46 protein-coding genes and 1 tRNA gene are annotated in these 50,485 nt (G+C 53.9%); 17 read left to right on the forward strand and 30 right to left on the reverse strand.

The features are described from left to right. A partial coding sequence (locus tag VSS37_RS08260; RefSeq protein ID WP_324694359.1) for a chitobiase/beta-hexosaminidase C-terminal domain-containing protein occupies positions 1–2,815 on the reverse strand: 2,815 nt, incomplete at its 3' end. Next, positions 2,812–4,008, reverse strand: coding sequence for a Tle-like phospholipase domain-containing protein (locus VSS37_RS08265; RefSeq protein WP_324694360.1), 1,197 nt, complete (start codon positions 4,006–4,008; stop codon positions 2,812–2,814). The genes VSS37_RS08265 and VSS37_RS08260, both read right to left, overlap by 4 nt. A 321-nt stretch (positions 4,009–4,329) precedes the next feature. Between VSS37_RS08265 and VSS37_RS08270 the strand changes: the two genes are divergently transcribed. Then, on the forward strand, positions 4,330–4,983 hold the full coding sequence (locus tag VSS37_RS08270; RefSeq protein WP_324694361.1) for an NBR1-Ig-like domain-containing protein: 654 nt from the start codon (positions 4,330–4,332) through the stop codon (positions 4,981–4,983). A 341-nt stretch (positions 4,984–5,324) separates the two neighbouring features. On the opposite strand, the gene VSS37_RS08275 is transcribed toward VSS37_RS08270, so the two are convergent. After that, positions 5,325–5,702 (reverse strand): YbhB/YbcL family Raf kinase inhibitor-like protein, encoded by a 378-nt coding sequence (locus tag VSS37_RS08275; RefSeq protein ID WP_324694362.1) that lies wholly within the window; start codon positions 5,700–5,702, stop codon positions 5,325–5,327. Positions 5,703–5,771: 69 nt separating this feature from the next. Continuing rightward, positions 5,772–6,437 carry a YbhB/YbcL family Raf kinase inhibitor-like protein gene (locus VSS37_RS08280; RefSeq protein ID WP_324694363.1) on the reverse strand — a complete coding sequence of 222 codons (666 nt, stop codon included), beginning with the start codon at positions 6,435–6,437 and terminating at the stop codon, positions 5,772–5,774. Positions 6,438–6,835: 398 nt separating this feature from the next. On the opposite strand from VSS37_RS08280, the gene lpxL reads away from it, so the two are divergent. The 6 genes from lpxL (at position 6,836) to VSS37_RS08310 (ending at position 10,729) form a co-directional block, all read left to right on the forward strand. After that, positions 6,836–7,789 carry an LpxL/LpxP family Kdo(2)-lipid IV(A) lauroyl/palmitoleoyl acyltransferase gene (lpxL, locus tag VSS37_RS08285; protein ID WP_324694364.1) on the forward strand — a complete coding sequence of 318 codons (954 nt, stop codon included), beginning with the start codon at positions 6,836–6,838 and terminating at the stop codon, positions 7,787–7,789. Further along, the gene (locus VSS37_RS08290; RefSeq protein WP_324694365.1) at positions 7,756–8,247 is read left to right on the forward strand and encodes an FKBP-type peptidyl-prolyl cis-trans isomerase; all 492 of its coding nucleotides are present in this window, start codon (positions 7,756–7,758) and stop codon (positions 8,245–8,247) included. The genes lpxL and VSS37_RS08290 overlap by 34 nt, the downstream gene beginning before the upstream one ends. 47 nt (positions 8,248–8,294) lie before the next feature. Next, positions 8,295–8,789, forward strand: coding sequence for a thiol peroxidase (gene tpx / locus VSS37_RS08295; protein ID WP_324694366.1), 495 nt, complete (start codon positions 8,295–8,297; stop codon positions 8,787–8,789). A 166-nt stretch (positions 8,790–8,955) separates the two neighbouring features. Then, positions 8,956–9,510 carry a hypothetical protein gene (locus VSS37_RS08300; protein WP_324694367.1) on the forward strand — a complete coding sequence of 185 codons (555 nt, stop codon included), beginning with the start codon at positions 8,956–8,958 and terminating at the stop codon, positions 9,508–9,510. Positions 9,511–9,613: 103 nt separating this feature from the next. Next, positions 9,614–10,018 carry an SCP-2 sterol transfer family protein gene (locus tag VSS37_RS08305; protein WP_324694368.1) on the forward strand — a complete coding sequence of 135 codons (405 nt, stop codon included), beginning with the start codon at positions 9,614–9,616 and terminating at the stop codon, positions 10,016–10,018. Positions 10,019–10,105: 87 nt separating this feature from the next. Beyond that, positions 10,106–10,729 (forward strand): DUF302 domain-containing protein, encoded by a 624-nt coding sequence (locus tag VSS37_RS08310; RefSeq protein WP_324694369.1) that lies wholly within the window; start codon positions 10,106–10,108, stop codon positions 10,727–10,729. A gap of 10 nt (positions 10,730–10,739) precedes the next feature. Here VSS37_RS08310 and VSS37_RS08315 read toward each other — a convergent pair whose 3' ends face one another. Beyond that, the gene (locus VSS37_RS08315) at positions 10,740–11,183 is read right to left on the reverse strand and encodes a hypothetical protein (protein ID WP_324694370.1); all 444 of its coding nucleotides are present in this window, start codon (positions 11,181–11,183) and stop codon (positions 10,740–10,742) included. A gap of 299 nt (positions 11,184–11,482) precedes the next feature. On the opposite strand from VSS37_RS08315, the gene VSS37_RS08320 reads away from it, so the two are divergent. Both VSS37_RS08320 and VSS37_RS08325 read left to right on the forward strand, forming a co-directional pair. Further along, positions 11,483–12,676, forward strand: coding sequence for an ammonium transporter (locus VSS37_RS08320; protein ID WP_324694371.1), 1,194 nt, complete (start codon positions 11,483–11,485; stop codon positions 12,674–12,676). Positions 12,677–12,764: 88 nt separating this feature from the next. Next, entirely contained in the window at positions 12,765–13,154 is a 390-nt protein-coding gene (locus VSS37_RS08325) for a PGPGW domain-containing protein (protein WP_324694372.1), read from the forward strand. A 29-nt stretch (positions 13,155–13,183) separates the two neighbouring features. Here VSS37_RS08325 and VSS37_RS08330 read toward each other — a convergent pair whose 3' ends face one another. The 21 genes from VSS37_RS08330 to VSS37_RS08430 form a co-directional block, all read right to left on the reverse strand. Beyond that, the gene (locus VSS37_RS08330) at positions 13,184–17,029 is read right to left on the reverse strand and encodes a DUF3683 domain-containing protein (RefSeq protein WP_324694404.1); all 3,846 of its coding nucleotides are present in this window, start codon (positions 17,027–17,029) and stop codon (positions 13,184–13,186) included. An 82-nt stretch (positions 17,030–17,111) separates the two neighbouring features. Then, positions 17,112–17,606 carry a hypothetical protein gene (locus VSS37_RS08335; RefSeq protein ID WP_324694373.1) on the reverse strand — a complete coding sequence of 165 codons (495 nt, stop codon included), beginning with the start codon at positions 17,604–17,606 and terminating at the stop codon, positions 17,112–17,114. A gap of 69 nt (positions 17,607–17,675) precedes the next feature. Beyond that, entirely contained in the window at positions 17,676–18,641 is a 966-nt protein-coding gene (locus VSS37_RS08340) for a porin (RefSeq protein WP_324694374.1), read from the reverse strand. 309 nt (positions 18,642–18,950) lie between these two features. Further along, positions 18,951–19,343: a 30S ribosomal protein S9 gene (rpsI, locus tag VSS37_RS08345; protein ID WP_324694405.1), complete on the reverse strand. Its 393-nt coding sequence runs from the start codon at positions 19,341–19,343 to the stop codon at positions 18,951–18,953. Between the two features lie 16 nt (positions 19,344–19,359). Further along, positions 19,360–19,788, reverse strand: a complete 429-nt coding sequence (gene rplM, locus VSS37_RS08350) for a 50S ribosomal protein L13 (RefSeq protein ID WP_324694375.1) — start codon at positions 19,786–19,788, stop codon at positions 19,360–19,362. A gap of 297 nt (positions 19,789–20,085) precedes the next feature. Beyond that, the gene (locus VSS37_RS08355; RefSeq protein WP_324694376.1) at positions 20,086–21,180 is read right to left on the reverse strand and encodes a glycosyltransferase family 2 protein; all 1,095 of its coding nucleotides are present in this window, start codon (positions 21,178–21,180) and stop codon (positions 20,086–20,088) included. A gap of 19 nt (positions 21,181–21,199) precedes the next feature. Further along, positions 21,200–22,117: a glycosyltransferase family 2 protein gene (locus tag VSS37_RS08360; protein ID WP_324694377.1), complete on the reverse strand. Its 918-nt coding sequence runs from the start codon at positions 22,115–22,117 to the stop codon at positions 21,200–21,202. Next, positions 22,104–22,286 (reverse strand): hypothetical protein, encoded by a 183-nt coding sequence (locus VSS37_RS08365; RefSeq protein ID WP_324694378.1) that lies wholly within the window; start codon positions 22,284–22,286, stop codon positions 22,104–22,106. Before VSS37_RS08365 ends, VSS37_RS08360 begins: the two co-directional genes overlap by 14 nt. A gap of 20 nt (positions 22,287–22,306) precedes the next feature. After that, complete coding sequence (locus VSS37_RS08370; RefSeq protein WP_324694379.1) at positions 22,307–24,370, reverse strand: HAD family hydrolase; 2,064 nt, start codon at positions 24,368–24,370, stop codon at positions 22,307–22,309. Beyond that, positions 24,363–25,652, reverse strand: coding sequence for a glycosyltransferase family 2 protein (locus VSS37_RS08375; protein WP_324694380.1), 1,290 nt, complete (start codon positions 25,650–25,652; stop codon positions 24,363–24,365). Before VSS37_RS08375 ends, VSS37_RS08370 begins: the two co-directional genes overlap by 8 nt. A 54-nt stretch (positions 25,653–25,706) precedes the next feature. Then, positions 25,707–26,591 carry a class I SAM-dependent methyltransferase gene (locus VSS37_RS08380; protein WP_324694381.1) on the reverse strand — a complete coding sequence of 295 codons (885 nt, stop codon included), beginning with the start codon at positions 26,589–26,591 and terminating at the stop codon, positions 25,707–25,709. After that, on the reverse strand, positions 26,530–27,492 hold the full coding sequence (locus tag VSS37_RS08385) for a lysophospholipid acyltransferase family protein (protein WP_324694382.1): 963 nt from the start codon (positions 27,490–27,492) through the stop codon (positions 26,530–26,532). Before VSS37_RS08385 ends, VSS37_RS08380 begins: the two co-directional genes overlap by 62 nt. Then, complete coding sequence (locus VSS37_RS08390) at positions 27,476–28,807, reverse strand: ABC transporter ATP-binding protein (RefSeq protein WP_324694383.1); 1,332 nt, start codon at positions 28,805–28,807, stop codon at positions 27,476–27,478. The genes VSS37_RS08385 and VSS37_RS08390 overlap by 17 nt, the downstream gene beginning before the upstream one ends. After that, positions 28,705–29,478 carry an ABC transporter permease gene (locus VSS37_RS08395; protein ID WP_324694384.1) on the reverse strand — a complete coding sequence of 258 codons (774 nt, stop codon included), beginning with the start codon at positions 29,476–29,478 and terminating at the stop codon, positions 28,705–28,707. Before VSS37_RS08395 ends, VSS37_RS08390 begins: the two co-directional genes overlap by 103 nt. Beyond that, positions 29,475–30,251 carry a peptidylprolyl isomerase gene (locus tag VSS37_RS08400; protein ID WP_324694385.1) on the reverse strand — a complete coding sequence of 259 codons (777 nt, stop codon included), beginning with the start codon at positions 30,249–30,251 and terminating at the stop codon, positions 29,475–29,477. The genes VSS37_RS08395 and VSS37_RS08400 overlap by 4 nt, the downstream gene beginning before the upstream one ends. Positions 30,252–30,374: 123 nt before the next feature. Beyond that, entirely contained in the window at positions 30,375–31,898 is a 1,524-nt protein-coding gene (locus VSS37_RS08405) for a hypothetical protein (protein ID WP_324694386.1), read from the reverse strand. Between the two features lie 145 nt (positions 31,899–32,043). Next, positions 32,044–32,442 (reverse strand): hypothetical protein, encoded by a 399-nt coding sequence (locus VSS37_RS08410; protein WP_324694387.1) that lies wholly within the window; start codon positions 32,440–32,442, stop codon positions 32,044–32,046. Further along, complete coding sequence (gspD, locus tag VSS37_RS08415; protein ID WP_324694388.1) at positions 32,429–34,537, reverse strand: type II secretion system secretin GspD; 2,109 nt, start codon at positions 34,535–34,537, stop codon at positions 32,429–32,431. Before gspD ends, VSS37_RS08410 begins: the two co-directional genes overlap by 14 nt. Before the next feature lie 268 nt (positions 34,538–34,805). After that, positions 34,806–35,621 carry a hypothetical protein gene (locus VSS37_RS08420; protein ID WP_324694389.1) on the reverse strand — a complete coding sequence of 272 codons (816 nt, stop codon included), beginning with the start codon at positions 35,619–35,621 and terminating at the stop codon, positions 34,806–34,808. Continuing rightward, entirely contained in the window at positions 35,596–36,213 is a 618-nt protein-coding gene (gene gspM, locus VSS37_RS08425; protein WP_324694390.1) for a type II secretion system protein GspM, read from the reverse strand. Before gspM ends, VSS37_RS08420 begins: the two co-directional genes overlap by 26 nt. Further along, complete coding sequence (locus VSS37_RS08430) at positions 36,203–37,258, reverse strand: PilN domain-containing protein (RefSeq protein WP_324694391.1); 1,056 nt, start codon at positions 37,256–37,258, stop codon at positions 36,203–36,205. The genes gspM and VSS37_RS08430 overlap by 11 nt, the downstream gene beginning before the upstream one ends. Positions 37,259–37,445: 187 nt before the next feature. Between VSS37_RS08430 and VSS37_RS08435 the strand changes: the two genes are divergently transcribed. The 6 genes from VSS37_RS08435 to VSS37_RS08460 all read left to right on the forward strand — a co-directional run bounded on the left by VSS37_RS08435 (position 37,446) and on the right by VSS37_RS08460 (position 45,446). After that, positions 37,446–37,533 (forward strand) — tRNA-Ser (locus tag VSS37_RS08435). Between the two features lie 264 nt (positions 37,534–37,797). Beyond that, positions 37,798–40,140 (forward strand): hybrid sensor histidine kinase/response regulator, encoded by a 2,343-nt coding sequence (locus VSS37_RS08440; RefSeq protein ID WP_324694392.1) that lies wholly within the window; start codon positions 37,798–37,800, stop codon positions 40,138–40,140. Then, positions 40,121–40,444, forward strand: a complete 324-nt coding sequence (locus VSS37_RS08445; protein WP_324694393.1) for an Hpt domain-containing protein — start codon at positions 40,121–40,123, stop codon at positions 40,442–40,444. Before VSS37_RS08440 ends, VSS37_RS08445 begins: the two co-directional genes overlap by 20 nt. Before the next feature lie 51 nt (positions 40,445–40,495). After that, a complete protein-coding gene (locus VSS37_RS08450) occupies positions 40,496–40,852 on the forward strand; it encodes a hypothetical protein (protein WP_324694394.1) in 357 nt (118 codons plus the stop codon). Between the two features lie 79 nt (positions 40,853–40,931). Continuing rightward, the gene (locus VSS37_RS08455) at positions 40,932–42,191 is read left to right on the forward strand and encodes an efflux RND transporter periplasmic adaptor subunit (RefSeq protein WP_324694395.1); all 1,260 of its coding nucleotides are present in this window, start codon (positions 40,932–40,934) and stop codon (positions 42,189–42,191) included. 9 nt (positions 42,192–42,200) lie between these two features. Further along, the gene (locus VSS37_RS08460; protein ID WP_324694396.1) at positions 42,201–45,446 is read left to right on the forward strand and encodes an efflux RND transporter permease subunit; all 3,246 of its coding nucleotides are present in this window, start codon (positions 42,201–42,203) and stop codon (positions 45,444–45,446) included. Between the two features lie 25 nt (positions 45,447–45,471). Here VSS37_RS08460 and VSS37_RS08465 read toward each other — a convergent pair whose 3' ends face one another. From VSS37_RS08465 to VSS37_RS08480, 4 genes are all read right to left on the reverse strand, one after another. Further along, positions 45,472–46,725 (reverse strand): FAD-dependent oxidoreductase, encoded by a 1,254-nt coding sequence (locus VSS37_RS08465; RefSeq protein ID WP_324694397.1) that lies wholly within the window; start codon positions 46,723–46,725, stop codon positions 45,472–45,474. A 10-nt stretch (positions 46,726–46,735) separates the two neighbouring features. Next, entirely contained in the window at positions 46,736–47,191 is a 456-nt protein-coding gene (locus VSS37_RS08470; protein ID WP_324694398.1) for a c-type cytochrome, read from the reverse strand. Positions 47,192–47,290: 99 nt separating this feature from the next. Next, positions 47,291–48,514, reverse strand: a complete 1,224-nt coding sequence (locus tag VSS37_RS08475) for a DUF5666 domain-containing protein (RefSeq protein ID WP_324694399.1) — start codon at positions 48,512–48,514, stop codon at positions 47,291–47,293. Continuing rightward, positions 48,504–49,340, reverse strand: a complete 837-nt coding sequence (locus VSS37_RS08480; protein ID WP_324694400.1) for a DUF6502 family protein — start codon at positions 49,338–49,340, stop codon at positions 48,504–48,506. The genes VSS37_RS08475 and VSS37_RS08480 overlap by 11 nt, the downstream gene beginning before the upstream one ends. Before the next feature lie 151 nt (positions 49,341–49,491). Between VSS37_RS08480 and VSS37_RS08485 the strand changes: the two genes are divergently transcribed. Both VSS37_RS08485 and VSS37_RS08490 read left to right on the forward strand, forming a co-directional pair. Further along, positions 49,492–49,683, forward strand: a complete 192-nt coding sequence (locus VSS37_RS08485) for a hypothetical protein (RefSeq protein ID WP_324694401.1) — start codon at positions 49,492–49,494, stop codon at positions 49,681–49,683. Positions 49,684–49,769: 86 nt separating this feature from the next. Then, entirely contained in the window at positions 49,770–50,315 is a 546-nt protein-coding gene (locus VSS37_RS08490; protein ID WP_324694402.1) for a helix-turn-helix transcriptional regulator, read from the forward strand. The last annotated feature ends 170 nt before the right edge of the window (positions 50,316–50,485 follow it).

Raw genomic sequence — 50,485 nt, forward strand, 5'->3', positions numbered from 1 at the left:
TTGGGATGGCCGGTTCCGTCACGGTCAGGTTGGCCCAGCCGGACACCTTGTCGGCTGCATTCCTCACCTGGAATTGGTAGGTTCCCACCGCACCTGGCTTTAGCAGGAAAGTAATCCTGTTTGCCGTGACTGACTGGATATTCTCCGCCGGGATGGCTGAGTTGTTGCCATTGGGCAGTTTCACCGCAATGGTTGTGCCTTCGATGAAGTTGGAGCCTTGCAAAACAACCGGCGCATCTGTAGTGGATTGCTCCAAGGTTGCCGGAGCAATGCTGCTGATAACCGGGGTTAGAATTGCGGCTGCCTTGAACTCGACCGAGAAGCTTTTCAGCACCGTACCGCCGGATTTGTCCTTGACCACGCCGCCATCCTTAACCCCAGCAGCACCTGTGGGGGAGCAACTGAAATGCGTTTGCATGGTGGCAGGCATTCCCGGTAGCGGCGGTGGAGGGGGTGAGAATGGCGTCCCGGTTTTCGGGTCGCTGGTCACTTTGGTGACGTTGGCGCAATCCGGGATGTAGAACGCCAAGGTATCAGGCAGGTTGTAACCGGTTACGGTAAAGACAGTCACTTCGCCCAGAGTGGCTGCCAGCGGGTCTACCGTCGTCACGGTTGGGGTATTGCTGATAATGAAGGTTGCCGATAATACCTTGCTGTTTTCCAGCCCTGGCGCTATTGCGACCAGTTTCAGGGTGGCGGACTGGCTGATGGTCAATGTCAATGCGGCAACAGGGGATTGCGCGGTGGGTGTGGAGCCGTCCAGTGTGTAGTGGATGACTGCATTCTCGCCTTCGTAAGAGAAGACCATCACGTTTACTGCGTTGTCCGAAGTGCCTCCATTGGGTGAAATTGAGGGGGCATGGGCGGTTTTGACCAGTGGGTTTGTGCCGTCCTGAAGTTCAATTTCGTTGGAAATGCCATCACCGTCTTTATCAGTATCGGTGTTATCGCCAATTCCGTCGCCATCTGTATCCAGCCATTCGTTCGGATTATCTGGAAATACATCTTCAGTATCCAAATATCCATCAGCATCTCGATCTTTGGAGTCTTCGCAAGTAATAGTTAAGTATTTCCCCTCACTACCAACGGCGATTATACGTTCCCCATCAAAATCTAGATCATATATCTCAGTTCCAAGCGTTCCTTGGGCAGAAGTCCATAAAATTCCATCCCCACTTTTTAACGAATTTTGAATACCTGGCAAATAGAACAACTTTGAAAAGCCATCCCAGTATATACGTTTACTAGTCGCAGCAACCCCAGTATATGACCAATTGCTACCATTTTTTCTATATACTTTTGCGCCAGCTTCAATAATTGAGCCAACACTGACTAAAACAGCATCCTCGTTGCCTGCTACTTGCCAAATGACTTCATTAGTGCCAGAAGTCTCTTGCGTCCAATCTTCACCATCGTAGCTATAAAGAATTACCCCTTTATCACCAACGGCATAAAACCTATCTTTGATCCATTCTACGTCCAAAAAAGTATTTGTCATACCAATTGGAATACTAAACCAAAACTGTCCATCAGTACTTATCGCTATTCCGCCATTGCTACCAACTGCAACATACTTTTCACCGTTCCATGCAATTGATGTCAAGGTGAAAGGCAGATCTGTATTGTACTTTTTCCAATTTGAGCCATCTTCACTTATGTAGAGGCTTTTTCCAAAAGCACCCAGTACATTAAAAAACTTTCCATCCCAGAGTACATCAGAAAAAATTTCATTAGGTTCTGATACCATTTGATTCCAAATGATACCGTCATTGCTTGTATATATACCTCCAATACCGGATGAAACATATACCAGCCCATTAAATTTAATAGATGCCAAGGATGAAGTATTTACTCCATTAGATAGAAAATAAATATCGTCAAAACTACAAAATGCACCATATTTTATTTTCTTAACAATGGGGCGATAAGCCAACCCATTATATGTAATATCTAATGTATAATTATAGGTTACATTTCCCAATAACTCCGAAGGAACATAAGTTAAGACAAAATCTCCATCAGCTTCTTCCAAGTTAACATCGGTAAGAGGCGATTTGTTATTAACTAACGCAACTTCTTTTCCTACCGATCCATTTTGCCCGTAAGAAATTTTCACATCATAGGGCAGGCTGTTTTTTGGCAAAGAATATTTTATGATTATTTTTTTCTCAAAAACATCGAATGATTTAACTTTAAGAATGGGATAATCATCAAAACGGGCTGGATTCGAGCTATTTTCATATTCTAGCAAGTTAGAATAACCATCCCCATCAGAATCAATAGATGCATCATTTTCAGACAGCAACAAGCTGTAACCCATCTCCCAGTAATCAGGAAGCAAGTCTTTATCTAAATCACTTTTTCCAGAGTAAAATAAAAAATTTTCTCCATAATAATCATTATTGCTTTCAACTAAGTCATTGTCAGAGTATGCATTACAATATGGAATATAAGTTCCGAAGCTGATTTGATTTAGTGGAATATCAATGGATAAATTCTCTACGGTGGAAGGTGCTATTGTGTAATTGTATTCATTGCTTTGTGCAATAATTTGATTATCTGAAAAGCTCCTGACCCCACAATGAAAGCTGACATCTCCAGAAATGCTGCCCTTATTGCCCAATACGCCTTCAAACTTAATTGTTTTATTGACTGGATTGAACTTACTTATTATATCAATGTAAAAGTCGGCACCGTCTTGTTGCTTAATAATATTTTCAAGCTCATCACATTTTGCAGGCGAAGATAGCAAAACCAAAATAATAGCAAGAATTAATCTCCAGAAAACAACATTTTGACAAAATTCTTTATTCACTTTATCACCTTAGCTCTAGGATCATATTGCCAATACCAAAACCAACTTGAACAAATATCTTTTATGTTAATATTGCTTTTATACCATTGATTATCGTTCCACCTATACTTCAATCCACCACTGCCATCTTTTTTTATCGCTACTCCACTAACAAACTGACCATCAGTTAACTGACACATCGCGTCATCGGCTTGATCATAAAAACAGGAATATGGATTGCCAATAGGTTTTCCAAATAGATTTATTGTCGATGAAAGACTGGGATTTATTTTTGATAAATCAATAGTATTAAATGTAAAAGAGCAAGCATCAATATAATATTTCGCCAAAGAATAATTATTGCTGACCAACAAATTTAAACTAGACAACATTCCATTCATTGTATGGTATTCAGAAACGATAGTTTTATATTGAATACTATCAGGAACAGCTCCAAATGCTGAAACAGGATCTTCAACGCCATTATAATACCCAACAATATTAATCACTTTGGTATTTTCAACATTTGCAAATTCGCTTTCAACTCTGTTAAAAATCGCACTACCAGCCGTAAATAACCATGTGCCCGCTGCATTGAAAGTATAAGCATCTTTGCCTCTAGCTAATGAGACATATTTAGCTAAACCACCGCCAAGACTATGTCCTGATAAGATAAATGTGTATCCATTCTTGCTATATTTGTTAAAAATTTCGTCGAAAAACTCCAATGCTTCTTTGTATTGCTTTGGTATTATAATATCTTTGCCAATCATATTAGTATAAATTTGAGGTTTTCCATTATTCCAATGCGTTGTCCAAACTAACGGCTTGAATGGGAGTTTTGGAATTAAATTCTCTCCAAATATCGCCTTATAGTTTGTTAGCCAATCCTTTGCTGACAACATATCAGTTCCTTGAAATACTATGACTATTTGCTTTTTTACATCATTCTTATAAGCACCAGCATGAAACCCATTCAAATTCACGGAAAGACAAACTTCATCATTTACCCCTAAATTGTTTTTATTATAAGAAAGTAATGTCCCATAAGTGTTAACTTTGCTAGGACCAACTTTAAAACAATACTCATCGCCTTTGCTCTCATCAACCAAAACCCATTGCCCAATACTTTTCTCACTCGAATATATTGCTTTACTAAGTTGAGCATAATCTAAAGCTTCCCAAGCAATCATTGGTGTTATATCTTTTTTCACGACAGTCAATGCGTAGCAGTTCGATGCCGATAAATAGATCAACCATCCTAACAATATTAGGGAGTATTTTGTATCTGATGCTCTATCAGGAATTACCCACGAAAACCAAGTAGTCCGAACAATTGCTAGAAAAAAAGTACAATGCGAGCATACGGCTCGAAATTTCACGAAACTGCCAGCCATCACCATACCCCATAATCAGAAGCTATCAGTAAATTGGTAAAATCGAACGTAACATTAATTTTTATAATGTTAAACAACTAAGAATTCGCTGTTGACAGGTTGTATACTGTTGTACACAGTAACTTTTTAGTTGACAGCATGGACAACGGTTTCGGTTCTTTCATCCGCAGCAGAACGCAAGAGAAAAATCTATCTATTAGTCAGTTAGCAGAGCTTGCAGGCATCAACCGCAAAGCCTTGTATAACCTGCTGGACGGCAGCGTAGGCGAGACAAAATTCAAAACGCTGACCAAACTCGCCATCGTCCTCGACATGCACCCGATGGAATTGTTCAGCGCCTACTTCGAGTCGATAGACTTCGCCTATGACGGCAACATCACCGCAGGCCGCACCGACACCCTGATCGAAAGCGACGACATCGGCTTCATTGATGACGTAACGATGCCGGACGGCAGCACCGTTTCCGTCTGCACCACCTTCGACAAAATCTGGCGCATCCAGAACACCGGCAAAGTCCACTGGCAAGGCCGCAGTCTCATCTGCGTCGACGAATTACTCGAAGTGCGCGGGATGGATGGCAGGCGTATGACCCACGGCCTGCGCACCGCCCGCAAGCAATACTCAGTACCTGACGTAGCCCCTGGCGAACGGATTGACCTCACCATCACCTTCACTGCCCCAGGCTACGCTTGCTCAGTCATCTCCTGCTGGAAAATGGTCGACGCTGACGGGGAATTCTGTTTCCCCAGCAATGAGCCACTCTCCTGCATGGTGCGGGTGATCTCGCTCTGACGAGCAGAACCGCTTTCCACCATGCCGACACCATCCTAAAATTGATGTGGTTAGACTATTCCAGACACACGAAGCTAGGCATCGTTGTTGTGAACCGTGGAAAACCTTATAAAACAAGCAACCAAACCATCGTGCCCTGCCGAATTTATCGAAACCGATTACAACCAGGTTCGTTTGCACTCTGCCAATGGCTACCGCGCCCCGATTGATTCTGAGGCAGATTTTTACCAGCAACTCGCTTATTGAAATGCCCACTTTTGATGGAGTAGATCAGATTTTTGCCATACACAGGGATAAAAAAGCAAAGCCAACATAAATCTGGCTTTGCTAAAATTTAAACCTTATAAAGGAAGAAACTCTACCTCTCTAGGCCCATAAACCCCTCTCAAAGTTGTTTCACCTAATACATGCCCATTTATAGCAGACAACAAGGTGGACTTAGTTGCCGGAACCCCGCCAAATGTCAAGACGCCAACGTCAAGATCCAATGCATAAAGCTTAAATTCATAAGTATGCTGACTAGGAGGACATGGGCCACCATATGTTGTCGAACCAAAATCATTTACCCCAACACTTATCGAAGCAGGAGCAATCCAGCCATCAGGTAAAGATGTAGTGCCCGCAGTAGGGCTTTCAAGGTGATAAATTGACCGCATATAAATCAGACATTTACGATTGATATAGATTGATTTTTGCTCTCTCTTTGCTTTGATGTTCACTGCCCATGAAAGTAGGGTTCGCAGCCAAAATCAAGAAATCAGGCACTTGCAGAGGACAAATGACCGTGATCAATTCTTCACCTTGAAAGCCCTAGTGCCCGCAGGTATGTTATAAAAAATCCCATGAACAAACTCATGTCCCGGCCACTCAACTGGAACACTTAAATCTTCCATAATCAAAGCAAAACTTTTTGTTCCATTCGGCACATTATCCCACATTAAAGAGGGAAACTTACCTGATCCATACGCAGCATCCCAACCTAAAGCTTTATTTGCATCACAAGTATACTCGACAGGGAATGCTCCTCCATTCACCAGCACCGATGAAGTCAATGAGAAAGCATTGACAGGTGGCGTAACACCATTCCCTGTTTCCGCAGCGGCAGTTTGGTAAGTTGGCGTTGGGTCAATATCAATAAAACCACTACCTTCCATAACAACTCCGTCACCCCCTGTTACTGTAACGGAAGCAGTTTCAGGCTTGCCATTGAAAGAAATGTAACACAATTCCTTGCCATCCTTCCAATCATCAAATACTAGAAAATGGCCTTCCGACACCTCCCAATTCGGAGTGCTGTCCTGAGGTAAACTGGTACACATAATCCCAGCAGCTATTCCTGTAAACTCAGGCCATGGGCCAGCAAAAGCCGCTTTCCCACTTAAACCCAGAACGACTATAGACGAACACAACAATTTACCCAAATGTTGTTTAAAATATTCGTTTCTAACAGACATGACTAATGACACCTCGCATATTAAATCAATAAAGGCAAAGAAATACATTGACCCCTTTACAAGGGACAAAGCAAAAATTAAAGTATGAAATTTATTTCACCCGAAAACGGCAAATTTCCTTTCACCCAAGAAAATTTGCACGCATGATTTAGCGTATAGCCTAACTAAAAAGCCCGTACTCCCATGAATCACCATTTAAAAAGCAAACCAACCATAACAAAAAAAATGTCAACCAAAAACAACATTATGCATTTTTTACGGCTTTTTTATAAAACAAAGTTATCGATATAATTGATTTTTTCAAACATTCTTAATTTTTATGAGACAGTTCTCCACTCCTATGGTCGGCAAACTACTTTTTCACTAACATGAACCGTTTGCAACGCATTGGATTCTCTGTGGAAAAAACCTCCGGCAAACAATTCCTGCATCCGCGCCACTGGCCGACCTGGTTCGGGCTGGGGCTGCTGTGGCTGCTGACTCAACTGCCCTGGGGCGCGCAGATGTGGCTGGGCAAGCAGTTCGGCCTGCTGATGTTCCACTTGCTGCCCAAACGCCGCCAGATCTGCTGCATCAATCTGGAGCTGGCCTTCCCGGAACTCACGGCGGCAGAGCGCTTCCGGCTTAACCGTAAACATTTCATCTCCCTCGGGCGCGGCCTGCTGGAAACGGCCCTGAGCTGGTGGGGAAATGATGAAAAACTTGCCCGCCAGACCCGTATCGAAGGCATGGAGCACCTGCAAGCCGCCATGCAGCGAGGCGGCGTGGTGCTCCTCAGCGCCCACTTCACCAGCCTGGAGCTGGGTGGCCGGTTGCTGGCGCAACACATTCCGCTGCATGTCATCTACCGCCCGCACCAGAACCCGCTGATCGAATGGCGCGTCGCCCGGCTGCGTTCGAAACGCTACGGCAAGGCGATTCCGCGCGACAATATCCGCGACATGATCCGCAGCCTGCAACAAGGCCATGTGGTCTGGTATGCGCAGGATCAGAATTTCGGCCACAAGAACAGCGTGTTCGCGCCCTTTTTCAACGTGGAAGCCGCCACCAACACCGCCACCAGCCGCCTCAGCAAGCTGGGCAAGGCGCAGGTCGCGCCCTTTTTCACCCTGCGCACCGAGACGGGTTATCTGCTGAGATTCCTGCCAGTACTTGAAAATTTCCCTGCAACATCCATACTGGACGATACAACAAGGATTAATCACATCATTGAGCAACAGGTGCGCGAGTTCCCCGCCCAATATTTGTGGACACACCGCCGCTATAAGGATAATCCCGGCGGTGGTGACCGATACATTCTTTATCCCAAGGAAAACCGATGCAAATCGCACAACACACCGTGGTCACCATGACCTATACCCTCACCAACGACAAGGGCGAAATTCTGGATCAGGCGGACGCTTCCCATCCTTTCGCCTACCTGCATGGTGCCAGCAACATCATCGCCGGGCTGGAAAAACAGCTCACCGGCAAACAGGCCAATGACAGCATGACCGTCACCGTGCCACCTGCGGAAGCTTACGGCGAATACGACGAACGCATGACCCAGAAAGTGCCGCGCGCCATGTTCCAGGGCATCCCGGAAGAACAGATCGTGGCTGGTGCGGAATTTCACGCCCAAACGGCGGCGGGCAACCAAGTCATCCGCATTTCCGCCGTTGACAATGACAGCGTCACCATCGACGCCAACCATCCGCTGGCGGGCGTGCCGCTGACATTTGACCTCACCATCCTGGAAGTGCGGCCCGCCACCGCCGAAGAAATCGACCATGGGCATGCCCACGGTGCCCATGGCCACCATCACCATTAAAAATTTCATAAAACAACTGTTTGCCCACAACCCAACTGGAGACATTCATGGCCACCATCACCCTGCAAGGCAACCCAATTGAAACCAGCGGCGAGCTTCCGGCTGTCGGCAGCGCTGCCCCCGCCTTCACCTTGACCAAAACCAACCTGTCCGATGTGACCCTGGCTGATTTCGCCGGTAAAACCGTCATCCTGAACATTTACCCCAGCGTGGACACTGGCACTTGCGCCACTTCCACCCGTAAGTTCAACGCGCTTGCCAGCAACCTTCCAGACGTCGCTGTGCTGTGCGTTTCCGCAGACCTGCCCTTCGCCCACAGCCGTTTCTGCGGCGCGGAAGGGCTGGAAAACGTTGTCTCCCTCTCCACCTTCCGCCACCCAGATTTCGGCACGACGTATGGCGTCATCATCACCACCGGAGCATTGGCTGGCCTGCTGTCCCGCGCCGTTGTCATCATCAAGGATGGCAAGGTCACTTACACCGAACAAGTTCCGGAAATCGCCCAAGAACCCAACTACGACGCGGCGTTGGCGGCAATCTGAAAACCGCTTGGCGAGCAATCAGGAAAGCCCGCCTTGTTGCGGGCTTTTGCTTTTAAAGCTTAAAATTCAACCACATCACGGCAAGGCCGTCATCTCTTTACTACACTCCGGCTCGGCGCTCAGAAATATTTTAAACCCACGTTTGTGCGCAGCGCAGGAGTCAAACATGAAACTGACAGCCTTAATCTTATCAGCCATCATCACTGGCGTTGGCAGCGCCGCCGTATGGGCCGCCGATTGTGTCTCATCCTTTTATTGCTATGGGGGAACCGCCGACAGCGTCACCCGGGTGGCGACCCGCCCGCCGCCGATCCCCCCCCCCAACCCGCGCGTGGCCCAACAGCGCAGACAGCAGCAGCTTGCATTGCGGAATGACGCCTCGACCCCACGCACGGCCAACAACACAACGCATACAACCCCGCGCACAACAACACGGGCGAACGTGGGTGCCACATCCGCCCAAGGAGCCAGCCCACGCGCCACCCAACCGCCACAACAGCCGCGCATCACTACCCGGACACCGCCAGCCCCACCGGCGCGCGCCACCGTCCGTCCCATTCCCCGCCAACCAGCGGCAAACATAACCAACTGCCAGAAGCTGAACGACAACGCAGCCCAACTGGAAAGCCAGGCAGTCATCGCCTCCAAACAGGGGGATCGGGACAATTCCGTCAGGCTGTTCAGGGAAGCGGCCAGGCTGCGTGGGCAAGCTTGCCGCTAAATCAAACGAATGCTGAAGCGGCATCGTTCAAACCCGGCAGGCTTACTGTTACACTACAACCGTCATCATGACTGACTTCATAACACGCATTAGGAGAGGAACAATGCCACAACTTTTTTCTGCTGAATGGATGAACGAACTCAAGGATCTGTGGAACGCTGATCCTGACGTCAAGGACAAACTGGCGGCCATCAATTTCAACTCTGTCATTACCTGCGGCCTTAAAGGCGAGGCCAAACCGCTAGGCGTATTCGTGGTGGAAAACGGTGAATGCGTCCGCGCGGGTGCTTACGATGGCGAAGCGCCGGACTGGGATATGCGTGCAGACCGCAAAGACTGGTTGAAATGGACTAAAGATCCTCTCGGCATGGTTGGCTTGGGCACCGCCTATACCTTCGGCAAGCTGAAATTCCTGGTGGGCGATTATGGTGCCATGATCAAGAACCCCGCCATGGCTGGCCCGTTCATCAAATCTTTCGCCTTGATGGCAAAAATCGACACGCAATAAATTTTCAACACAAATGGAATAATTCGCATAGAAAAGCCATCAACAGGTGGCTTTTCTTTTTTTACCGCTAGTCAGGAGACACACCACATGAACCTTATCCGCAACCTTCTCGCCATCATCGGCCTGGTCGCCATCATCGGCGGCGCATTCGCCTATACCAAATTCGCCCCCATGATGAGCCAGATGGAAGGTGTGGACATCCCCGCCGAAAAAGCCGCGCTCGACAAGCTAGACCCCAAAGCCAAAGACGTCTACCTGGATATGTGGAAGAAGCTGAAGGAAACCGGCAATTCCGCCGACGCCACGGTTGTCAAATTTCCGCTGGCGGATGGTGTCACCCCAGCTGACGCCGAGCAAACCATGAAAATGGTCGCCAACGAACACAATATCAAGGCGGTTGGCGAACTGCCGTTATCTGAGCAGGTCAAGCTGGAAACTGGGCAGGATCAACGTTTCCTGAAAATCTTCCAGTTCTGCAACCCACAGACCGCCATGAAAATGGTGGAGTTCAGCGATGCGTTTGCCGCCTATCTGCCTTGCCGGGTGGCGCTGGTGCAGGACAAGCAGGGCAAATACAACCTGTACTCACTGAACATGGACATGATGATCTACGGCGGCGCTCCCCTGCCTCCAGAACTGCATGATGAAGCTGTCAAAGTCCAGGAAATCATTACCGACATTATGAAACGCGGCGCGGCGGGCGATTTCTAACACCCTTACCTCAGGCGTGGGGGGAATCATCCTCCCCCCCACCTGAACCAAAAATCACCCCTAGCGCAATCAGCACCATGCTGGCGTACCATAACCAGAAACCTGCCCCCAATTGCACGATGTGCATGCTGACGTGCCGCCCCGGAATGTCTTCAAACCAAAACGCCTGCCCTGCCAGAAACACACCCACAACCGCCAGTGCTATCGCCCGGTTAGGCTGCTGCTGCATCAGCAACACACCCAACAAGCCAAGCAAATTGGCGTACCAGGCAAACTGGAACAAGGCAAACCCTAACCACCCCGTCACCAGCACCCAATATCCCATCACCACGCCATTCGTGGTGTAAAAAACAACCTGGCTTAGGGAAATCACCCACAGCAACCCGCCCAGGAACAAACTGATCCCAGGCATCGAAAACCAGACTGGCCGTATAATCCGAACTAATGTATCCATGACACTCTCTTGAAAAATATCCTTTTTCTTCTTAATCATATACGCAAAGCGAAATTGCACGAAAGGATTGGGCAAAACCTATACGCAATTGTAAATATTCATTTTTAGTGCATTCAATGCACCAAAATAGCACAGTCAAAATAAAAATCCCCACCGTTGAGAAGACAATGCCTCAATAACGGCGAACATGCATCAAAACCCAAAACAATCACCAAATTTGTGCGCAATACCTCTAGCCATTGCTTGGCAGATGCTTATGATGGTGCGCTTTGCTGTTTTTGCGTTTAGAGGTTACTGGAATGGAGCAAATTGTACCCGCTTTGGATACCCTGTTTGTCCTGATTGGCGCCGTCATGGTGCTGGCGATGCACGCGGGCTTCGCCTTCCTGGAAGTCGGCACGGTGCGCCACAAAAATCAGGTCAACGCCTTGGTCAAAATCATTACTGACTTCGCCGTTTCAACCATCGCCTACTTTTTTATTGGCTATATGGTTGCCTACCATACGGATTTTTTCAGCGACGCTGGCACATTGGCGGCCCAGAATGGGTATGAGCTGGTCAAGTTTTTCTTCCTGCTGACCTTCGCCGCCGCTATCCCGGCCATCATTTCCGGCGGCATTGCGGAACGGGCAAAATTTTACCCACAATTAGTGGCGACATTCGTGATTGTGGCTTTCATCTACCCATTTTTCGAGGGCATGATGTGGAACAGCCTATACGGTGTGCAGGATTGGCTCAAGAGCACTTTCGGCACCCCCTTTCATGACTTTGCAGGTTCTGTAGTCGTGCATGCCATGGGCGGCTGGCTGGCACTGGGCGCGGTCATCCTGTTGGGGCATCGCCAAGGCCGTTACAACAAGCAGGGGCAACCCATGGTGGGGCATCCACCCTCCAGCATCCCGTTCCTGGCATTGGGTTCTTGGGTGCTGGCCGTTGGCTGGTTCGGGTTCAATGTGATGTCAGCCCAAAAAATTGGCAACATCAGCGGGCTGGTGGCAATCAACTCCCTGATGGCGATGGTTGGCGGCATCCTGGCCGCCCTGTTCGTAGGCAAAAATGACCCCGGTTTCGTCCATAATGGCCCGCTGGCTGGCCTAGTCGCCGTATGCGCAGGTTCTGACCTGATGCACCCGCTGGGCGCGCTGCTGGTCGGCGCAGTTGCAGGCGCATTGTTCGTCTGGGCGTTCACCCTCACCCAGAACAAACTGAAAATTGATGATGTGCTGGGCGTATGGCCATTGCACGGGCTGTGCGGCGCGTGGGGCGGCATTGCGGCGGGCATTTTCGGCCTGAAAATGTTCGGGGGGACGGGTGATGTCAGTTTCGGTTCGCAATTGGTCGGCACGTTGCTCGGAGTGGCCATCGCCACGGTGGGCGGCTTTGTGATCTATGGCATCCTCAAGGCCACGATGGGTATCCGCTTGTCGCAGGAAGAGGAATACAATGGTGCGGATCTGAGCATCCACATGATCAAGGCCAATTCGGATACCTGAAAACCCTTCGGAGTAACAGGTTTCACCCCATAGCCTAGGTGGAATTGCGTAGAATAAACCCCATGACTGATAACCATGGGGTTTTTCTTTGGAACAGGCTTTTATCTGGCTGGGAGCGGTTTCCGCCATCACCTTCCTCTTTTCACTGCTGATGCTGCCGTGGTTTGTTGGCCGGATTCCGGCGGACTATTTCACCCGCCCGCGCGATCCGCACCGCTGGCATATCCTGCTGCAACCGCGCGCCATCTTGCGCAACCTGTTAGGGCTACCGATCATTCTGGCGGGCATCGCCATGCTGGTGCTGCCGGGGCAAGGCATCCTCACGATCATGGTAGGGCTTGGCGTGATGAGTTTTCCTGGCAAGTTTGAGCTGGAAAAATGGGTGATCACCCGGCGTGGCGTCCTGAAGGCGCTCAACTGGATCAGAAGCAAAGGAGGGCGGCCCCCGATTGCCGCCCCTGACGCCGGAACGGGGTAAACCGCCGCCCCGGCGTTGTGGCGGGCGAATCAGAGCAGGACTTTTTCGATCCCACCGTGGATGGCCTTGTCAACAAACCCCTGCCGCCAGTCCTTGCCCAGCAGGTGATTGGCCATTTCCACCACAATGTAATCGGTTTCCATGCCGGTATCGTCCACATAACGGGACAAGCCCTGCTGGCAGGCCGGGCATGAGGTGAGGATTTTGACATTGCCATTGTGCGCCATGTCGCTGCCCGTCAGCTCCTTGACGCCTGCCTGCAAGCTTTCCGCCTTACGGAAATGCAATTGGCTGGCGATGTCTGGGCGGCTCACTGCAAAAGTCCCCGCCTGCGCGCAGCAGCGCTCGCTCAACGCCACATTGGAGCCAGTCAATTCCTTCGCCACCTTCAACGGATTGACCTGCTTCATCGGCGAATGGCAGGGGTCGTGATAGACGTACTGGACACCGCTTGCCCCATCCATACGCACGCCTTTTTCCAACAGGTATTCGTGGATGTCGAGCAGACGGCAACCGGGGAAAATCCGCCCAAATTCGTACTTGAGCAATTGGTCCATGCAAGTGCCGCAGGACACCAGCACGGTCTTGATGTCGAGGTAACTCAATGCATTGGCGACGCGATGGAACAGCACGCGGTTTTCGGTGGAAATCTGCGCGCCCTTTTTCAGGTCGCCGCCCGCATTTTGCGGATAACCGCAGCACAAGTAACCTGGCGGCAGGACTGTGGTCGCGCCGGTTTCATACAACATTGCCAACGTCGCCAAGCCAACCTGGCTGAACAGGCGCTCGGAGCCACAGCCAGGGAAATAAAACACCGCATCCCCCTGCGCCTTGCCCGGATCACGCAAAATCGGAATCACCTGGTCATCTTCCAACCCCAGCATCGCCCGGGTGGTTTTGGCTGGCAATCCGGCAGGCATCGGCTTCTTCACGAACTGGATCACCTGCTCCTTGATCGGCGGCTTGCCCAGGGTGGCGGCAGGCGGCTTGCCATTACTGGCCAGACCGGCGTTTTTCGCCAGTTTGTAGGCCAACCGCTGCGCCTTGAAGCCAAGCTTGAGCATGCCGGTGCGCATCAGGCTGATTTGCATAGGGTCTTTGATATTGAGGAACAGCATCGACGCCCAAGTGACCGGGCTGGTCTTTTTCTTGCCGCGCTCCCGCAGGATGCTGCGCATGCGCACGCTGACATCGCCAAAATCGATATTGACCGGGCAAGGTGTGAGGCATTTGTGGCAAACCGTGCAATGGTCTGACACATCGTTCATCTCATCGAAGTGGCGGATGGAAATCCCGCGCCGGGTCTGTTCCTCGTACAGGAACGCCTCAATCATCAGGCCGGTCGCCAGAATCTTGTTGCGCGGCGAATACAGCAAGTTGGCGCGTGGAATATGCGTATTGCACACCGGCTTGCACTTGCCGCAACGCAGGCAATCCTTGATGTCGTTGTTGAGCGCGCCCAGCTCATTGTGCTCCAGCAGCAGGGCTTCACGCTCCACCAGCCGCAAGGATGGCGTATAGGCGTCCTGCAAACCGGAACCCGGCAGCAATTTGCCCTTGTTGAAGCGCCCTTGTGGGTCAATCCGTTGCTTGTAGTCGGCGAATTCGCGGATTTCCTTAGCGTCCAGATACTGAAACTTGGTGATGCCGATGCCATGCTCGCCGGAAATCACGCCATCCAGTGAACGCGCCAGCCCCATGATTTCATCCACCATGCGCTCGGCTTCCTGCAACATTTCATAGTCGTTGGAGTTGACCGGAATGTTGGTATGCACGTTGCCATCGCCTGCGTGCATGTGCAGGGCGACGAACAGGCGGCTGGTGCGGATACGGCGGTGGATTTTTTCCAGCGATTGCAGCAAGGGGGCCAGTTCGCGCCCGGCAAAGATTTCCTGCAAGGGCTGCAAAATTTCGATGCGGTAGGAAATGCGCAGTTCACGCCGCAACAGCAGGTCAATCACCCGATCCTGCGGACGCTGGGCGACCCGCGCCACATCATCCAGCAACCCCTGATGCCCGGCAGCAGGCGCATCAAAATGCATCAGGATTTGTTCCCAACGCAGCTTGCGTTGTTGCAGGAAATTGGTGGCGTGCGCGAGCTTGCCAGCCAGCATGGCGCTGCGCTCTTCGCTGGCTTCATAATCCGTCACTGTCCGCAATTCCGGCAAATCGCCCGCCATATGCTCCAGCAGCGCGTCGATCATCCGCAGCTTGTTCTGCATGGATTGACGGATATTGATGGTTTCGATGCCCTCGGTGTAGCGCGCCAGATTATGCAGCGGAATCACCACGTCTTCATTGACCTTGAAGGCGTTGGTATGGGCGGCGATGGCGGCGGTGCGGGAACGGTCTGCCCAGAACTGGCGGCGCGCTTCCGGGCTGATGGCAATGAAGCCTTCGGCGTTGCGGGCGTTGGCCAGCCGCACCACTTCAGCGGCGGATTCGGAAACCGCCTTGTCATCATCGCTCACAATGTCAGCAAGCAACACCATTTTCGGCAGCATGCCGCGTGCGCCTTTCGGGGTATATTTCACCGCCTTGACGTAACGCTCGTCGAGGTGCTCCAAGCCGGACAGCAGCACGTCGTTGCGCCCGTCGAGGTAGTTTTTCACCTCCACAATGGCGGGCACCGCTTCGTGCAAATCAGTCCCGTAGAACTCCAGGCAAACGGTACGGATTTGGTCTGGCATCCGGTGCAGGATGAATTCGCCGGACGTGATCAGGCCATCGCAGCCTTCCTTCTGGATGCCGGGCAAACCGCCCAGGAATTTATTGGTGACATCCTTGCCCAGCCCTTCCTTACGGAAATAACGCCCCTCAAAGGTAAGGGTTTGCGGTTCACCCTTGGGCGTCTTGCCATCCGCCTGGAAGCGCTGCACGGAAAACTGCACTGTCGCCTGATCGTGGATTTTGCCGAGGTTGTGGTTCAGCCGGGTAACTTCCAGCCAGTCCGCATCCGGTGTGACCATGCGCCAGGAAAGCAGGTTATCGAGTGCAGTTCCCCACAGCACGGCCTTCTTGCCGCCCGCATTCATGGAGATATTGCCGCCAATCGTGGATGCATCCTGCGATGTCGGGTCGACTGCAAACACTAGCCCATGCTTGGCCGCCAGATCAGAGACGCGGCGGGTGACCACGCCCGCGCCAGTCCGCACCACCGGCACCGTTTTACCGACGCCGGGCAGATCATTGCGGTGCTGGACTTCGCCAATGGAATCCAGCTTTTCCGTATTGATGACGGCGCTATACGCATCCAGTGGAATCGCGCCGCCCGTATAGCCCGTGCCGCCGCCCCGCGGGATCACACTCAGCCCAAGTTCGATGCAGGCCAGCACCAGCGCCGCCATTTCCTCTTCGGTGTCTGGCGTCAACACCACAAACGGCAGCTCCACGCGCCAGTCGGTGGCGTCGGTGACATGGGAGACACGGGCCAGGCCATCGAACTGGATATTGTCCTTGCGGGTGATCTTTTGCAGGCGCTTGCGGGTTTTTTCACGCAATTCGGAATATTTCTGAAAATCGTCAGCAAAGGCGTCCAGCGCCTGCCGGGCGATCTGCATCAGCTCCAGCGTCAGCGGATTGCCTTTGGCACGCTCCTCAATTTTGCCGACCCGCTCATGCAGCGTATCGACCAGGGATTGCTGACGGTCACGGTTTTCCAGCAAGTCGTCCTGGATATAGGGGTTACGCACCACCACCCACATATCGCCCAGCATTTCCAGCAGCATGTGGGAGGATATGCCGGTTTCACGCTTTTCACGCAGGGCTTGCAGGATCTCCCACGCGCGCACCCCCAAGAGGCGCTGCACGATTTCCTTGTCGGAGAAAGAGGTGTAGTTATAAGGAATTTCCCGAATCGGGTGCATGGCTGTCATCGCATTCACACGGCTTTTGCAAAGATGCGTAGTGTAGCGCGCCGCAGCATTGAAAAAAACCGGAGCGTTAGGCAGGGATTAGTCACCGCCACAAGCGCTGGCCCTGCGCCACCTTCTGCATCACCTCCTGCTGGAATTCGGGAGGCCCGTAAGCAATGGCCTGCTGTTCCCGCTGAAACACGCCATTAAGCACCGTCTGCTCCATGTAGATCAAAGGACGGCCATGCTTTTCCGCGAATTGCTTGAGCCAGTTGAGCGCTCGCGGCGGGATACGCCTACCAACAGGAACCGCGACATCCACCGGTGCGCCCCGCCATTGCAGCTTGTTGGGCAACACCATCACTTTGGCTTCATTGGGTTTCATCCACTCAGGCAGGGGGCTGCCGGGAATGATCCAGCCACATGCAAAATTCTCACAAGGGTCTACTGGACGATTGGCATAATCGTCGCAACCTTTACCTGTACTGTGTGGGCAAGGGCGGCCAGGGGAGACTTCCGCGCCGCGGATATTCATCTGCACCCAGCCATCACAACAGGCGGTGCAGGGTTGGCATTGGCGTGTTGAGGATTTATTCATAGGCTAATCATAACGGGAAAAGGCTCCCGAAGGAGCCTTTTCCACTAGCTTTTATCCAAACCCGAAGGATTAGAATTCGCTGACCAAGCCTACTACAGTCTGAGTAGATTTGATGTCGGTGGTAGCGCTGTGAGCAACGTTTTTGTCTTCGTTCCACAGCAGGTACGCGCTGGTTTTCTTACCCAGAGAGTAGTCAACACCAACAGTGGTCTGCTTTTCTTTGCCAGCATTGTCGGTTTTGCTTTCGCCGTAACCAACTTTCAGGGTTGCAGCGCCAGTTTTGAAACCACCAGCCACATAAGCATTGGTGTCATCGTTTGGAGTGCCGTCATAATCAACCTGTTCATACACCAAGTTGGCAAAATGACCAGCTTCTGCTTTCCAGCCCAAACCCAAGTTGGTGTCTTTCAGTGTGCTGTCAACTTCAGTGTAACCCAAACCTGCATACCATGGGCCGTTACCATAGTTGATCATCGCAGTATTGGCTTCGCTACCGCCGTTACGGTCGCCATCTGCACTCGCAGGGATCAGGTCTGTTTCAGTAGAGTGGGCAACCGCAAAACCAACAGGGCCAAACTTGTTGATGTAAGCAACAGCGTTGTCTACACGATGTCCGTCAGCAGCAATGATATTGGACATATCAGCATAGGTGTCAGCGAAACCATCCAGACCAGCAGTAGCCAGTTTCCCTGGGGTATCATGACGACCAACGCGAACTTCACCAAAACCGCCTTTAACACCAACGAAAGTGTTACGGGCATTCAGGCTGCGGGAAGTTGAGTTTGCCTTTTCAGCGTCACCATCCAAATCAATGCCGTATTCCACACCGTAAGTAGCGCTCATGCCATTATCCAGCTCAGTGGAACCTTTAATGCCGATACGGGAAGAGTGGCTTTCTACTACGGTTTCAGACTTAGTGCCATCATCAACAGAACCAACGGAAACGTGCAGTTTGCCGTACAAAGTGGTATCGGCCATTACAGCAGCAGGAGCTGCCAAAGCAGCAACAACTGCGATTACAAGCATTTTTTTCATGAGTCGACTCCTATTTAGAAGGTTTGTCCTGTCATTAAGATTTAAATTCGATTTGTTCAATCTGACGGAATGTATTTATACATCCCTTGCCAGCGTCTTGCAACAGCTATTTTGCAAATACGCTACAAAGTTTAGCGCAAATGTTGCAGAAACGCCACAAAGATTAATGAAGAAAAGAAAAACGCCTGACCGATGGTAAAATATGTTCAGTTTCAAGCGCCTAGAAACAACAAAGCCACAGCTTATCATACACTGTGGCTTTGCTAATACATATAGACGTATTCCGCTAAACGGAAATAACCCTGCTAACTAACGTTTGGAGAACTGGGTAGCCCGACGGGCCTTGTGCAACCCAACTTTTTTACGTTCAACCTTACGTGCGTCACGGGTCAGAAAACCTTCAGATTTCAGTTCACCACGCAACCCTTCGTCATATTGCAGCAACGCACGGGCAATACCGAGGCGAATAGCACCAGATTGACCAGTCATGCCACCACCAGTGACCGTAACTGTAATGTCAAACTTATCAGCCATGTCAACAGTGTTCAGCGGTTGACGCACGACCATGCTGGCGGTTTCCCGCCCAAAGAAATCACCCAGCGCCTTGCCGTTAACTGTAATAGCGCCATTGCCTGCACGCAGAAAGACGCGAGCAGATGAAGATTTGCGGCGACCTGTTCCGTAATATTGTGTTTCAGCCATTTCAATTCCTGCCCAATCAAATTTCCAGCGCTTGCGGCTGTTGTGCGTGATGGTTGTGTTCAGCGCCCGCATAAACTTTCAGCTTACGGAACATGGCGCGACCCAATGGGTTCTTTGGCAACATGCCTTTCACCGCCAGTTCAATGACTCGGCCTGGCGCACGCTGCTGCATTTTTTCAAACGAGAAGGCGCGCATATTGCCGATGTATCCGGTGTGGTGGTAATAAATTTTATCTTTGGCTTTATTGCCAGTAATACCAACTTTGTCTGCATTGATAATGACGATGTAATCGCCAGTATCAACATGCGGGGTATATTCCGGCTTGTGCTTGCCACGCAAACGCCGGGCAACTTCGGTGGCCAAACGGCCCAGCGCCTTACCTTTGGCATCCACGACATACCAGTCGCGCTTCACCTCAGCTGGCTTTGCACTGAATGTTTTCATCTTGATCAATCCACTTCATTAAATCTGTTTTGCCAATTCACTCCAACCATAAAATAGGAGGAGGAATAAAGAAACGCGGCATTTTATGGGAAGTGACGTTATTTCACAAGTGTTTGCCATCATCCACCAAGAAAAAAATGCCTCTCGAGAAACGGGAGGCATGCAAAGAGACAAACGCATGAAAAACCGGCACATCATCTTATGAGGCAAAAAAAACGCGACCCATATGAGCCGCGCAATTACCACCAAAGGAGGATGGAGGAGTATTAAGTTGGTAATCAACAATATGAGAATATGCTAATATTCCAATCTTTCTTTGTCAACATTTTGTAATAAAATTTTTACCGATTTTTCGATTTTTTTCTGCTCACTTAGTGGCATGGCAGGAACAGGGAGAAACCCCATGCCCAAACCTACTGGCACAGCTTCAGTCAAAACGGCAGCAGGCCTATTGGCTTCATGCAGCCAGTAGGCCTGCTGGATACTGACCAACCTGCAAATAGCCAATGGCAACCGTTGGTAACGCTTGCCCAGACGAAACCCCACCAGCCTGACAGTCGTTTGCAACGCCGCCAATGGCAACAGCCACTTTTTTCTCTCATACAGATAGGCAATCAGCGACCGCACATAAGCCCCCGCCTCCCGGTCAGGCGCGCCAACCGCCTGCATCAACGGCTGTTCGGAGGCATGAAAGACTCCAACATCGAAATACCGCCGAAAAACCTGCAACAAGGAATATTGATGGGAATGCTCCACCGTGCTTTCCGCCGAATATACGGTTTTCCAGCCCGCCAGCAACAAACGGGCGGCGACGTAACTGTCCTCGCTGACAATGATATGTTGCGGGAAACCGCCAATGCTGCGCAGGGCGCTGGCCCGGTAGACGGCGTAAACGTCGGAGGCGAACGCCGCCCGATACCCCATGGTCTTAAAGCAACTCCGGTCACGCACCGAAGAAACCGCCGGATAAGTGAAGCCGCGCGCATGCCGCTCCAGCAAATCAGCCCCAGCGCGTGGCAAATGACGCCCGTAAGCCATGGCAACGTGCTCATCCTCGTCGCAATGCCTCAGCAAAGTTTCCAGGGAGTCCACTTGGTGGAGGATGGCGTCCTGGGTCAGATACACCAGCAATTGCGCATCAGGACACAGTTGCGCCGCCATCTGACGGGTTCCGCCATGGCTGAAATCATCCGGATGGATGCGCACCACCTCCATGCCCGCTGCGGCGGCCAGCTCCGCCGTATGGTCGGCTGACATCGAATCTATCACCAAATAACGGCCTGCCCGCACCGATTGGTTTTGTAAGGCATTGATCCATTCCGGCCACAACCGGCCTGCGTTGCGGGTCAGGACGATAATGGCGACATCGGGACGCTCTGTTATTGTTTTCATTGGTATTCCCTAAAGCTATTCAGGCAAACAGCAGTAATGCAATATTATTCAGCACACCCTGTTTGAACAAACGATGATGTAAAATATGCTGCCGACGTTTCCAGCCCTGCAAATGACGCAAGCCCGCGACCGCCTCCACCAGACGATGGTCTGCGGCGTCCAATTGCTTGCCAAACCGTTGCAGGAAAGCGTCCGCCTGCAGGCTCCAAGCGTCGACCCGCCGGTTTAAACCCAACACGCCGCCAGGTTCTGCGCCAATCAGGTTATCACCATGCTGCCGGTACAGCAGCGTCGGATGGGACAACGGCTGGATGCGGCCAAACCATGCACACACCAGCGCCAGCCAACGGTCATGCTCCATCGCATTGACTGGAACCGGAAAAGCCATGCGCGCCGCCGCATGGTTGAACGCACTGGCACAACCGGTCACCACATTGTTCAGCAGATACGCCTGTTTGCGCTGCTCCACATTGAAATTACGGTATTCCCAGAAAGAAGCGGCTTGCAGCTCCTTGTACTGGTCCACCACCGCCAGATCGGAATGCACCAGCAGGGGCGCATCCTCCCCATACATCCCCTCCAACCGCCGCAAAGCGGTGTATTGCAACTCCACTTTTTCCGGAAACCAGATGTCATCCTGATCGCAGAACATCAGGCACGGCGACCCGCTGACCCCCACCAAGCGGCTGAAACTTAGCTTGCTGCCCAGATGGACACCATCCTGCAACACCTCCGCCATCCGGCCCGGATTAGCGGCTTGCCATGCCCGCAGCAGTGAAACAGTCCGGTCGTTGGAACCGTCATCCCGTACCAGCAGCCGCCAGTCCTGAAACGTCTGCTGCTCCAGCGACTTCAGCAGTTCCGGCAACCAGCGCTCGCCATTCCAGGTTGACAGCAAAATCTGGACACTGGGCATATCCATGTCAGCATCGCTCAAACTTCGCCCGCCACCATTTGGCAGCGGAACGGTCAAACAGGAATTGCCGGAAACGCACGGCATACCAAACCGCCATGGCTTTCAGCCCCGGGCTGAAGCAACGCCCGCGCCCTGAAGAGAAACGGAACGCCAGCGCATACACGAACAACTTGGCCGGACTCAGCACCATACCCCCTCCTGTTGTCATCATCATTTTTTCACCGTATGCAAATACACCATCCGGAAAGCAAAATTGGCGATCCCGGCAGGCATCCGATCGAACAGCGCATAGCGCCAAGCGCTCAATTCCAACCGCCGCATCAGTTGGCGCGGATGCAACAGGTCACGCCACCGCAAGGCACGGTTGCCCAGCTCCAGCACATGGTCATGCCCAAAATCTTCGGTATGCGCCAGTTTGGTCAGCTCACGGGCTTCCTCCCGGGTCGGGTAAACCACCGCACGCTCCAGCAGGCCGTAAACATAGGGCAACACTTGGCGGCTGTCATAGCCGGTCAGCCTTTGCACCACACGAAAATGTTCCCAGTGATGCAAGATCCCCTGCTGCATTTGCGTGACCAGGATATTGCAGGCCAGCTCCGCCTGCCGGTCGGGCGCAGTGTCCGCCTTCAATACCGGCTCAATGACGCCGTTGCGTTCGCGGTAGCCGACGGTGGTGGCTTCCTGGGAGCGCGCGCCCTGTTCGAACATCTCCTCGAATTCCGCCGGAATGCGCTCGCAGGCATTGCCCCGGCGCGCGTCGTGCACAATGCCTTCGCAAATATTGTTGTCGCCAAAATCAGCGTACATCTTCGGCACAAAGGCGAAATAATAACCATGCAAGACGGGAAAATCCTGCCGCTGCCCGAACGCCTGCTTGAGGAACTTCTGTACAGTCCCATTCCAACCAATATCCACCAACGCAACCCGCTGATGGCTGAAAAAACCCACCTGCTCCAGGTAACGCTGCAACAAACTTTTGTGCTGTTGCCCAACGCGCCGGATAATGGCCTGCACCTGCTGGTCTTGCAGGAAATTATGCAGCCGGACATCCTCCCAGTCATGGATGGGTTCGGCGAAATCTTGGAAGCCATACTCGCTGGCCAGTGGCCGCAGCTCTTCAGCCGGAAGGCCATACACCTTGCACACCGACTCCAGGCCGCGTTGCTTCGGGTTATAGAACGCCACCCGCGCTTGCTCCCGGGTAAGCCCATCCGCTGTCGAGGCCGCCGTGATCACCCGCCGGGACAGGTAGACATACGCCGAGGGAATCCGCCCGCCCGCCGCCTGATACATGCGCTCGAACAAAAAGCCGTCACGCGCCACGAACAGCAGCTTTTCCACCGGCTGCTTGGCCGCCGCCTGCTGTTGCAGCCGTTCCTGCAAGCCCTGCATGAACACGCTGAAGGCTGGCCCCAGCACATCGCGCCCATAGCGGAAGAAAAAATGGCGTGGTTTCAGGCCATCCTGCTGCTGGCTGCGGACTTGCACGCATTCGAAAAAATAGCGCCCCTGCCAGATGCCGCCGCGTTGCGCCATGCGGGCGGACAACGCCTGCCGTTCACGCCGCCGCAAATCCGCCTTTTCGTACAACCAGACACCCTGGATGCCTTCCCGGCAGGCCATCCGCCGGTCGGACACCGGATTGTCGCCAATATGCGCCACCTGACTGGCGTCCACCCCTTTCACCTTCAGCATTTGCCGGAACAAGCGGCCACTGTATTTCCCCATCCCGAAATCCGCCGACACGTAGATGAAGGTGAAGTAACTGACGATCCCTTTGCGGCGCAACAATTCACGGATCAAATCGCCATCCAGGTACATGTCTGACATGGCGATGATCTCAATCTTTTGTTCCTGCACCCAATCCAGGAACACCTGTGCATCTGGTTTGACATACAAGGTCGCCGTCTCCAGATCCAGTTCGGTTTGGCGGATGAATGCCGCCAGTTCCGGGATGGCGCCAGCACCCATCGTTTTGATCCAACGGGGCAACAACTTGCTGTAACTGCATTCATGATCGGCGCCCGCCTGTACAGCCTCCGCCCGTAACGCCTGCTCGGCTTGTTGGCGGGCCAGCCAAACTTCTTCCGCTGCAATGCCGGTGCGCTCGGCGACAGCACGGCAAACCGCCAGTTGGACTTCCTGTGGGTCGCCGACGTAGCGGCCCAGGATAGTGTCGAAAATGTCCACCGAAACATAACGGATATTGGGCAGGCGCGGCTCCAGCCATTCCCGGATACTGAGCCAGTCCCGCATAACCAACTTTTCAGGCATGGCTCACCTCCATAAAGCGTTGCCGACACCAACGCAGCGGATTCAACAACGCTTGCCCAAACCGGAACGCACGGCTGTCCAGCAGTTCCTGCCGCTGCTGCTGTAGCTGCCGGATCAGCGCATCACGCTCCGCCAACCAGCCATCACGGTCGGATATCCACTGGTCACGATCTGCCACCCAACGCGCATGCTGTTCCAATTGTTCCGTTTGCAAACGGATTACCCCATCACGCTCCGCTAGCCAGCCATCGCGGTCGGTTATCCACTGGTCGCGGTCTGCCAGCCATTGCTGCTGTTGCGCCAGAAGCCCTTGCTGACCGGCGATGATCTGGTCGCGTTCGGCTATCCAATGGTCACGTTCGGTGATCCAGCGTTCACGGTCGGCAATCAAGGGCAGCAATTCCCGTTCCCTTGCCTGCAAATGCCCATGCACAGCCGTCAGCCATTCTTCACGGGTATAGCGGTATAAATCCTTCAACTGCCTTTCCAGCCCAAATAGGCGCTGTTCATCCAACACCGGCGACAAGGCGGGCAACCAGCCCAGCAGCAATTGCATGTTTTCCTCAATCGCCGCCAGCGGCTTTTCGCGGATGGTGTTGGCGCCATGCAAGCGGTATCCCAACAGCTTTTCACCGGCCAGGAACGCCATGCGGCAACCCGCCAGCAACGTCCGCAGGGCATAGTCATAGTCATGCACATAGCGCAACTCGGCAAACTGCCCTACCCGCTCATACACGCGCCGGTGAAAAAAGAAGTTGGATGTGGTGATCAGGCAATTGCCGCGCAATAACGTCGCCCAAAAATCCTGCCGGTCGGCATAATCCTGTTTAAGCCCCTCAAACCAAGCGACCCAATGCGGCTCATCCTGCTCTTTGGGATTGGAGTCAGCATCCAACACCGCCACATCGGTGCTGATGAAATCCAGCCCCTGTGTTTCCGCCAGCGTCACCAGCCGTTGCAGCCGTTCCGCATCCCAGACATCGTCAGAATTGAGGATGGCGATATAATCGCCTTGCGCCAGTTGCAGCCCCTGGTTGATGCTGGCGGGCGCGCCCAGATTGGCACCATGGCGCAAGCAGTGCCAGCGCATTTCCGGCGCGGTTTGGCAGGTGGATTGGATCACCTCCCAGGAAGCATCCTGGGAAGCGTCGTCAATAATGATGCATTCAAACGCCGGGAAAGATTGGGCGAGCACCGAATCAATCGCCTGCTTTACCCAACGTGCGTGATTGTAGACCGGCAGAACCACACTGACTTTGCTATAGGCGTGCCGCCGCTTCATTATCAAATACCCCAAGCTGTTATTATTATTAAGGTTTAACCGCTTGTCAGTGTATCAGTCCAGCGTGAATCGGGACTGAATGCTACGCCAAGCCGTCGCCCCACGCCGCAGCATCCGCCAGCTACGGGTCGCATAAACACGTTCCAGTTCCGCATGCGCCAACGCCAGTTCCGTATGCATCCTGCCCCAAGTTTGCCAGGAAGCGTCGATGGGCTTGAGCGAATGGGAGCCGGATTCCGTATGCGTTGGGATCTCTTCCACCTCGGCACGGGCGGCAATAATGAACTGGTAGGCGATCGCCTCCGGTTCGTGGAATTTCGCCAGCGCTTGCGGGGAGGGTTCGAGCCCTGCCGATTGCAGGTATTGGGCAATCACCTCATCCGGCAGGTCATGCCAGGTGTAATCAACCTCATGGGCCGTGTAGCCTATGTCCGCCAGTAAACCCTGGATGCTGTCCAAAGTGAAAAATTTCAGGTGGGTTGTGTCCAGAATGCCAGCCTTTTCATAGTCGAAATGGCCGTTAAGCAGCTCCAACCGCATGGAAGCATGGGCAACGTTCGGGATGGACAGCAGAATCTGGCCTTCATCCAGCAGCAACGGCTTGAGCCGCATCAGCAAGTCTTCCGGATATTGCAGATGTTCAAGCACATCCACCAGTGTGATCACATCGAACTTTTCGCCTTCCAGCGCATCCAGGCTGTGCGGATCATCCAGATCTTCCGTAAAGACATAGTCGCAATAACGTTGCGCTTGCCAGACAATGTCTGGGTTCTGGTCAATGCCGATGATATGCGCATCGCACTGCTCCCTCATCAAGCGCGACATGCTGCCGTCGCCGCACCCCAACTCCAATACTTGGGCGTAGCGTGGAATCCGTTTAATAATCTGGCTGTGCGAGTGGTTCTCGTCCAGATGCGAAGTTTTTTCTACCTGGCTCATTGTTATTACTGCTCCGTAGCAAGGGGAGCGCAGGCCATAGCCACCAGTGACCGGGGCTTTCCCGTATCCGCTGTTCCAATTGGCCGGCGAGCAACCCCATCAATGCCGTTTCGTCGTAGTCAAACGGGTCAAGCAATGCAGAAAACTCCGCCCTGACTCGACCATTCCCTAAATCACGCATAAAGAACGGCGCGATCACTGCCTTGGTTTTTTTTGCAATTCGATAAATACCGGCAGGCAGATCAATAGTACCGCTTATAAATTTTACTGTCACCACCCCTTTATGCGCTTCTACGTATGGAACATCAAAAATCAATGCAATTAAGTGATTATTTAACGCTTTGTAGAGAGGCCGCAAATCATCCCCTTCCACCAGAAATGGCCCGCCCAACGCCTGCCGCAAGCATTGCAGCTTGAATAGGCGGTAACGGTATTCCGCCGGATGCAAGCCATGGATATTTTCATCGCCGCCATCGCGGGTAATGGTGCCGGTTGTATGCCCCAAGGCGCGCATGGCTGGCCCCGCCATCCAGTAACGCCCGAAATGCCCGCCGGTCAGCAACACCCGCCTGCCCTGCCTGCGCGCTTGTTCCACGGCGGCAAACCCCTGCAATTCCACAATAGCGCCGATCGGCTGGCGTTGCAGATACCAAGCGTCCAAAGCTTCCTGCTCCACCATCCGGTAGTAGTCGTCCAGCCAAGCACCAAGCTGTTGCCCGCTGGCTGAAGGAAACGCGCCCAACATTTGGTCGCGGATGCACGCTTCCTCTTCCGCCCGCTTCTGACGGAAAAAACCGGCTTGGTGTCCGGCCAAACGGTACCCCAACCCCGGCGGCAAATGAGCATAGAGAGGAAACAGCAGGTTGTAACGGACAGAAAATTCTTCAGGACGCCAACGCATGTTCCAAAACCTCCCCTGCGGGGCGTCCCGCAGGTGCCCGCCAGCGATGCGGCAACCATACCAGACCAATGCCCTGTTGCTGCCCGGCCTGTTGCACCCGGAAATGGCAGCAACGTTCACGGGAGTCGTAGACATGCACGCCACTGGCGTCTATCAACCAGACTTCCAGACAATATTCACCAGACAGCAACGGCAAGCTGTCAATGACAAACTCCACCGCCAGCACACCGTCGCTTGCTGGCTGCATCTGCGCGCCATCATGCAGGGTGCTGATGCCGTAACACTGGATGCCGTCATTACGGCGGATAACAATGCCGACATGGACATCCTCGACGCCCTGGCCTCCCTGGCTGGCCTGCACCTGCACGGCAAACCGCCCGTGTGTCTGTAGGCTGTCACGTTCCAGCACCACATCCAGAATAACCGGGGAAGTCGACATTGCAACCCGTTCCAGGCGCTTTGCCACAGGGGTAGGCTGTTCATTCCTGCCCCGCACATCGCTCTGATACGCATCCACCACGGCTTGCGCATCCCCCAGCATCCGCACCCTGCCCCGCTCCAGCCACACGGCCCGGCGGCACATTTCCCGCACCTGGAACAGGTTGTGGGAACAGAACACCAGCGTTGCGCCATTGCCGAGGATTGCCCGCATCCGATCCAGGGACTTTTTCTGGAAATACTGGTCGCCGACCGACAACGCCTCATCCACAACCAACACTTGCGGCTCAACCACGGCGGCAATGGCAAACACCAGCCGCACAATCATGCCGCTTGACCAGGTTTTCACTGGCTGGGCGGCGAACTCGCCCAGTTCGGCAAACGCCAGAACGTCCGGCAATTTGCGTTCAATTTCGGCATGCGTGAAACCGCGCAACGCCAATCCTGTGCGGGCATTTTCCTCACCACTGAATTCTGGCTGCAAGCCAACACCCAGCTCCAACAAGGCGGAACGGCGTCCGCGCACTTCGCAGATTCCCTCGGAAGGCGGCAGATTGCCCGCCAGCATTTTCAGCAAGGTGCTTTTGCCTGCGCCATTGTCACCCACCACCCCCAAGGAATCGCCAGGCTGCACCGCCAACGTCAACCCCTGCAAGGCGTGGAACGGCTGGTGGCGGGGCCGCCGCCACAACCACTCCAACAAAGCGTCGCGCGGATGCGCGTAGCGCCGGTAAACCACCCCCGCGTCTTGCAGGCGAATGCTGCCGCCAGCGTTCACAATACGTACCTCGCCCGTGTCACCAGATGCTGAAACAGCCACAGCGCGCCCGCCAGCAAAACGCCCGCCAGCGCCGCCAGCCCGGTGAAGGATTCCCACGGGAATGCGCCGTCCAACAGCACAGCCCGATAACCTTGCGCCAGTTGCGCCAGCGGATTCCAGGCAAACCAGGCGTGGAAACGTTCCGGCGCGGCGCTCAACGGATAAACAATCGGGGAAGCCAATAACAGGACAGTCAATAACGGCTGCATCATCTGCCGCAGATCCCGCAGGAACACGCCGAGCACCGCCAGCGCATAGGCGAACGCCAGCGAAAACGCCACCCGCAGCATCAGGAATGGGGGGTAAAAGACAATTGCCTGCCAGTGGCACAAACCCTGGATGCACAGCCAGAGCAACAGCAGCCCCACGGACAGCAATTCCAACACCAGGGAAGAACCTACCGGCAACAATGGCAGCAGCGCCGCAGGCAAAGGGGTATTCAGCAGCAGCTCACGCCGTTCGCAGAGGATAACAGGTGCCCGTAGCAACACTTCCGCCAACGCATTGAACATGCTCAACCCAGCAAACAGCCAGACAGCGAACTGCCCGGAATCCTCCGCCACGCCGAGACGGAATTGCAGGATTTCACCGAACACCAGCGCATATACCAGCAGCATGAACAGAGGCTGCGCCAGCAACCAGAAAACGCCCAGGGCTGCGCCGACGTAGCGTTCACGCAAATCCTGCCTCAGCAATCGCCAAACCAGTGTCAGGTTCGCAGCATTCACATTGCATCATTCCGGGAAAGCGCCGGTTTGTCGGCTGATTCGTGCTTAAATTGTTCGTGCAGGGAATCCAGCAGCATCTGCTCATGGTCAGCCCGGTATTCATCCTGCAACTCATTGAGGATATCTGATTTAACCGTGTCAAAGGCGAGGGTTTCAGACTCCTTACGGCCAATGAAATACAGCAGGTAGGCAGTGTCCCGATGGACAACCACCTCACTCAACGGCTTGTCAGCGGACAATTGCGCAGCGGCGTCAAAAAACACATCGGGCTTCTGCCCCTTATGGAACCACTGGGTGTCGCCCTTGGTCAGCGACAGGTCGGAAGCTTCACTGTTCGCCTTGACCGCCGCTTCAAAAGTGGTTTTGCCAGCAGCCACCTCAGTGCGGATAGCGTTGAGTTTGTCACGGATTGCCGCTTCCTTGCCTGCGGGCAGGCGCAACTCTAACGCCCATACCCGCAGGCGTAGCGGCAAGTGGTATTGCGTGTCTTTGCGAGCCTGATAGATCTCTTCCGCACGGGCGCTGAAATCGGGCATGCCTTCATTACGGGCGGCGTCCAATGCCAGCTCGGCCAGTTGTTCCTGACGGAACTCGGCGATACGCTGTTCCAGCTCAGGGCTTTTGTCCAAACCCAACTGCTGGCCTTTTTTGACCAGAGCATCACGGATGAAAGATGTTTCCGCTGAAGAAATGGAAGGGTCAGCCGGTTTATCGGCAGCCATGGCCGATACAGCGATAGCGCAGAGCAGCGCGGAAAAGATTTTACGCAGCATAGACAGTATTCTGATAGCAAGCCTTGAATCAAAAAGTGGCGGGAGCAGTCTTTCCCGCCACCGGGTTCCCCCTATACGTCTCAACCAAGTCAACGCATTTCAGGAGAAAAACACTATGCGACCTTAATCGCGCTGGATTTTATGCGGCAACGCATCCCCAAAGCGTGCGTTCGGGTTTTGGCTCACATTGCCATCCAGGAAAGCAGCGCCCACTGCCGGGACACCTTTGTACAGGTTGCTGCTGGCGGAATAGGAGCCTGGGTGCGGGCTATACGCGCTTGCAGACTTGAAGCCACCACCAAGGCTATAACCAGGGAATGACAGGCGTGCCCAACCGCTGACAAAGGCACCAACACTGATGCTCTGTTTGGCGTTGCTGGACAACACGCTATAGCTGGCGTCATAGGATGGGTCGGTGGACTTGAAGCTAATGACGTTCACCTCGCGGCCAAGGATACTGGAGTCAGCCTTTTTACCCGGCAGAACGGGTGAGAAACCAAAACCACTGGTAGTTTTTACGCCTGCCTGACCTTCCTCACGGTCATAGATACCGTTTTCGAAGCTGGCGGCGACATCGGTTGTAGCCATATTGATACCATGCTTTTTCATTGGGAATGTGACAACCCAGTCCGTATGGCCATCATAACCATCGGTTGGGTCGAGGAAGTATTCGTTCATCAGACTGGGAGCCAACAGCACATGCGCGACCGGATAAGGGTTGGTGCCGCAAGCTGGAATCAATGGGTCATCCAGATCCAGGCACGCATCGCTGGCCGCATTCCAATCCGTGACAACCAGTTCGCTTTCACCGGCGGCATTCCTGGTCATGACTTCACTGGTTGAAACGTTACCAGACGCCAGTGAAGGCAACAGGAAGTAATCAGGATCGTCAGACAGCCAATGCTGGGCTTGGGTGCTGTAGTTGTCGAGGGCGACCGGATCAACCGCAAACGCTGCGCCCTTGGCCACATTCAGGATTGCAGAAGAGCCAAACAAGCCACCGGTTGGCGCACCCATACCGGCAGCCGCCGAGCCAACGCCTTGGGTGAAGGTGCCCTTGCCGCCCTGTGAGGCGGTTCGCCATGCATCTTCGACTGCCGTACAGTTGGCAGGTTTGCCATTTTTATGCAACACACCAGCTTTTACTGTCGGGTCAGTCACCACACCCATTTCGACGACTTCGACATAACCTTCGCGGGTATCTTCCGCTGTAACGCCCTTGTAAACATTCTGTCCAGTAAAGGCTTGCTCCGCCAAACACTTCCCGTCTTCACAGGACGCCAAAGCAGGCAGGGTGCAAGTGCGGTCGTTAGTGCTCAACATACCGACAATATTGCCTTCACCGTCATCACCGGCTTTGACGCTGCCCGTCCAAGTATCTTGAGGAGACATGTAGATATTGAAGTCCAGCACGTCATTACTGCTCTTGCCTTCACGGAAACGAATCTTGACAGCTTTGGTTTGGTCAGTGGAATTCACCAAGTTGATATTGGTGACATAGCCCTCATTTGCATTGAAGTAGGGAAATAACAATACCTGGCCAGTGCCATCCGGATTGACATGCACGGCTTGTGCACTGGTGATGACCCCCATTGCGCCAAGAATACCAGTTGCGACACTGATGGCGACTTTGTTTTTCTTGAACACTTGCGTGCCTCCTCGTTCTATCTTTTATATTGTTGACGGAGCTTTTAAAGTTTTATTGTGAATCTGCTGGTTCCGGGACACATAATTATATCCACAGACGACCAGATCATTATACGCAATTAATCAGTATTTTTGATTGTGATATTTACTCTTTTACATACCGCCAGTCTGAAAACCAACCATCCTTGACCCATGTCTCATGTACAACATCACTGGTTTCCATTGGCTTGCTTAATCCCCGCATTTTCATGGAAACCGTCACTTCAACATCAACCTGGCAGCGTTTACCGGGTTCCTCGCATTGAACCTTATCCACCTTTGCTTTGTTCCAAAGCCCGGTGCCATGCACTTTGTGCTTAAATACATCCAAAGGCGTCGTCGCTTTAAATGCATCCGTGTAGTATTGATATGCTTGCACCAAATCCCCCTGAATCAGGGCATTCCAACGGTTAGTCGCATACTCGGTCAGAACAGACTCCGCCGAACCACAGCCCGTCAACAACGAACCTGCCAACAGCACCCACAAAGTTTTATTTATCTTCATATTGCCCCCTAAGTTGCGGGAAGAATTTATCCCCATCCATCAGGCTTCTCATGCGGTCACGCATTTCTTCGCCTGTTTTGACCAGATCCCGCTGACTGCTGATTGCCGTTGGCGTAATCAACACCAACAACTCCGTGCGCACGCCACTATGGCTGGTGCCGCTGAACAGGTTGCCCACCACCGGCACCTTGCTCAGGCCCGGCAAACCAGACTTGCCATCTGTGCTGTTGTCGCGGATCAGGCCGCCCAACACAATGGTCTCGCCACTTTTAACCGCAATGTTACTCTTGATATTACGTTGCAGGAAACTGCGCTGCCCGGTTGCTTGGTCAATTTCACCCACATCGGTGACATCCTGCTGGATATCCATTTTCACCAACCCGCTGGAATTCACATGCGGCGTAACCTGCAATGAGACACCAGTATCCTTGAATTGTACATTCTGGGTCACAACACCGCCATCCGTAGTGCTGCTGCCTGTAAAGACCGGCTGCTGGTTGCCGACCCTGATATTGGCCGTCTGATTATCCAGCACCAATACCGATGGGGAAGAAATCACCCGCAGCTTGGATTCCCGCGCCAAGGCGTTCAGCACCCCGGTGATGGCTCCATTGGCTCCAGTCAGCGAGTAGGAGAATCCAGGGACAGCGGCGCTCAGACCGGAACTTGAATCCAGATCCAACATTCCTGAGCCATTTTTGCCAAAGGCATTGTTTTTGAAATACCACTGCAAACCATACTCCAGCCCGCCGGTCAGGCTGACCTCCATAATGGAAGCCTCCACCTGCACCTGCATGGGCATCACGTCCAGGCGCTTGAGCGCTTCCAGAATCTGCTGGTAGGTGTCTTCCGTCGACATGACCATCAGGGAATTGTTGGTCTTGTCGGCAACGATCCGGACTTCCGCATCAGGGTTGATGTCAACCCCGCCACCGCTGTCGCCCAACATGGTCCTGGCCGGAGCCGCCTTTGCGGACTGGCCATCCCCGCCGCCAACCGTGGCGGCCTCCAGGCCGGGAGCTAGGCTGGAAGTCCCACCCCCACCCGGCAATGCGCCTTTCGTGCCACTTTTCTTGCCACCAAAAATCTGGTTGAGCATATCCGCCAAGTTTTCAGCATCGCCATTCTGCACATGATAAACAAACAGCTGCTGCCCGGCAGTCGGGCTGACTTGGTCAAAACGGTCGACCCAGTCCTTCATATCCTTGAGGTAATCCGGATTGGCGGAAATGATCATGATGCTGTTCATGTGCTCAATCGGCATGATCTTGATCATCCCAGCCATTGGGCTGCTGCCGCTTTCGCCAAACAATGCATCCAGGTTTTTCGCCACCACCGCCGCTTCCACGTTTTTGACCCGGTAAATGCCGACTGACATGCCTTTCAGCACATCCACATCAAAGGTCTTGATGGTCGCCATCAGGTTGGCCAGCTCAGAACTGGTTCCCGCCAACACCAACATGTTACGGTTCGGGTCAACCCGCACAAAAGCATCCGGACTGGCGATCGGCTCCAAAATCTTCTGCATTTCCGCCGCTGGAATATAACGCAGGGTAATTACCTGCAAACCATAACCTGGCTTGATTGATCCGGCTGATGGCATGAAGCCACGCCCTTTCAGATTGGCGCGGGAAGCCACCCGGTAATTGCCGGTGTCATCCTTGTAAAGCACCGCCCCTTGAGTTTGCAACAAGGATTCCAGTGTCGGAATCAGCGTGTCGCGTGGGATCGGGTCGGTTGAATTGATGGTAACCTCGCCTTCCACCCCGGGCTCCACCGTATAAGTCTGCTTGAGAATATCACCCAACACGACTTTGACCACCTCACGGATACTGGCGCGCTCAAAATTTAAAGCAACACCAGCATCACTGGAAGATTTTTTACCCATGGAAGGTTGTTTGACATCCGAACGGTAATATTGCTGGTTCCCCAGAATCAATTCCACATCACCATTCGTTTTGGAGCCGCTGCTGGCTCCGCTTGGCATAGAATCCCATGCGGGTGCGGCGGGCGCATTCTCCCGGTAACCGACAGACTGAATGGCATCTGCATCTACGGGATGCAACGCGGGACGGGAAAAACCGGCTGTTTCCATGTCAAGCTCCCGAATCGCAGTGCTGCGCTGGAAACCTGCTTTTTTGATGTTACTGCGATAACCTGGACTGCCTTTGATTGAAGCGCACGCGGACATAAGCACCGCGACACTGACAAGCCCTATAATGCTGCCCCTGTATTTCACAAAGCTAACCCCATTTTATTATTATTATTTCGGCATAACCATCTGACGCAGCTGTGCCGTTTCTGATCATACTAAAGGTTTATAGACGTAATAAAAAGTACATTTTATCGGATGACGTTGCCAGCTACTGACCCGTTGCTGGCTGATTATTATTTTGGTCACCCGTTAACGCCCCCCAGCGTGAGGCCATCAAACGCTGCCGGGCCTCCAGCGCATCCTTGACGGAAAGTGGCGGCGGTTGCTTTTGGGTATCCGCCGGGAATGGCAAACCGGCAGTCTGCGGCGCATTTCCAGGCGGAGCTGTTGGCGCATTCTGTTGAGAAGGCGGAACCGCTGGCGCAGCAGCTTGCTGTTGCGCTTGCCGAGCCGCCGCCGCTCTCTGCTGGGCTGCCTGTTGCTGTTGCATGGCGCGCTCCTGTGAAACCTGTGGGTTTTCCTTTGGTGCGGCAAAATCCCCCACCAAAGGAATATCCTGGTGTTGGTCGCCAAGCTCCAGCAGAACCCGGTCAGGGTCAATACCAGCCACTTTCCAGGCTCCCCAAGAATCTCCCTGGCGCAACTGCACACTCCCGCCCGCTGCGTTTTCCATAATGGCGAACAAACTCCCGCCTGTATCGATAATGCCGATCAAGCGCCCTTGTGGCAACGTTGTATCCACTGGCTCAACAATTTCCGCCACCACCTCTTTTTCAGGCTCGACCGCTTTGCGGCTTTCCCAAAATAACGGGGCACTGACCATCTGCGGATAACTGTTCAGATCCGGTGTATCCAGCATGCTGGAGTCGGGAATCTGCACACTGATGTCAGCTTGCTTCCCACCGCGCGCATCCAACATTTTCAAGCTAACGACGCTCCAGGCCCCCAACGCCAACAATGCCAAGCCGCCACCCCACAGCAAAGCCTGGATGGGCGGGTTAATTAGCCTCTTCAGACTGCTCATTTTTCACCTCCCCACCACGCCAATACGTTGAAATCTGCACTTCGGCCTTCACGACTTGTTGCTTGCCCCCGTCGTTGTCCTCCTGCGGCTTAATATCCAAGCTTTCCACGAACAGTAACGGCCGCGCCCGGTAAGCCTGATGCAGCACTTCGCGCAACAGCTCCGGGCTGCTTTGGAACACCGCCTTGACCATAACCCGCTGGTAAACGGAATTCTGTTGCTTGTCTTCATCCTGCTGCTCATCCACGACTTCCGAGCTGATCAACACGCCATTGTCGCGGGTAATGACCGTTGCCAAATGTTTCTGCAATTCCTTCGCCACCTGGGCGGAAGTCATGCCCGCCGGATAAAACAGCTTGTCCAAGCCATTCTGTTGCACACGCTGATACTCGGCCATGATTTCGGGCGTCGCCACATTCATCTGCCGAAGCTTCGCCAACTGCTGGTAGCCATTTTCAATCTGCTCGTTCAACTCCAGCGATTTCTGCACTGCCGGTATAATGGCCAGGAATATCACCACAACCAGCAGCAACGCCAACAGCCCCCACGACAACAATTTTTGGTGCTGCCGCCATAATGCATTATTGGGCATGGGGAACCTCCAGCGTGGCTTCAATGTGGAAACGGTCGCGCCCGTTATCCTTGTTACGGGTCACAGGCGACTTGAAGCGCACATTGGAAAATTCTGGCGCATCTTCCAGCGTATCAATCAGCGTCAGCGCCTTACCGGATTCGCCGCGAATTTCCAGTTTATTGCCCTGAATATCCAGTCGTTCCAACCAAGTATGCTCAGGAATATCTGTAGACAATTTTTCCACCACATCCAGCGCAACCGGCGAACTCTTGCGCTTTTCCTCGATAAACCTCAAAGCGTCCTCCGCCTCCATCAACTTGTCGCGGACAGCCATTTGTTCGGATGAGGATTTGCGCATATCAGCCAACGCTGTTTCGATCTGGTCAAGCCGACGGTACTTGTAAGCCAGCGGGACTAACACGGAAAGTGCCAGGACACCAAGGAAAAAATACAAGGGAACCCTCGACCAGCCCTGCGCCTGTTGCGTATCGCGGGAAGCCGCAAGGTTGATGTCTGGGTGAGCGCCGTCCACGGAGATCACCTGCGCCTCATCCACACCCAACGCCTGCAACTGATGATTCAAACGCTCGACCACATGCTTGGGAAGCACATAAATATCCGCCAGGATTTCCTTGCGCGCCTTGTCATGCTGCGCCACCCGCGCATCAAAACAAGCATTGTCCGCTGTAAATGGCGTCAGCCGATCCAGTTGATAGCCCAGCACCTGCAACAGGTTTTCCCGGACGGCTTCCGGGAAATAATGCTGCAAATGCAAAACCTGAGCCTTACCCAACTGCAATTCCAACAGATATTGCTTGCTCCGGTAACGCTCCGGAACCAGATCGGAAAACTTGGTGCCGCCATCCTGCCAGGCAAACCGGCCACGCCCCTGTTGCTTGCCATCCTGCACCCACACGGCGTTGACCAAGCTGTCATCCAGCATTTGCAGAACCAGACGGGGCAATTCGGTGCGAAACAGTTTGCGCGCTGCTTTCGGCAGGCCACTGTATAAACCTTCGCCCCACCACAGCATGAATGTTCGAAACTTTTGGATAAATGACATGACTCTTATTTTTGTATAGTAAACCCCAACGGCCATCGTAGCGTATCCTCCCACCTGTGTCGAATGGGAACCGACCAAACGTCGCTGGAGCCAATGCACGCTGTAAAATGTCTGCCTACAGGTTTACAAGCCTGCGCTCCTGCGCTACGATTGCGCCCTTGATTTTTGCCCCTGTGTAAAATTCTGCGGAAAGGTGTCCGAGTGGTCGAAGGAGCACGCCTGGAAAGTGTGTATACGGCAACGTATCAAGGGTTCGAATCCCTTCCTTTCCGCCATCATATCTAAAGCCCTGTATTGTCAATGACTTGCAGGGCTTTTTGCTTTCTCAGCGGAAAAGACTTGTAAGCGATCAATTCATTTTATATTCTTGATTCTTAAATTATTACAACAATAAGCGCGTCGGAGTGTAATCCTATGAAAACAAGTCTGCCGAAATGGGTTGTCAACCGGCCCGTCACTGATACACCCATCAGCTTCGCAACAATATTAGAAATTGGCAAAACTGCCATTTGACCACATGCTGAACTTGTGGCGGAGCCATGATGAATACCCATAATTTCAATAAACTAAGACTGCTGCAAGTTGTTGACAGCGTACTGCTGATTGCACTGCTAGGGTTCATCGCCTTATTGACATGGGTCAGCCTGACCAACTTGACCAGCAGGACTCACCAAAGCCTACTGGAATCCACGGATTTACTGCAAAACGCCCACAATGCGTTTACCCATCAGGTGGCGCTGGAAAAAATGGTTAGCCAGCACCACCTGACCCTTGAGCAACTCAACAGCGAACTTCTCAAAGCCGCCTTCACCCCTGACAACACAACCGACATTGTCCGCATCTCACAAACATTAGCCAAGCAGTTGGATGAGCAACAACATGATCTGTTGAAATTCTGGCCTAACAATGCAAATCCACAATTACGCTCCGATTATGGGCACAGTATTGGGGCCATCATCAAACTTGCTGAAAAACTGAAGGAAATTCCGCCCGAACAGTGGCGGCAAACCGCCATTGATGCCCGTGCGGACATCATGCAGGCTCACCAATCCATGAATGAAGTCAAAAGCCTGAACGACAATCTGGGTTACAACTTCAGTGAAAACGTCCAGCGATCCATTCAGCATGCTGTCGACAATACGCAGCAGATGGAAAACCGGCTGGGGCTGATCAAACAGCAGGCGCTCTGGGGCATGATAACCATCATGCTGCTGCTGTTGGTCAGCCGCTTATTCTTTTCCAGCCGCTTCAGCAAACTGCTCCAGTCCGCCCGCAACGCCCAGCAAATCGCAGAGGAAGCGGTCAAAACCAAAGCACGCTTCCTCGCCACCATGAGCCACGAAATCCGCACCCCCATGAACGGCGTGATTGGCATGACCCGTCTGCTGATGAACACACCAATGAGCAAGAAACAGACGGAATTCGTGGAAAGCATCCGCCTCAGCGGCGACCACCTGTTAACCGTCATCAACGATGTGCTGGACTTTTCCAAGATTGAAGCGGGCAAACTCGACCTCAAGCGCGAGGCGTTCGACCTCTGCTCCTGCATCGAAGACATCCTCAACCTGCTGAACGCCAAGGCGCTGGAAAAAAACCTGGAGCTGGCTTACGCCGTCGACCCCTCCATTCCCCTGTTCATCGAAGGCGACATGGTGCGCCTGCGGCAGGTGCTGACCAACCTGATCGGCAACGCCATCAAGTTTACCGACCAGGGCGAAGTCACCATTTTCGTCATGCCACGCAACCAAGACAGCAATGGATTGGAGCTGGAATTCCAGATCAACGATACCGGCCCTGGCATTCCGGGGGATCGGGTTGAAACCATTTTCGAGCAATTCAGCCGGGCGGATGACAAACAGGTGCAACGCCACGAAGGCACCGGCCTGGGCTTGGCCATTTCACGCCACTTGATTGAAATGATGCAGGGGAAAATCTGGGTCGAAAGCACGCTCGGCGTCGGCAGCCGTTTCCACTTCACCCTCAAGACCCGCGCGGCGAAAGGCCCGGACAAACCTTTCCTCCAAGATAATATTCCCGCCATTGTTGGCAAACGCATCCTGATTGCTGAAAACAATCCCGCCAATTGTCAGGCGCTCACGGATTTCTGCCAAGGCTGGGGCGCCGCCGTGGAGGCCGTCTACACAGCGACTGACGCCATCAGCCGGATTACCGGCGACAAGCGTTACGACATTGTCCTGGTGGAAAGCAACCTGCCCGGCGACGCGCCGCTGGAGCTGGGCAAACACATCCGCCAGCGCTACAGCAAACAGGAACTGCAACTGATCCTGATCGCCCCGCCCAATGACCGGCATCCCAAGGAAAGCGTGCGGGAACTTTACAACCTTTACCTGACGAAACCGATCACCCGCAGCCGCCTGTTTGACAGCCTGATGACCGTACTGGGTGAAGCCTGCCTGATGCCCGCCAAACCGGCAAAATCCCTGCTCAAGCTGGGCGAGCGCCTGCCGCTGACCATCCTGCTGGCGGAAGACAACCAAATCAACCAGATTGTCGCCACCACCATCCTGGATGAAATGGCTTACAAGGCGGATGTGGTGGAAACCGGCCTGCAAGTGCTCGACGCCCTGCACAAGCAACCCTATCAGGTCGTCTTCATGGACATGCAGATGCCCGAACTGGATGGGTTGGAAGCCACCCGCCGCATCCGCGCCGAATTCCCCCCCGAACGCCAGCCGGTCATTATCGCCATGACTGCCAACGCGATGGAAGGCGACCGCCAAGAATGCCTGGATGCAGGGATGAACGATTACATCAGCAAACCTGTCCTGCCAGAAGCCGTTGAAGCAGCCCTGCAACGCTGCTTTCAGGCACCTCCCCACCAGCCTGCGCCGGAGCAAGCCTATGAAACTGTTAGCGCCTGAAATCTTGCAACAACTTCCTGCGGTCATCCTGCCCCGTCTGGTCGTCATGTTTGGCGACGGCACGCCCCCCATATTGAGCGAGATCCGCCAATATGCGGACGCAGGCGACCTGCACGCCATGGGCAAATCCGCCCATAAGCTGAAAGGCTCCTGCGTCAGCCTGGGCGCGGAACACATGGCCGAATTGTGCAAGCAGCTCCAGCACAAAGGCGAAAACAATGATGCGGAAGGCGTCAGCGATATGCTGGAGGAACTGGAGCTGCTCTATCCCATGACCCTGGAAGCCTTGCAGGAAGCGGTATAATCTGCTTACCGTCTATTTCCAAAATTCCAGCAATGCTGCTACAGTTGGGGCATGCATAAACGCTTAGTGACACTGCTGATCCTCCTCATGATCGCCTTGCCGGTATGGTCGGCGAGCGTGACGTGCTGTCACTTGCAAAAAGCGCAACATGCCCGAGCCATGGAATCCCATGCTTGCTGTGAACACGCCAAGACCAACATCGGCCAGCATGGGCACCATGCCTCCAGCGCTGATAAGGGTGCCAAAACTGGCCAATGCTCATGCGATAAATTCCAGCATAGCCAATTTATCCTGAGCCTGCTGACCGTCCCCATGCCGCAACCAGTTGCCCGTTTCGAGCCTGAAAGCCGCGCCCCCGCACTGCCGCCGGAGCGGCAAGAAACCATCATCCGCCCGCCAATCGCCTGATCCTGCACGGGTTTACGCCCGCAATCCCATCCCCTTCCTTGCACAGGGGAACGTGAAATTGCAGAACGACAGGTGAAACATGAAAGTAATTGTATACATCGCATTTGGCGCCATGCTGTTTGGGGCCGATTCCCAATCCTGGGCGGAAGACGCCAGCCCAGCCGCCAATACACCCGACCCCAAACTCAAAGCGGCGCTGGAGTCACCGGACAAACAGGCTGAATCCATCTATGTCTGCCCGATGCACCCACAAATCCGCCGCCATGAACCGGGGAAATGCCCGATCTGCGGCATGGATCTGGTGCTACAAGAACACCACAGCCATGCCGAACAAGATGCCCCCACCGGCCCGCCAGCCGTGCAAGTCAGCCCAACGACGGCGCAGAGCATGGGCGTCCGCACCGCCAAAGCCGGTGAGCGCAACATGGCGCGGATCACCAACACGGTCGGCTACGTCAACTACAACGAAGACGCGCTGGAGCACGTCCACACCCGCGCCAAAGGCTGGGTGGAAACGCTCAACGCCCGCGCCGCCGGTGAAAAGGTGAAAAAAGGCGAGATATTGCTGGAATATTATTCCCCCGAAATCCTCGACGCCGAAAACGAACTGCTGGTCGCCAAGCGCACCGCCCACCTGATGTCGGAAAGCGGGCAAAAATCGCTGCTGGCCTCCGCCGAAAACAAGCTGCGCCTGCTGGATGTGCCGGAAGACATCATCAGCAAGCTACGCGCTGGCGACACAACCATCCGCCGCGTTCCGGTGCTGGCCCCGCAGGATGGCGTCATCACCGACATCGGCGTGCGCGAAGGCATGTACATTTCCCCCGAAAGCACCTTGTACACCATCACCAACCTTAGCTCCGTATGGGTGCTGGTGGATGTGTTCGACCAGCAGATGGATGCGGTGAAAGTCGGCAATATGGCGGAAATCCGCACCGATGCGCTCCCCGGCCATACCTGGGAAGGCAAGGTCGATTACATTTACCCCGATCTGGTCGGCCAGACCCGCACCCTCAAGGCGCGCATCAAGTTCGACATGCAGGACGCCAAGCTCAAGCCCAATATGTTCGTCGATGTGCGGATCTACGATGCCACCCGCAAGGCGCTGGCGATCCCCAAGGAAGCGGTGATCCCCACCGAAGGCGGCGCGCGCGTGGTGAAAGTCAGCGGCAAGGGCGAATACACCCCCGCTGACATCAAGACCGGCCTCAGCTCCGGCGATTACGTGGAAGTGCTGGACGGGCTGAAGGCAGGCGATGAAATTGTGGTGTCCGGCCAGTTCCTGCTCGACTCTGAAAGCAACCTGCAAGCGGGTTTCCGCCGTATGGGCGCGGAATAGGAGGCTGCCATGTTGACTGCGATTATCCACGCATCCATCCGGAACCGCTTCCTGGTGCTGATTGCGACCTTGCTGCTGGCGGCCTGGGGGGCGATTTCCATCCTGCGCACGCCGCTGGATGCGATTCCTGACCTTTCCGACGTGCAGGTGATCATCAAGACGGAGTTCCCTGGGCAGGCTCCACAGGTAGTGGAAGACCAGATCACCTACCCGCTCTCCACCTTGATGCTGTCCGTACCCAAATCTACCGTGGTGCGGGGTTATTCGATGTTTGGCGACTCCTACGTGTATGTGCTGTTTGAAGATGGCACTGACCCGTACTGGGCGCGTTCGCGGGTATTGGAATACCTGGGGCAGGCGGCCAGCCAGTTGCCTGCCGGAGTGGAGCCGCGCCTGGGGCCGGATGCCACCGGCGTCGGCTGGGTCTATGAATACGCGCTGGTGGACAAAACCGGCAAGCACGACATTGCCCAACTGCGCAGCTTGCAGGACTGGTTCCTCAAGTACGAATTGCAAACCGTGCCGGGTGTATCTGAAATCGCCACCGTCGGCGGCATGGTCAAGCAGTATCAGGTGGTGGTCGACCCGCAGCGTTTACGCGCCTATGGCCTGACCCTGGGCGAAGTCAAAATGGCCATCCAGAACGGCAACCAGGAGGCGGGCGGCTCGGTGCTGGAACTGGGCGAAGCCGAATACATGGTGCGTTCCAAAGGCTATCTCAGCAAGGTCGAAGACATCGAAGCCATTCCGGTGATGGTCGACAAGCAAAGCGGCGCGCCCGTCTTGCTGCGTGACATCGCCACCGTGCGGATTGGCCCGCAGATGCGCCGTGGCATTGCCGAGCTGGATGGGACAGGCGAAGTGGTGGGCGGCATTGTCGTCATGCGTTACGGCGAAAATGCCCGCGAGGTCATCCACAATGTCAAGGCGCGGCTGGAGACGCTGAAAAAAGGTTTGCCGGAAGGGGTGGAAATCGTCCCTACCTACGACCGTTCCGGCCTGATTGACCGCGCCGTGGAAAACCTCAGCCACAAGCTGTTGGAAGAGTTCGCGGTGGTGGCGTTGGTGTGCCTGATATTCCTGTTCCACCTGCGGTCGGCGTTCGTTGCCATCGTCAGTTTGCCCCTGGGGGTAATGGCCGCCTTCATCGTCATGCACCAACAAGGCATCAACGCCAACATCATGTCGCTGGGCGGGATTGCGATTGCCATTGGCGCGATGGTGGATGCGGCGATTGTGATGATTGAGAATGCGCATAAGCATTTGGAGCGAGCGACTACCCCCCATCCTAACCTTCCCCCGCAAGGGGGGAAGGAACAAGAGGGTATTCCGAACGAAGCTTCTACGCTCCCTGCCCCCCTTGCGGGGGAAGGGCTGGGGAAGGGGGGTAAAACGCTTGATCACTGGGACATCATCGCCGAAGCCGCCAGCGAAGTCGGCCCTGCGCTGTTTTTTTCGTTGCTGATCATCACCCTGAGTTTTATCCCCGTGTTCACACTGGAAGCGCAGGAAGGCCGTCTGTTCGCGCCGCTGGCCTTCACCAAAACCTACGCCATGGCGGCGGCGGCTGGCTTGTCGGTCACGCTGATTCCGGTGCTGATGGGCTATTTCATTCGCGGCAAGCTGCCGAAGGAAACCAGTAATCCACTGACCCGCGTGCTGATCTGGGCGTACCGCCCGTTGTTGCGCGCTTGCTTGTGGAAACCGTGGCTGACCCTGTTGGTGGCGGTGTTGCTGGCGGCTTCGGCGTATTACCCGCTGGCCCGTATTGGTTCTGAATTCATGCCGGAACTGGAGGAAGGCGACCTGCTGTACATGCCGACCACCTTACCGGGCATTTCCATTGGCAAGGCGCAGGAATTGCTGATGCAAACCGATCGCCTGATCAAAACCCTGCCGGAAGTCGAGCGCGTGTTCGGCAAGGTCGGGCGCGCCGAAACGGCCACTGACCCTGCCCCGCTGACCATGCTGGAAACCACCATCCTGCTCAAGCCTAAATCGGAATGGCGTGATGGCATGACCCTCGACAAGCTGATTGCGGAACTGGATAAGACGGTGAAATTCCCCGGCCTGACCAATGCCTGGGTACAACCGATCAAAACCCGCATTGATATGCTCGCCACCGGGATCAAAACGCCGGTCGGGGTGAAAGTTTCCGGCCCAGATTTGCAGCAGATCGAAACCATCGGCGCACAACTGGAAAGCGTGTTGAAAGGCGTGGAGGGCACGGCGTCGGTGATTTCCGAGCGCGTATCCGGCGGGCGCTATATCGAAATCACCCCCAACCGGGAAGCGGCGGCGCGTTACGGCCTCAATATTGCCGACATCCAGACCCTGATCAGTTCTGCGGTGGGCGGCAGCAATGTCACGCAAACGGTGGAAGGGCTGGAACGTTACCCAGTCAATCTGCGCTACCCACGTTATCTGCGTGATGACGTCGACAAACTGAAGGAATTGCCGCTGGTCACACCTTCCGGCGCGCAGATTCCGCTGGGCAAGGTGGCGGCGTTCAAGGTGGCGGAAGGCCCGCCCATGATCAAGACCGAGAATGCGCGGCTGAATGGCTGGACATTTGTCGATATTCGCGGCGTTGATCTTGGCTCCTACCTAAAGGCGGCGCAAGCCAAAGTCGCGGCGGAAATCAAACTGCCGCCCGGTTACAGCATCAGTTGGGCGGGGCAGTACGAATACCTGCTGCGGGTGAAAGACAAGCTGATGCTGGCGGTGCCCGCCACCTTGCTGATCATTTTCGTGCTGCTGTATCTGACCTTCCGCAATGTGACGGAGGCGCTGGTGGTGATGCTGTCGTTGCCGTTCGCGCTGGCGGGAGGCATTTGGTACGTGTGGTGGCTGGGCTTCAACTTCTCGGTGGCGGTCGCCGTGGGTTTCATTGCGCTGGCGGGGGTGGCGGCGGAATTCGGCGTGATCATGCTGGTGTACCTCGACAATGCCTGGAAACGGCATCAAACCGACGGCAAAGGGACATTGGCGGACTTGCGTGACGCCATTTTCGAGGGCGCGGTGATGCGGGTGAGGCCGAAAGCGATGACGGTGGCGGTGATTGTGGCCGGTTTGGTGCCGATCATGCTGGGCAGTGGCACAGGCTCGGATGTGATGCAGCGGATTGCCGCGCCCATGGTTGGCGGCATGATAACCGCGCCGCTGTTGTCGTTGCTGGTGATGCCTGCCATCTACCTAATATGGAAGCGGAATGGCCCACGCCCTAAACAAAAGCCACCGAAAACGGTGGCTTAAGCCTACTTCCAAGAGAAATCACTGATTAGCCAAAAGTATCAGAAAACAGATTCTCCGCCCAATCCAGCATACGGCTGTAGTTGCGGCTACTGGGCGCAGACGCCTCGCCACTGGAGGCAGGCACCACCTGCATCGTCCCGGTCGCCGCATCATAGGCAAACACGGCTGTCAGCCATGATGCCGTGGTGGATGAAATCGGGCTGAAACAGGCTGAATTGGTCATGGGTGCCGCATACGGCTGATTACCACCCAACAGGCGCAGGATTGCATCTGCACAGACTTTCGCTTCCGCATTGGCGATATGCCCAGCCTTGGGCTGACCCGTTCCCTGTGAATCCCCAATGACGTGGATATTGGGCATGACGGTGGATTCATAACTCAGCGGGTTCACCCCTGCCCATTTGCCGGACACATTCGCCAGCCCGATGGTATGGATAATTTCGCTGGCGGCCTGGGGTGGAATCACATTCAGCACATCACCCTTGTAATCGCCCATACTGGTATGGGCAATACGCTGGTCAGAATCAACCCCTTGCAATTCCGCATTGGGGATGTATTGCAGCATGTCACTGTAAGTCACATTGAATGCATTCTCAAAGGTGGTGCGCTCCGCTGTAATCGACGCATTCGCATCCAACACAATGACCCTGGAACCCGGCTTGTTGCGTTTCAGGTAATCCGCCACCACGCAGGCGCGTTCATACGGCCCCGGTGGGCAACGGTAAGGCGCGCCCGGAATGGTCATGATGAAGGTTCCGCCCGTTGGCATCGCCGCCAGTTGCTGTTGCAACAGGGTAGTTTGAGGCCCGGCTTTCCAGGCATGGGGAACCTTGCTGTTATCCAACCCTGGCACTGCCAGGAACTGCACGCCCGGCGCAATGATCAGGCGGTCATAAGGCAAGGTCGCGCCACTGCGCAACCGTACCACCTGATTAATGCCGTCCACGTTATCCACCCAGTCATTGACCACGCTAATGCCGTATTTTTGCGCTAGGGTATTGTAGTTGAAGGTGAGCTGGCTCAGGTTCATCTGCCCGTTCAGCACCAGATTGCTGAGGATGCATGAATTGTAGCTGGCGTTCGGCTCAATCAGGGTCACATCCACCGCATTCGACCAGTGGCGCAGGTATTTGGCGGCAGTCGCCCCGGCAAACCCACCGCCGACCACTATGACCTGTGGACGACTGCTGGCAGCCTTGATAATGCCTGGAAATGCAGTGACGGCGGAGGCCAAGCCCAGTGATTTCAGGAACTGGCGACGGTTTAATGGATTATTCATGATTGGCTCCTCAGTCCCCGTTCCGGGGCAGACCCGCAAGATAGGTGGCGATGGCGCTGATTTGGGCGTCGGAATACCCACGAATCTGCTTGTGCATGATGTCGTCAGTGACACTGCTGTTTTTCATTTCCAGCAATTCACTGGCCAACCCAGAAGCGCTTTCACCCCCGATCCCCTCAATCCCGCTGACTGAACCGCCGTCCGTACCATGACACTGAAAACACTGCGCGGCCAGTAAACGACCATCATTGGGCGTATACGCCGCCGTAGCGGCCCCACTGCCACTGGTTGCGCCACCCGTCGTTGTGGTATTGCCGCTGCCGACTCCCGTACTGCTATTGGAAGAATCCGAACCATCTGTTGTGGTGCTGGAATAATTGCCACCCGAAGCACTGCCGCCGCCCCCACAGGCGCTCAACAATATCCCTAGCGCAACCGCCAAGGGAATGTTTATACTCACTTTCATCACTGTCTCCTTTTACCAAGGGCTTACCCAAACGCTGGGTAAGTCGTCCATACCCCAGTGGTCGCAACACTGGGGTATCTTTAAAGCCTTACCAGTTGATCAATTTTCCCCTTCTTCTCTGTCTCCACGCTTGACCCGCAAAGCCAACAACTTGCCGTTGCCTAACGGCTTGACATTCACTTCCACAAAATCCCCCACATTCAGGTAAGGGAAACCCATTTGCCTGACATCATAAGCACTGTCATCTTCCCAGATGGTTGAGCTATCAACGATGATGGCAACACCCGCCAAAGTGAATTCCTGGGCGGAAGGATTGATGGCTGTAATATTGCCGCTCAGTTCATCAATCCCGCTGGAAACGGATTCCTTGATGGAAACCTCTTCAGCCACGATTGCACCGTTGGCATTGATCTGCCCATCGACCTCGACCAGTGCGTCCAACGCAAGCTGGGTAGCGGAGCCGTGCTCAAACTGCGTACCTGCATTGGCAACGACCGGGATGCTGTTGACCGCAAAATCATTGACGGAAACAAACCGGGTAATCACGCCCTCCAGCTCCATCCGGTTGCCTTCCGCAAACTGATGGCTAGCGCTTTGCAGTTCCAGTTCGGATGCAACCAGCCGCGCCCCATCAACCGCCCGCACACTCCTGACACGGACATATTGCCCAGCTTCAGGCGCCCCTGCCGGAAAGCCAATCAAGGCTGCACCAGAATAATCCACGCTCAGACCACCGATCAGCACCGTACTATGCAGGGCATCCACTTGCAGTACAGAACCTTTCAACTCCTGTGTCTCACCCGGCTGGTAATTGCCCTGATCAAGCCGGATATTGGAAGCGACAAGCACGCCTTGCGCATCCCTTACTCCGGATACTTCCACCACATTACCTGCCAACAGGCCAGTCAACTGCTTGAAACCTGACAGCACGGTCAACGCATTGGTGCGTACTGCCTGCCCCAGCACCTGAATGCTCACGTTATCGGTTGACACGCCGGTGACTGTACCGTTCAGTTCGCTGCTGAATGTAACTTCTGTCGCTGTGCCGGTAACGCCATCAGGGTTCACTGTCCCCTTGACAGTGACGTATTCACCGACGCTGTAATCGCCTTGGCCACCAGCCGCCATACCGTTACGGGTGAACGTAGCCTGGCCCACATCATATTCCACACCATTGACAAAAATACTGCCAAACGCGGTGATCGATCCAGAGGAAATACCAGTCCCACCAATCCCGCCAGTAGCCAATTGCAGGACGCCAGCGCCACATGCCGACAGCAACATGCCTAGCGCCAGGGTGACAAATAGGGTTCTAATCTTCATCAGGTTTTCCTTTGCCCACCTGTTCACTGACAGGTTCTTCAAAATAGTAAATGCCCACTCCCGCACGCATGCGCCCGCTTCCCCCAACCTGCGGATTGCCGTCCCGATCCTGTGTAGCCAGCCACTGGTTGAACCTGACAAGCAAGTCCATACCATCCTTACCGACCATTTCCTTGAGAACAGGCAAGGCTTCGACCGGCAAATTGTCGTAACTGACCTTGCGCTGAAAATACAATTGGCGGCGATCTTCCACCCTCATATTGTGGTCAATGGTGGCAATCAGGGCAGAAACATCTGTCCCCAGAATGCCCAGTTTTTCGTTTTCATCGGCATGCGGGATATAGCCATCCCCCAGCAAACGCACGAATTCACCATCCACCACAACAGCACCGACCCGATCCATTTCCCGCAACATTGCCCGATAGGGCATATCACCACTGTAACGGCTGACCAAGGCAGAGAAACTTCCCCTCTCTCCCAGTATCGGCAGCACAGCAGGTTTTCCCTCTGCATTGAGAAATTCGGCATCCTGCAACCAGCCTGTCATGACCCGCACCCCCCGGTTGTAACTGCCGGTTGGCGCCAGATCATCCTCATCCGCCACTTGTCGCAACTGGGCGACTTCCTTACGGGTCAAGCCTGTAGCAATAGCGATGCGTGAAGTCGTCGGGCGCTCTCCGTCGGCTTTCAACAGCTCTTCGGATGCTTCCACATAAACCTGCTTTGCCAACTGGCTGAACTCGCCAAAAGCCATTCCTTTCCGGTGCAGAATGCGCACCAGCGGCTTGAGGATTTTGCGGGCAGCTCGGTATAGCATATGAGTCATAACTTGGGATTTTATTCCCAAAAGATAAAAATATCAAAATCAGACCAAGCATTTTCCGGTTGCATACCAACATTATTAGACATATGCCATACATGTGTTGGTAATAAGGAAGGGGAAAAGCGACCGATGCCACTACTCCCCAAGAAGCAGCATGTTGCCCGAAGCCGGATCGAAACGGCACATCACCAGCAGCCATGATGCCGTTCCTTTGGTGATCGGGGAAAATCAAGACAAAAGGTTTGGCCGGAATCGTCAGGATAAAGGTGTCCTTGCTGGTCATGGCGGAAAGCTAGGCTTGCAGGGGTATTGTTTGCAGACTGGCTTTCCATACATGGGCCACTAATGCACTATGGGGCAGGCATGGATAAGCGGGGAAAACTTACCTACACTGTTACCCTTCACCAGATACCAAAAACATAGATCACCAACATGTTTCGCCCCAAAGACTCTTTTTTCATCGCGCTGCTAATATTCATTACCTTCCTGAATGGCATCGACTTCTACAACGACATGCAGGAAGAGGGTCACAATCAACTGCATCTGGCACTTGAAGCGCTGATCATTCTGGTTTCACTCTCCGGCGTCAGCTACCTGATCCGGGAAGTCCGCCAGCGGCGCCGTGAAATCGAAGCCCTGACGAAACAACTGAAAATTACCCACGCCGACCTCTCCGCCACCCGTGAAACATTGGATGAAACCCGCGCCAGCCTCTCCGAACTAGACAACAAACGCATCCAGGCCAGCCGTCAGTACGGCGAAGTCATCCAAGAACAACTGGAAGCATGGGATTTCACCACCAGTGAGAAGGAAGTCGCCCTGCTGCTGCTGAAAGGCCTGAGTTTTGACGAAATCGCCAACGTGCGCGACACCAAGGAAAAAACCGTCCGCCAACAGGCAACCGCCATCTATCGTAAATCCGGCCTCAACGGGCGGCACGAATTCGCCGCCTGGTTCTTCGAAGATTTTCTCAGCTGATCAAGCATCTGCAACGAAAAGCCGGATTTTTCCCCGCATAAGACATTTGCCCGATCAAGGCGAACATGACAGTTTGTTCATTTGACCCTTGCGCAAACTTGGGAATATTATCCCAAAAAAGTAAGTATCCCCCGGCAAAGCCGGGGGCTTTAGAATATGTGAGCCGCTCA

The sequence above is a fragment of the Candidatus Thiothrix phosphatis genome (assembly GCF_035668035.1).
Classification (GTDB): domain Bacteria; phylum Pseudomonadota; class Gammaproteobacteria; order Thiotrichales; family Thiotrichaceae; genus Thiothrix; species Thiothrix phosphatis.

Excerpts from the sequence above, each read along its gene's own strand:
- VSS37_RS08270 (WP_324694361.1), top strand. The coding sequence starts at position 4,330 with ATGGACAACGGTTTCGGTTCTTTCATCCGCAGCAGAACGCAAGAGAAA.
- VSS37_RS08280 (WP_324694363.1), bottom strand. The coding sequence starts at position 6,437 with ATGTCTGTTAGAAACGAATATTTTAAACAACATTTGGGTAAATTGTTG.
- VSS37_RS08290 (WP_324694365.1), top strand. The coding sequence starts at position 7,756 with ATGCAAATCGCACAACACACCGTGGTCACCATGACCTATACCCTCACC.
- tpx (WP_324694366.1), top strand. The coding sequence starts at position 8,295 with ATGGCCACCATCACCCTGCAAGGCAACCCAATTGAAACCAGCGGCGAG.
- VSS37_RS08300 (WP_324694367.1), top strand. The coding sequence starts at position 8,956 with ATGAAACTGACAGCCTTAATCTTATCAGCCATCATCACTGGCGTTGGC.
- VSS37_RS08305 (WP_324694368.1), top strand. The coding sequence starts at position 9,614 with ATGCCACAACTTTTTTCTGCTGAATGGATGAACGAACTCAAGGATCTG.
- VSS37_RS08310 (WP_324694369.1), top strand. The coding sequence starts at position 10,106 with ATGAACCTTATCCGCAACCTTCTCGCCATCATCGGCCTGGTCGCCATC.
- VSS37_RS08315 (WP_324694370.1), bottom strand. The coding sequence starts at position 11,183 with ATGGATACATTAGTTCGGATTATACGGCCAGTCTGGTTTTCGATGCCT.
- VSS37_RS08320 (WP_324694371.1), top strand. The coding sequence starts at position 11,483 with ATGGAGCAAATTGTACCCGCTTTGGATACCCTGTTTGTCCTGATTGGC.
- VSS37_RS08330 (WP_324694404.1), bottom strand. The coding sequence starts at position 17,029 with ATGACAGCCATGCACCCGATTCGGGAAATTCCTTATAACTACACCTCT.
- VSS37_RS08335 (WP_324694373.1), bottom strand. The coding sequence starts at position 17,606 with ATGAATAAATCCTCAACACGCCAATGCCAACCCTGCACCGCCTGTTGT.
- VSS37_RS08340 (WP_324694374.1), bottom strand. The coding sequence starts at position 18,641 with ATGAAAAAAATGCTTGTAATCGCAGTTGTTGCTGCTTTGGCAGCTCCT.
- rpsI (WP_324694405.1), bottom strand. The coding sequence starts at position 19,343 with ATGGCTGAAACACAATATTACGGAACAGGTCGCCGCAAATCTTCATCT.
- rplM (WP_324694375.1), bottom strand. The coding sequence starts at position 19,788 with ATGAAAACATTCAGTGCAAAGCCAGCTGAGGTGAAGCGCGACTGGTAT.
- VSS37_RS08355 (WP_324694376.1), bottom strand. The coding sequence starts at position 21,180 with ATGAAAACAATAACAGAGCGTCCCGATGTCGCCATTATCGTCCTGACC.
- VSS37_RS08365 (WP_324694378.1), bottom strand. The coding sequence starts at position 22,286 with ATGGTGCTGAGTCCGGCCAAGTTGTTCGTGTATGCGCTGGCGTTCCGT.
- VSS37_RS08370 (WP_324694379.1), bottom strand. The coding sequence starts at position 24,370 with ATGCCTGAAAAGTTGGTTATGCGGGACTGGCTCAGTATCCGGGAATGG.
- VSS37_RS08375 (WP_324694380.1), bottom strand. The coding sequence starts at position 25,652 with ATGAAGCGGCGGCACGCCTATAGCAAAGTCAGTGTGGTTCTGCCGGTC.
- VSS37_RS08380 (WP_324694381.1), bottom strand. The coding sequence starts at position 26,591 with ATGAGCCAGGTAGAAAAAACTTCGCATCTGGACGAGAACCACTCGCAC.
- VSS37_RS08385 (WP_324694382.1), bottom strand. The coding sequence starts at position 27,492 with ATGCGTTGGCGTCCTGAAGAATTTTCTGTCCGTTACAACCTGCTGTTT.
- VSS37_RS08400 (WP_324694385.1), bottom strand. The coding sequence starts at position 30,251 with ATGCTGCGTAAAATCTTTTCCGCGCTGCTCTGCGCTATCGCTGTATCG.
- VSS37_RS08410 (WP_324694387.1), bottom strand. The coding sequence starts at position 32,442 with ATGAAGATAAATAAAACTTTGTGGGTGCTGTTGGCAGGTTCGTTGTTG.
- gspD (WP_324694388.1), bottom strand. The coding sequence starts at position 34,537 with ATGGAAACAGCCGGTTTTTCCCGTCCCGCGTTGCATCCCGTAGATGCA.
- VSS37_RS08420 (WP_324694389.1), bottom strand. The coding sequence starts at position 35,621 with ATGAGCAGTCTGAAGAGGCTAATTAACCCGCCCATCCAGGCTTTGCTG.
- gspM (WP_324694390.1), bottom strand. The coding sequence starts at position 36,213 with ATGCCCAATAATGCATTATGGCGGCAGCACCAAAAATTGTTGTCGTGG.
- VSS37_RS08430 (WP_324694391.1), bottom strand. The coding sequence starts at position 37,258 with ATGTCATTTATCCAAAAGTTTCGAACATTCATGCTGTGGTGGGGCGAA.
- VSS37_RS08440 (WP_324694392.1), top strand. The coding sequence starts at position 37,798 with ATGATGAATACCCATAATTTCAATAAACTAAGACTGCTGCAAGTTGTT.
- VSS37_RS08445 (WP_324694393.1), top strand. The coding sequence starts at position 40,121 with ATGAAACTGTTAGCGCCTGAAATCTTGCAACAACTTCCTGCGGTCATC.
- VSS37_RS08450 (WP_324694394.1), top strand. The coding sequence starts at position 40,496 with ATGCATAAACGCTTAGTGACACTGCTGATCCTCCTCATGATCGCCTTG.
- VSS37_RS08455 (WP_324694395.1), top strand. The coding sequence starts at position 40,932 with ATGAAAGTAATTGTATACATCGCATTTGGCGCCATGCTGTTTGGGGCC.
- VSS37_RS08460 (WP_324694396.1), top strand. The coding sequence starts at position 42,201 with ATGTTGACTGCGATTATCCACGCATCCATCCGGAACCGCTTCCTGGTG.
- VSS37_RS08465 (WP_324694397.1), bottom strand. The coding sequence starts at position 46,725 with ATGAATAATCCATTAAACCGTCGCCAGTTCCTGAAATCACTGGGCTTG.
- VSS37_RS08470 (WP_324694398.1), bottom strand. The coding sequence starts at position 47,191 with ATGAAAGTGAGTATAAACATTCCCTTGGCGGTTGCGCTAGGGATATTG.
- VSS37_RS08475 (WP_324694399.1), bottom strand. The coding sequence starts at position 48,514 with ATGAAGATTAGAACCCTATTTGTCACCCTGGCGCTAGGCATGTTGCTG.
- VSS37_RS08480 (WP_324694400.1), bottom strand. The coding sequence starts at position 49,340 with ATGACTCATATGCTATACCGAGCTGCCCGCAAAATCCTCAAGCCGCTG.
- VSS37_RS08485 (WP_324694401.1), top strand. The coding sequence starts at position 49,492 with ATGTTGCCCGAAGCCGGATCGAAACGGCACATCACCAGCAGCCATGAT.
- VSS37_RS08490 (WP_324694402.1), top strand. The coding sequence starts at position 49,770 with ATGTTTCGCCCCAAAGACTCTTTTTTCATCGCGCTGCTAATATTCATT.